Raw genomic sequence first — 57,019 nt, forward strand, 5'->3', positions numbered from 1 at the left:
GCGGCGACGGCTCCGACTTTGCCCAGCAGACCGATTTTGCTTTTGGCGGTGGTGTTCATGGGAGTTCCTTCCTCCCTGGGTTGTCCAACCTTTCCGGTTGGTGCTCCCATAATATGCATTGACTGACTAGTCAGTCAACAAGAATCGTTGATTCTTGCCATACGATTCCCTTATAGCCTGTTATCAGAGAGTTCAGCCGCTTTGCTCAGACCGGTTAGGGACAGATAGAAATCAAGAGCCTGACGGAGCTGCTGCTTATTCTTCCATCGATCGGACCTTATGACGGCGATGTACATATCGATTAGGGCTCCTGCCTTAATGCTGTCATGGGCGTCGTTGAGCTGCCCAAACAAGACTAGTTCAAGTGCTTCCTCCCACTTCATGTGCCCCGCGTTCTCCGCTCGGGCTTTTTCTTCATGCAGCAGCAATCCGGAACGTATTCGCGCATCTTCATAGTGCATGTCAGCAATCGCGGCGAGAATCCGAGCGAAATCGCTTCTGCCGCTACATTGGGACACTTTTGCGCACAGGCGCTCATCGCACCATTGGATAAGCGTATCCCGTAATGCTTCCTTCGTGTGAAAATGGAACAGCACTGTGCCACGCGTCAAACCAAGTCGGTCAGCGACGCCCTGCAATGTGGTCTTCGCATATCCCTGTGTTTCAAATTCGAGAGCCGCGGCTTCGAGCAGGGCTTCGCGCGTTCTACGTCTCCGTTCCGCACTATTCATCGATATCCTCGCATTCATTGACTAATCAGTCAGTATGAGTAAGGATATCTTATCGTGAATAAATCATCTAATGGGCATGCCGATATGTCGATTTAGCATGATTCCGGCGCGGAATACATCGGCTGTGGGACGGCTGATGTTGAGGCTGGCGCCGATGGCGTCTGTGCAGGCTTTGGTGATGGATAGTCCGAGGCCGTGGCCAGGTTGGTTGGCCATGCGGGTTGCGTCTCCTCGGTGGAATGGTTGGATGAGGTCGGCCGTGGCTTCGGGGTGGTCCGGCTGTTTTGTGGTGTTGGTGATGCTGATGGTGACGTGCTGCTTGTCGTCGTGGATGGTGCAGGTGATGGCGCCGTGGTCGGTGTTGTGGATGATGGCGTTGCGTATCAGGTTGTCCACAGCGAGCGAGAGGTAGCGCGGGTTCGTCTCGATGAAGGGGCCGTGGTATGCGGCGAGTCCGTCGGCGTCGATGCGCAGGTGACGTGCCTGTGCCTGTTCGCGGTGGGTTTCGAGCGTGTCGCGTACGATGCGGGCGGGGTCCACGGTTTCCGTGCTGGTGTCGGGCACGGTCTGGATGCGGGAGAGTTCGAGCAGACTGTTGATGAGTTCACTGCTTTTGCGGTTCGCTTCGATGGCGTGGCTGATGGCTGGTTTGACGTCCTCGGGGAACCGGTCCTGGGCCATGAGCGCTTCGAGGCTGGTGCCGATGGTCGTGATCGGTGTTTTCAGTTCGTGGCTGGCGTTGCGGATGAACGATCGTTGCAGTTCGTTGGATTGCTCGATGCGGTCGAGCATCGTGTTGAGCGCGTCGGCTAGGCCGGCGGTCTCGGCGTCGGGATGATCGAGGCTGATGCGCCCGGCGGGATGGTCGGGGTCGAGTTGGCCGGTCTGGCGGCTGATGGAGTCGAGGTGTGCGGTGAGTTTGCCCGACAGGTTCCAGACGAGGAGCACGGCCAGGAGCGCGGATACGGCGAACACGGCGAGCGATCCGTAGCGCATCCATTGCACGACGCCGTCCCTGACGGTGAGCACCACGCCCTCCGTGCCGGTCTGCCCGGCGGTCGGAGAGAGAATGGCACCGGTCACGTCGCAGGGATCCGCGTTACATGAGTCGGCCGTGCCGGGAACCCCGTCCTGGGGCGTGGCAGGTTCCGTCGTGATGGTGTTCTGGTTGCTGCCTGTGGAGATGGTGTCCACCTGATGCTGGAACGCCCAGTCGAGCGAGATGTTCTGTACGAGGATCACGGCGAGGAGCATGCCGAGCAGGAGCAGTCCGACGGTGACGGCGAGGCGGATGCGGAAGCTGGCGGGTTTGCGCGGGCGCGCGGCGTGCCCGGCCGGCCGGTTGGTCGTGTCGGTGTCGGTCATGGTATGCGGTATCCCTCTCCGCGCGACGAGGCGATGAGCGAGGGGTCGGGCAGTTTGCGTCGTAGCGAGTAGACGGCGGTCTTGACGAGGTCGGGCTGGTCGTGCGCCTCGGACGGCCACAGGGATTCGAGAAGGGCGCGGGTGTTGATCCACCCGCCGTCGGCGCGCAGCAGTTCCTCCAGGAGCGAGTATTCGCGGGGTGCGAGGTCGAGAGGCCGGCCGTCCGCGTAGGCGAGCCGTCTCACGGTATCGACGGACAGCCGTCCCCGTGAGATCACGGTGGGCGCGTCGTCGGCGTCGCCTCGGCGCAGGAGCGCGCGGATGCGGGCGAGGAGTTCGGGGTAGGCGAACGGTTTGGGCAGGTAGTCGTCGGCTCCGAGGTCAAGGCCGTGCACGCGGTCCTCGATGCTGCCGGCCGCGGTGAGCATGAGCGTGCGTACGGGGATGCGCAGCCTGTCCGCGGTGCGCATGACCTCGTCTCCGGAGAGCACGGGCAGATCACGGTCGAGGAGCATCACGTCGTATTCCCCCCGTGAGAGCAGGTCCAGCGCCTCGACGCCGGTGCCTGCCAGTCCGGTCGCGTACCCCTCGTGCCTGAGACAGTCGTCCAGCACGGCCGACAAGTCGGCGTCGTCCTCGACGATCAGGATCCTCGCCATATTTCGTTGCCTCCGATTCCGATTCATGGCCTTCATGCGATTGCCTTCGCGTTCTCCATTGTGGTCGGCGTGGGTGTGCGTTAGGTGAGCGCGACACGCACCCATCGCACACGGAGAGCCGGCTGTAATGGGCATCGTCCGGCAACCGCCGGGCCAAAGCATCGCCCCGGCAGCGGCGAACCCATGCAAGGGAGGAACACATGCGAACCACATCCGTATTCAGACTGTCGGCGGCCGCGGCGCTGGCCGCCGCGCTGGCCGCGCCATTGTCGGCATGCGGCCAACAGCAGTCGTCGCAGTCATCCGGCGCGCCCTCCGCGACGACGTCGCAGGACGCGGCGCCGAAGACCGACAGCCAGGGCGGCGACGCGCCGCAGGGATCGAACCCGGCCTCGAAACAGGCCGCCGAACGATACCGCGACTGTCTCACGGCGGCGGGAGTGCCCGCGCAGATCATGGACGGCAACTGGGTCGTGCTCCAATGGACCGGCGACGGCTCCGGCTCGGTGTCCTCGGGGTCCACGGACGGTGACCGGGACAAGGCCATCAAGGAATGCCAAGCCAAGGTGCCCGACTACCACGATCCCGACTTCAACACCAAGTAAACAGACCGCACCAGCCGATGGAAGGGGAAACCACCATGACCACCAGCACATCATCCATCCTCCGCCAAGAAACGCTGCGCAGGGCCGCCGCGCTGCTGTCCTGCATGGGACTGCTCGTCTCGCTGACGGCATGCTCAACGCCCTGGAACCAGAACACGGCCGACGACGCGCAGACATCCGGCACCAGAATCGCGCCGAGCATGAGCGCCCTGTTCGACCAGTACCTCGCCAAGGACACACTCAGCCAGTTCGAGCGCGACGTGCTCCAACGGGCCAAGAAGACCGGCAAGATCAGCGCCGAGGACTACGAGACCGCGCACGACAAACAGACCGCGTGCATGGCCGAGAACGGGTGGCAGGAACAGACCCGCAAACTGTCCAACGGACTCTACCAGACCACCGGTGTGACGCCGGTGCCATCGACCGACGCCGAAGTGAACAAGTACATGGAGGCATCCAACACCTGCTCCGAGGGTACCAGCAAGATCATCGAATCCCTCTACCAGCTCCAGCAGGGCAACCCGGGCCTCCTGGCCGACCCGTACGAGACCGCCGTGGAATGCCTGAAGAAAAGCAGCCTCGTCGATGACGCCTACACCGGACGCAAACTCGAAAACGCGTTGAACGGGGACGGAGCGTCCAAAGGACTGCCGTTCGACGCCTCGTCGGACGCCGCCCAGTCATGCTTCACCGGAGCCGGCCTTGCCGTCAACATCGGCTGACGAACAAGCATCCGACGAAAGGAAACGACCACATGAAAACACGAATCCTGACCCCGCTGATCCTGACCGGCCTGGGGATGCTGTCCGCGGGCGTGCTCGTCACCGCGCTCGTCATCCCCACGCCCACACCCGACGGACTGTCCGCGGCCACGAGCCCCGACACCGTCACGGCCAGCCGCCAGCAGTTCGACGACGAACGGACCGTCGAGGCCTCGTTCGAGACCAGCGCGGAACAATCGCTCACCTCGCGCGCCGCCGGCACCGTCAGCGAAACCCTGTGCATGCCCGGCCAAGCGGTCGAATCCGGCAAACGACTGCTGTCCGTGGACGGCAAACCCGTCATCGCCCTGCACACCGACACGCCCCTCTACCGCGAGATCGGCACCGGCGACACCGGGCCCGACGTGCTCGCCCTGCAACAGGAACTCGCCCGCCTCGGCTACAACGCCGAAGGCAACGGCACCTACGGGTGGCGCACCAAGGACGGCGTCAACCAGCTGCTCTCGCAGGCCGGCGATCGCAACCCCGACGGCAGGATCGGACCGACCGACGTGGCATGGCTGCCCCAGACCACCGCCACACCAACCCAATGCACGGCCGGACTGAACACCAACCTGACGGACGGTGCCGAAATCATGAAGACCGGCGGCCAACTGACGGCCATCACCTTCCCCACGCCGGCGAACCTGAGAGAAGGCAAACGCACGTTCACGCTCTTCGGCGTCAAGACCAGCCTCGACAAGACCGACGGCAGGATCAGCGACCAGAAATTCCTCGACCAGATCCAGGCCAGCGACGGCTACAAGACCACCCTCGCCGACCAAGGCGGCAAGAAACCAACCGCCACCCTCGCGCTCGAACAACCCATCGACGCGATCAAGGTCCCGCCCTCCGCCATCACCGGCCAGAACGGCACCCGCGCCTGTGTCTCGCCCGACGGCAAACAGGCTATCCCCGTCACCGTCATCGGCTCCGCCCTCGGCGCCACGCTCATCCAACCCGAACAAGCCGACGCGACAATCGGCAAAGTCGCCCTCGGCCACAAACTCGACGACATCCAATGCCCCGCCGCAATGCAGCACTGACACAAGGAGGACGCGCATGAGCACCAGCATCCTGCCCCTCGAAACGGTCGCGGACCCCGTGCCGACACGGCCAATCGACTCCGCGCGGCCCGCGGCCGGCGGAATACCGTCGGTCACGGGCGAGCACGTGGGCCACCGGTTCGCGGACGGCCCCTGGCTGTTCCGCGACCTTGACTTCACCCTCACGACCGGCGAGGCCGTCGGCCTGTGCGGGCCGTCCGGCTCTGGCAAATCCACCCTCCTGTCCATCATCGCCGGCTTCGAGCCGCCCGCCGAAGGAACCATCCGACGCAGCCGGGTCAACCGCGTGCGCTGGGTGTTCCAGAACCCCCACGGCATGCCACGGCGCACCGCCATCGACCACGTCGTCCAACCACTCCTCGGCCAGGGCATCGACCGCACGCAGGCCGAAGACGAAGCCATCGCCATCATGAGCACGTTCCACCTGACCAAAGTCGCCGCACGCGAGTTCCGGGAACTATCCGGAGGCGAAGCACAGCGTCTCATGCTCGCCCGTGCCATCGCCAGCAAACCCGACCTCCTCCTCGTGGACGAACCCACCGCCCAACTCGACCAGCGCACCGCCAACGACATCGATTCCACCCTCACCGGACTCGCGCAAGGCGACGCGATCGTCGTCATAGCCACCCACGACCCCAACACCCGGGCCGCGTGCACCCGCGTCATCGACCTCGCGTGGCACAATCCGAACCCCAACATCGACACCAAGGACGACACACGATGAAACCGACCGCCATCCTGTCCGAAGTATGGCGCAACGTCGCCACCGGCACTACACGTGCCCTCGCCTGCGCCGGCATCCTCACCCTCATCGCAGCAGGAACCGCCGTATTCGACCTGACCGCCATTACTTCCCTCCAACACGAATCACGGCAATGGGCCACCAGCGCCGCCGCCATCCACATCATCTCCGGCAGCAAGCAGATCGACCCGACCACCTGCGCAAACCTCACCCAAACCACCGGCACCACAGGCGGCACCACCACGAATCCCATCCAAGCGGCCGGTGCGCTCAAAAGCAACGGGGAAATCACCCTGACCGCCATGCCCGCGGCCCCACTGGACGCCTGGCAGGCGACACCGGGACTCGCTAACGTGCTCGGCGTTGGAGCAAGAGAGCAAACCCAACCCGGCGTATGGATCTCCAGCCAACTCGCCGCCACCCTCCACGCGCGCGAAGGAGACGACCTGCCCACAACCCAGGGCACCATGCACATCAGCGCGGTCTTCCCCTGGGCCGACGACAGCCGCGACCAACGACTCGCCTACGCGATCATCACCCCCACACCCATCAACGCCGGCCAGCAATGGGACGAATGCTGGGCCACCATCAACCCCGCAAACCCCGACGCCGAAGACCTGCTCAACACCACCGCGACCGCCATACCCGGAGCCGCGCCCGCCACCCAAACCAAACAAGCCAACACCATGCTCGGCACCAACCCCGACCTCGACACCCGCTACCGGCAGCGAACCACCCGCAGCATGCTCGCCATCACCCCCATCGCCGCGTTCGCCATCGCCATCATGGCCACGCGCGCGCGACGCATCGAAATAGCCGACGACCTGCACATGGGCATGCCCCGCCAAGGCATCCTCGCCACCAACGCGCTCGAAACCCTCGCATGGACCCTGCCCGCCATCCTCACCGCCACCGCCATCACCTACACCACGGCACGCTGGACCAGCGGACACGCCAACGCACTCACCCTGACCACCATCCAGCTTCCCGCACTCACCGCAGCCCTCATCGCCGCGCAAATCGGAGCTGCCATCGCCATCACCGCCATACACGACAACCAACTCTTCGTCTTCTTCAAAAACAGACAATGAGCATGAGGGGTGCCAGTTCAGACTGCCATAAGCCTTGATTAAAGGGCGAGCATGTTTTTCAATGACACGCCCGCCCTCTATGCATTGCCCCTTTGTCGGGACGCTTGAAGTTTATCAGTTGTAGGTCATTTCCTGAGTAGGAGAATCCGTCATCTTGCAAATCCCGGGTTATGCTGTAGTAAAACCTTTACTAAAGTTTGCGGGGAGGATGTCATGGCCACGCTCAAGGAGGTCGCGGAACGGGCCGGGGTGTCACAGAGCACGGTGTCGCGCTTGCTGAACGACCCATCGTTCTCCATCAAGGAGGAGACGCGACGGCGCGTGCTGCGCGTATGCGAGGAGCTGGGATACCGCAACGTGTTCCGTCCCGCGATTGCTGTGCTGGACGCTCCTCCATCCGGGGAGAAGCTGCAGGACGCATACTTCTCCGATCTGCGGAAGGTTCTTGCGGAGTGTGCGGAGTCGATGGAATTGGACCAGCCCACGTTCATCCGGTCCATACGCGAGCTGACGGAACGCGCGGCGGAGTTCGATGGGTTCATCACCGTGGATGCCACGGTGTTTCCTGAAGCGGACCTGCGCGCCCTGCATGCGGCACTCCCGCATGGCGTGTGCATCGACACGAATCCGGCACCGCACCTGTTCGACTCCGTACGGCCCGATCTGTCGCAGACGATGTTGGACGCCCTGGACGCGATGATTGCGGCGGGCCGTAGACGCATCGCGTTTCTCGGCGGCGTGGGCAGCATCATGGGCACACATGACTATCCCGCGAACATCCGCACGTTCAAGACCTGCGCCTACTACCTGCCGCTCGCCGGCATCGTCGCCAGCCTCGTCGTCTTCCTCCTGACCGTCAAGATCGACGAGAACATGCACGACCGCATCGTCGAGCAACTCGAAGCGCGCCTCGCCTCCGAGGAAACCGACAAGCAGTAAGAAATCCAACTACAAACAAAAAGACCTTGGGTGGGTTGTCATCTACAGATGACAACCCACCCACCACTCAAGTCGTTCGAATCGTAACTGCGCAATTATTTACAGTAAGTAGTTATTCGCATTGCGGGCAACTGCTTACTGTCCATTACGTTCAGATTCGAAAGATTGGAGAAGTCATGGCCACTTTTGACCTTGATACCCATGTTGAGGAAACTGAGGGGGACGCTCGTCCTCGGATTACCTCGAAGTTCATGTGCACCCCTGGCTGCCCGACCGGCGGCCTTGCCTGCTTCACTTCCCAATGTACAATGGTTGTAGCTTCACCGGTGGAAGCAAGCATTAGCAACGTCCGTCGTAGCATCGTGCGTTCCTAGAGGCAAGCCTTGTCTCTAGGAACGCCTTTTTGGAAGGTGGATCATGCCAGTTATATCGGCGACCAATCTCTCGATTGGGTACAAGAATTCCCCGATTGTCAGTGACATCAACTTGCGGTTGAATACGGGTAGGATCGTCTGTCTGCTCGGGGCGAACGGCGCGGGTAAGACCACGTTGATGAAGACGCTGCTCGGGCGGATCAGGCCCGTGAGCGGGGAGGTCACATACACCGGGACGAACATCAACGAGATGTCCGCGGCGATAGACCATCCCAGTTTCTTTCCCTACCTGTCTGGTAGGGAGAACGTCGAGGTGGTCTCCGCGTTCTGGGGTCTGGACGTGGACCCGGAGACGGCGTTGAACAATGTGGGCATCAACCACGCGGCGCATGGACGGAAGGCGAAGGACTATTCGACGGGTATGACGGAGCGTCTGGAGCTGTGTCTCACCCTTGTGCCGCATCCGAGGTTTCTGTTCCTCGATGAGCCGCAGAACGGATTGGATCCCGATGGCATAGCCTCCTTGTCCGAAACGCTTCGCGCCTATCGGGACAGGGGGAACTGCGTCGTCATCTCCACGCATCTGCTTCATGAGATTCAGGGAGTCCCGGATGAATGCATCGTGATTCGACATGGCCGGGCCGCGCAATTCACGGATCTGACCGGGGTAAACCTCGCGGACCTGTATCAGGGGAGGTAAAGGTGAGTGCCGTTTCTCCTGTTCGCGCGTTGGTCGCCTATTACTGGAACGTATGGTATTTTCTCGCCGCGGTGTTCGGAGCCGTGGCGTCCCTTCTGCTGGGTTCGTGGATTTCAGGCGCGGCGAACGGAACCCCGATAGCTGGAGGATACAGCTTCTTCTTCACCGGCACCCAGCCGGTGATTTGTCTTGCGCTGCTCTTTGTGTGCGATGCCAGGGTTGCGAAGGCGCACTATGGAGGTTTGCCCCGCCACGTGTATTCCGCATGGAAGCCGTGCTCGCTCAGAACCATATTCCGGGCTTTGATTCTGGCCGCTGTGAACCTGCTGAGCGTATTATGCTTCGACGTCATCATGGTTCTGATGGGTACCGGGATGCATCCGAATCTGGCCGTCGTCCTGTGCTTCGTCGTGCTGCAAAGCCTTTTGACTGCCCTGATCTATTCGATCGTCGAGATTGCCGTCAATCCCGAAGTCGCCGGGATCGTCTCGGCCATCCTTTGCTATGTATGGGTTCTTCTGCCGGGCGACTTGTCCGACTATGCGACGCCCTACGTCGCGAACGCCCTACGGGTCGTCGGGTTGAATCTGAACGGCACCGTGATGTCGCCGGCGGAAACGGCGAGCCGATCGTCTGTCGGCCCTGTGGTGGTGGTCGTCCCGATTGTGGTGCTCCTGGTTGTCTATGTTTTGTTGAGCTGGTTCCGTCGCGAAGGAGTGGACAGGAAATGAAGTCCCTATTGCGTATTGAGCGCGTGGCATTGATCCGTTGGTCGATGCTCGCCTTTGTGGCCGTGCTGCTGCTTCCGCTGTTCTTTTTGCGTTACGGGAGCATGGGCGCGGTGGCGCAGTCGGCGATGGTGATGGCACTTCCCATAACCACGGCCGGCCTTGTTTTCTCCCATGCGAGGGTGCCCCGCTCATATCGTTCCTTCAGCATCCACGATCGGCTCCTGCTTCGCTTTACCTTGAAGTCACTATTGCTTGGTGTCGCGGTCAGCATCTGCCTGACTCTGCTGTACGGATTTGCCGTCGGATTTATCGTCAATAAGAGACCGCTCTCGTTGCATGTCGCTTTGATGTTTGCGTTCACCGCTGTCGTTCTTTCCCTTGCATGCTTCGTCCTGCGACTCTGGGCCAGTCCTGTTGTCGCTTGGAGCATTGTCGGCTTCTTCATCGTCGCCGGCCTTCCGGTCAGCTCCGGCATGTTCGAGGGCTCGCCGATTCTGCATGCCGTTATACCGACCACATGGATGCTAAGCGGGGCGCGATTTGCCGGTTATGTGATTCCGGTCGGTGTAGTTGTTGCCATGGCAAGTGCATGGCTGCTGCTTAAGGCGGTGAAACGTGTCTAGATATACTCTGCTCGGATCTCCATACGTGAGGATTGCAGCGCTTCCCGTCGACAAGTTTCCTAAGAAAGGCAGTTCCGCGTTATCGGTGTTCGCGGACACCGTCATATCCGAACCCGGTATTCGTGCAGTTCTAGAAAACTCTGCTCCATCATTTTACGCTGCTGTCACAAAAAATCTTGCAGAAGATTAGGGGAATTGGGACGCTTGATGATTTGAAACGAGTTTTGGCTGATCGAAAAGTTCCTCGATATATCTATGCTGGTGCGTCAGACAACAAGATTCTGCTTGATACTTCAGCTTTCGACCATCTTCGACTCCTAAAGCACGTCATCGAAAACTCTGATGAGGATATCTGGATAGAGAGAGGCGTCGAACCAGAAGATTTAGGTGTTACGAAGTCTGAGTCAGACGATAAAGCTAGGTTTGCTACGGAAATTGTCATTTCGGTTTCTTCGACTGATTGGGCGGAGACGGCGACTCTGCCTGTCGCTCAGATTCCGCCCGTCGGTCTCAATCTAGACTTGTCAAAACGGTCCGTTAGAGAGTTCAACCGCTTTTACCTTTGTTGTGCTATGCAACGACTCTAATCAGGAGAGGGTTCTTGCAACTGCCTTTGATGTTCTTGATGACGCTGGTCTCGAAGCATACTTTGTTCGCTACTCTGAGGAAGGTCGCCCAAGTTTACGTATCCGCGTGCGGGGAAGCTTTGACGACACGTTCATTCGGGTGTTTTGCGATTCGGTACTCTCGCTACGCCTCGCGACAGATGTCGAATTCAATCTTAGACTTCCCGAGTATTCACGGTATGGAGGTCCCGAGTGCTTTAAATATTTAGAATCGTTCTGGTGTCTTGAGAGCACCCAACTGGTTAAGATGTTTACCCGCTTATCATCGGATACCCCCGAGCAGGTACAAAAAGCCAAAAGCAATTATATGCGTTTCCTTATCCAGCAACTGGGGTTCACCAGACATTACGTATCTGCCGTAGCAGAAAGCTATGAACATGAGTTTGAAGCAGATCGGCATTCTATTAGAAAAGCCGCCAGAGCTCTGCGAAGTGTATTTAGTTCCGACGATATGCCCGAAGTGTTTACCGACGAAATGCAAGAGGTTCTTGCGCGTTTTTCATCCTGCCAGCTTCAAAGTAATGCTTCAGCCCAAGACGTTAAGCAATCTATTGCACACATGTCTGCAAATCGCCTTGGGCTTGATCGTAAAGACGAGGCCATATTCTGGCGGGCTCTTCTCAATCATCTAAGATCCGCAGATTTTGGAGGTGAGGAATGAAGACACGTAATGACATTCAACAGGAGGTGACCCTCATTGCAAGTAATCTCGAAGATATCATCCCCATTCGGTATCAAGAGGCTAATCGTACGAAAAGCTTTAACATTAACGGAGGGACTCCTGCCGCAATTCTATATTTAAGTGTCCTTGACGCATTATTTCCCGATGCTGGATATGATGTTCAGGCTCACAACTACGCGACAAGCATGATTTTGGAATATAAACATACCCCAAACATTGGAATTGGACTGTTCGGGGGGACCACACTATTGGCTTGGTGTCTGCAGTCGATTTCCCGTGGAGGAAGCAGATATCAAGGCGCGATTAGAGAACTTGAATCGAGGATCGTCTTTCAGGCAAGACAACAATTGACATTTTTATCAAACGTGAATGCGCCAATATCATCCGAATATTACGACGTTATATCCGGACTCTCTGGCGTGGTTTTGTATGGCATGCGATTCCGGTCCGATGGGCTGCGATTGATTTCTCGGCAGATTTGCAGTAGATTTTGCGAACTATTAGCAACTTCGAATTTCCACGCCTTCGGGTCTTTATCAGCCACTTCGGGACAGGATTCCGTGGCTCAGAAGACGACCACCGACTATGGTTACGCGCATGGTATTTTGGGAGTATTGATGAGTTGCATTCTTTCGGATGTGAACCATGATAATAATATGGAACCATTCGCTGCGATAAGGCAGCTTGTTGATATTTCGAATCACTCGAGAAACTACATACTTCCATACTCTTCCTCAGATTACACTGAAACCGTTAGTAATGGACGGTATGCCTGGTGTTACGGCAACATGCCCTTCTATTTTTTGTCACTAATGCTGAAACCGGTTGATCCAATAATTGCGGAATCTCTATTGAATGCCGCTATTGCTCCCCTGAAGGTTAATACCAGTCAAGTACATGATCTTGGCGTAATCGGTCTTGTTGATAACTCTATATGCCATGGCCGAGCGGGAATAGTCCTAGGGCTTCACCCCTACTTGAGCCACAAGGATAGTCGGCCTATTCGCGATCAGCTCCTTGAAGAGATCGATTGTTCTGTTGCGAATCCTATTGACAGTGGATTTCTCGAAGGCGACTTGGGCACCTTGGCTGTCCGAGTGGCACTAGAATACACCGACTCTATTGCGCATCTACCGGCTTTCTTTCCTTTTGTTTCTCCTACACTTTGGGAGGGAATATGATTGCTAGAGCATTAAATGTGACACTGATCTATGGAAAATCGAGAAATCCAGTCTTGCATAGTTTGAACCTTGAAATCGATTCAGGGCAAGTTCTTCCAATCCTTGGCGGTAATGGAACAGGAAAAACGACACTGTTGAAAGCACTATCGGGGCTACTTCGCCCACACTTGGGTCGAATCCTAATTGATGATTCGGATCTTTATCAGAAGAGAGGGAGTGCACTGCAAAGGCTCTCGAGCTCGCTCTACTCCGAAAGATCATTTTATTATCGCTTGTCAGCCCGCGAAAATCTCCGCTATTTCTTGTCGCTTCGTGGCATTTATGGCAGGACTGCAATGTCGTCAATTGACATGGCTCTGGACAGATTCGATTTGCTTGGATTGCAGGATATTCCATTCATGCACTTATCCCTAGGGCAACGAAAGCGACTAGGACTTGCGCGAGCGTTCGCTGCGCCAGCCAGTCTCTATATCTTAGATGAACCTACGGCAAACCTAGATGCCAAGTCATGCAGGCTTGTCTATCAAGCCATGACGGACAAGAGCGCCGACGGAGCTAGTATACTATTCTCTACCCACAACGTGGCCGACCTTGCTACCTCCACAGGAAATGTAATATATCTTAAAAATGGGAATGCGACACGTGTTCATCTCGAGACTCGAGACTCCATTACTGCCCGCAAGCGTTTTAGAATAGTCGGATCTCTTGACCCTGAATCCATTGCATCAATTCCCGAAGTGTCTTGTGTGATTTCTCAGTCCGAGGTCGAGGTTGATATACCTGTTGGTAAGTCTCTTGGATCAGTGCTTCAATCCTTTGAACGAATTGGGATCGAGGTCAACGAAGTAATTGATGACCGGAGTAGATAAAATGCATTCTTTTTTAATCGGCCTCTACCTGTATTTGCGGAGAGAATTCCTTGAACTCGTAACTTATAAGCTCTCCTTGATGCTAGGTGTTGTTTCAGCGGTTGTTGGCATAGTTCAGTTTGCTTTCTTGGCTGTTTTTCTCCAGCAGGGAAACAGTTTTCCTTCATTACAGAATTATGGTGGAAGCGTGATGGCGTTTCTGGTCTCTGGAGCGCTTTTTACTGGTTTTATGAGTTCTTCTCTCTCCAGTTTCTCGCAACTAATATCCTCTGAGCAGCGGACAGGTACATTGGAAGCTGTTTTGACTACACCATTTTCTATTGGCCGAGTGATTGCATATGCTGCGGTTAGCTCATTTATTCAATTGGTAATCGGCACGTTTTTAATGATCACTTTTTTTGGGATTGCATTCTCTATCCCCTTCAACGTTAACCCGTGGCAACTCATATTGGTCATGATTCTCGGCTACTTCACACTTGTTGGCCTCGGGCTCGCGGGTGGAGGAGTTCTTTTGGTTACAAAGAAAGGCGACCCGGTGACATGGTTGTTGACAACTTTTACGACATTATTTTCCGGAGTACTTTATCCGGTCGAAATTCTTCCACAGTGGCTTCAATCGATTAGTTGGTATGTGCCAACCACGCGGATATTGAGTTCTCTCCGGGGGCATTAACCGGCTATACCAGTATGTTTATGCTTGATGTGGTTTACCTTATAGTTGCAAGCATAGTTAGTATGAGTATAGGATTGCTGGTATTTAGATGGGGTCTAAACAGAGCTATATGGGATGGTTCCGCGACAAGTTATTAAATAATCATACATTTGGGATATTGAAGTTTGACAATATGGCATAGAAAAGCGTTTCTTGTCAAATATCATATGAACTTTGGGATTGACATACTCTATTAGAATATTGTACCAGATTAAGGTCATTATTTCAAAAAAATGACTCTATTCTAATAGAATGTTTCCTTCTTTCGTCGCGCCAAAAGAAACATCAATTGTAATCCGTAATAATTTGATGAATACATGATAGTTCTTCCAATCGTAAGATACTCCGACTGGAAGAACTATCATGACGGGAAGCAGGTCCGACGTCCGGGTCAGATCACGGACGATTCGTAAGGAATCTCATCCGTAGTCTCGGCGACATCCTCATCGGTATCCGCGATATCGCTGGACTGCGCCGATTCTGAGTGACGGCCGCCAGCACTGTTCCCGTGTCTGAACCGGCGGGCGGCGACCAGTCCCACGCCGACGGCGAGCAGGGTGATTGCCGCTGCGATCACGCCCTGGATGGCGGCGCCGGTATGGGCGAGCCCGGTCCGGTAGCCGTTCCAGTCGTCGGTGTTGCTGACCACTTCGGTGTCGGGGCAGACGAGCCTGCCGTCGATCGTGACCGCGTCATCGGGTGCGGACGTCTCGTCCTTGCCGTCGAACGGATCCGGGTCGGAGACGACGCATTCGACCAGCGGCGTGCCGGTGACCGTGGCGCGGTCGGTGTGATGGTCGGTCACGCCCTTGAGGATGCCCTTGACCTCGACGCTCTCGCCGGGCTTGAGGACACGGCTGTCCCAATCGGCGGGATATTCGAGATCGGTCACCCGGCCGTCGCCGGCGACCAGCTGGTCCTTGAGGTTCAGGTCCTTGGTTCGGTACCATGCGCCCTGCTTGGTGTCGGGGTCGGTGGTGCTGGTGTTGGTGATGGTGAACACGATGCGCGTGTCGCCCTGCATGGCCAGCGCGTCCTTGACCTGGTCGCGGTCGCCGGCCGGCCAGCCGGAGGCCTCGTCCCATTTCTCGATCTTCAGGCTCGGGGTCATGTCGGGCGTGTGCGTCTCGACCTGGTTGGATGGACGTTTGGTGCCGTTGAGGGTTTCGTCGAACCGGTTGGCGATGTGTTCGCCGGTCTTGACGCGCTTGCACTGGATGAACGCGGTCCATGCCTGCTCGCTTTCGTCGTTGCCGCTGACGAGGTCGAGCATGCGCTGGGTCGCGGTAACGGTGACCACGCCCTTGTCATCCTGCGTAAGGGTGAACAGTTCGCCGCCATACACACTGGCGTCGAAGCCGCTGCCGGCGATCTTCACGCCCTTGCGGGCGATCACCCTGCCCTGCTCGGTCAGGTCGCGCATGGCGTACACGGCCCATTGGCCGGTGTACTGGTCATGCTCGGTGTCGAGCGGGTCGGTGATGCTCCAGTCGGTGACCTTCTGGTAGGCGCGGTGCGCGGGTAGCACGGAGCTGTCGAGGCGGTAGAGGAACAGGCCGTTGAGGTACACGCTCCGCTTGTCGATGGATTCGCCGTCCACCTTCACGACCACGTCCTTGGACGGGTTGACGGGTTTGAGGGGGTTGGCGACCTCGTTGGTGTCCTTGCGGGTGTCGTTGACGACCTGCGTGGCCTTGTTCTTCACGATATGTCCGTCGGTGACCTTGATGACGGTCATCGGCAGGCTCACCTCGTAGCTCGTGCCCAGCATCGACTGGTCGATGGCCGGCTCCTTCAACGGGTCGTGGTCCTTCTTTTCGGCGTATTCCTTGAGGTTCTTGGGCTGGGGGTCGCCCTTGATGGTCTCGCCGGTGGCCGGCACCTTCGTGTCCGCGGTCCTGGCGTACACGTAGGCGACGCCGTCGATCGCCGCGATGTTGAACTTCGCGGTCACGTCCTTGCCGGTCGCGGTGTCGGTGACCTCGATGCGCTTGGCGTCGAGGGAGAGGTATTCGTCGTCCCAGTCGTCGGTCATGCCGAGTCTCCAGACCTTGTAGGCCTGGTTGGTCTGCTTGGCGTCGATGGTCACGCGGTAGTAGATCCGGTCGCCCAGCAGCGCGGTCTTGCCGTCGATGCTGATGGACGGGTCGGCCTGGGTGTCCTTCTTCACGGGAGTGAAGTCGGGCGGCTCGTTCCATACCTTGTTGCTCGGGGTGATCATGTTGTTCAGGGTCAGGGCCCACTGGTTGCCGATTTTGGTGTCCGTGGGCGCGTCCTTGGCGACCGTGCCCTCGAAGCGGACGATGATGCGCGGGTTCGCGCCGTTGCGCCAGTTGGTCTTCACGTACCCGTCGGAGAACACGAGGCGCACCGCGTGCTGCGCGTCGTTCCACTGGGTCTCGTACTCGGTCTTCGGGATGAACCTGCCGGTGGACAGGTCGGTGACCTCCAGGGTCTGCTTGTCCACTTCAAGATGCTCGTCATAGGTGTCGGTGACCGCCACCTCGCTGACCGAGTACGCGAGATTGCCGGGCAGGTGGGGCTGGGTCTCCAGACGGTATTCCAAGCGTTGGCCCGGGTAGACGACCCTGCCGTCCACGGACGCCTGGTCGCCTCCCTGCGAGGATTCGCCGACCACGTCCTTGACGACGGGCGGTATGTAGCCGCAGATCTTCGGCTCGTTCGTGGGGATGGTGTGCGTGTTGACGGTCTGGGAGCCCTTGTTCGTCAGCGCCTTGCCGTCCGGCGCGGTGCAGAACGACAGTTCGTCGCTCGCCTGCTTGCCGAAGTCGTCGCGCACCTGGCCCGCGCCCTTGCCGTTGGCGTAGGCCGCCTTGCCGGGAATGAGCAGCGTGACCTGCTTCGCGGTCTTCAATCCCTTCAATCCCTCGCGATAGGCCCGGCCTGCGGTGGCGGTCACCGTGGTGCCTTCCATCGTGATCGTCCACTGGTCGGTGACGTCCCTGCCGTGGTTGGCGATGTCGGTGACGCTGGACTCGCGATCGGTGCCGGCATCGGCCTCGTACACTCTGATCTTCGACTTGTCGTCGGCGTCGAACAGGTAGTCGGCTGCCGACCAGTCGTCCGTGAGCGTCAGGGTCTCCGGGGCCTGGATGAGGTTCTTGGCGATGGTGCCGTTGACTACCGAGGCGACCCGGTCCCCGTCCAGAAGCGTCATATCGTCGGCGCCGGTCCGGTTGGTCTCCTTCGGGTCGATGACCGCCTCCCACTGGCCCTTCGCGTTCAGGCGGATCCAGCTCTTGTCAGGATTCGGCCGCCACGTATCGAACTGTTTCTTTCCGGCGTCGGCCTCGGGCTCGTGGTTCCACTGGCCCCACGCATGGTCTTTGACCTGCTGGAAGTCGGAGGGCTTCGACACGGTCACGTCGAAGCTGAACTCGTAGACATGGTCCATGGGCATCTCGCCCTTGTCCGCCGAACGAGCGGCCGACACTGTGTTCGACGCCTTGTCCCAAGTGATTTCGAACTCGCCGGAAACGTCGCGATTGTCGTCGGTCCTGTCGATGAGCCTGTAGTTGTCCACGGAGTATTCGACGCCGTTGGGTTCGATCACGTCGCGGAAACGCATCTCGTAGCCGCCGCGGCCGGTGCCGTATGTGATGGTGGTGCGGTTCGTCATCCGGTCGGCGCTCGCGCCGTCCTCGATCTTCTTGACCGGGGGCTCGGGCGGCACCGAGCTCACCTTCCAGGATTCGGCCGGGTCACGGTCCGCGGTGTCCACGGCCGCCTGCATGCGGCCCTGCTTGGGCACCTGGATGTCGATCCAGTACGAGCCCTCGGCCCAGTATTTCATGCCGAAATCCTTCGGCGAGGCGAGATCGTCGAGCTGAGTGTCCCCATTGCTGGAGAAGCTGATCGGCTTGCTCACGCTCTTCGCGGGCAGGTAGGGGCCGTTCTCGTAATGGATGATCGCGGTGCCGTTCAACGTCTCCTTGATCGCGGAACCGCCGTTGTCGGCGTGGATGACGTCGCCGACCGGGTCGGTGGAGCCGACCTGCATGTCGGTCTTCTGCTTGTGGCTGGTGGTCACGTTCAGCTTGTAATCGACCGGCGGCTGGTTCTGCGCCAGCACAATCACGCGGAACGAGGCGTTCGGGTTGGAGTCGATCGACTCCTGTGCCAGCGAGTCAACGCTGCGCGTGCCGAGCTTGTCCTTCCACGTGGTCGAGGTCGAGTACTTCTGGCCCTGATACATGTAGTCGCCCTTCGCCTCGGCCTTCCACTGCGCCTCCCAACGGTTCTTCGCGTTCGAGCTCACATAGCTGCCGTTGAACGAACCATCCGCCAAGCGCACGTAGCCCACCGCCACCAGACGGCAGTCCGCGTTCCCCTCACCCGTATAGGAGCGTTGGCACTCATCGATCGCGTCGCTCAAAGTCTTGTTCATGTTCACGAACTGGTTCTGCCCGTTCGCCAGATCGGACGACAGACGCACCTTCGCGTCACTCAACGCCGTCTTCATGCCATCCAGCGTGGCCGGCCACGAATCCTTGTAGATCCAATGCACATCGGCCGTCTGCGTCGGACCACCGCCCGAACCGCCACCGTCCTCACCGGAACCACCGCCACCGTTATCGGCCAACGCTACCGGAACCAGACAGGCCAGCAACGCCGCGGCGGCGGTGATCGACGCCACCGCACCGGCGCCCTTCTTCCCGAACCTCATACGAAATCCTTTCCCACATACGACAGAAGCGCCCCTCTCCGGGAAAGGGAGGAGACGGGGACTCCAGAACCCGCCTCCTCCCGGGTCCCTGGAAGAAAAGCACGCCCGCAAGCCCGACGGCCGGCCGCCGGACCCCGAACGCACCATCAGCATCACCCCGCGCCAGGTGGTTCTGCGGCGGACAACACAACGTACATGGCGTTTTTGTGGCCAACGGCCATTTGCGACCATTCCGCTCATGAGTTAAAATAGGTCGTGAAATATTCCATTAGTACTTGATAGCAGGGAAGCGGCATTGAAATATTCATCTGAAGATTTTGTCAATATGGACGAGGTCCACGCACTTGCGGACGTTCTGACCCCAATCGGACCGGCACTGTACACCGTTCTTGCCGAGGCGCGTTCGGATCTGGAAACCAGATATCCCGATGATCTGTTCTGGCCCCATCAGAACCGACAGAATCTTTCCCGTCTTGTCAACCAACGCACGGCTCGAATTTGGGAACAATATGGTTCTGACGATTGGACGCTTTTTGACCGGAGTGGTTTCCTTCATCTGAGGGAAAACGAGACCGGCGTGAAGCTGATTCTCCGAAAGGTGGATCCTCTGACTCATGGAGTTCCTAAGTCAAATGCGACCCGTGCCAGCCGTGCATACTTTTCACAGAGCCAGTGCATCCCGAAGGGACAGTTGCAAGCAGTGGATCCAGGCCTGTTCGACGAAGGAAAGCTGATTCCCGATCTTCACGATATTGGCTTGGTGTGCACTTGGGATGAGATGACGGATGGAGGTGTATCCATCGTCGTTTATAAGACAGAAGGCCCGGGGCGATACGGCGAAAAGAACCACTATCTATTTAAATTCCCGCTATTTGATAGCGTTCGTGGCGATGAGCAATATGAGTTCATTCCACTACAAGAGGATCAGGAAAATCTTCTGCCGAATTTGCTGGCCGATCAGACCGATGTCGAAGATGTGGATAATACAGACTCTTCGTCGTCGGAGAAAAATGAGAATGAGGACGCAGGCATGAATTCCGACAATAAAGGAAATGAAGCTAACTAGGAATAGCTAGTCGTATATAGCATAAATAGATAGAGAGATACTGCAATGTCCACTTTCAATCCAGAAGGGATTGCACTGAAGCAGCGTCTTGCTTTCAATCCAGAAAGGATTGCACTGGCACGACGCTTGGAGGGCGTCACTCAGAAGGAGTTGTCCACTCGTTCTGGACTATCCCAGGCAAAGCTCAGCAAGCTTCAGAATGGCATTATTTCCTTTAATGAATCAGATGCGGTGAAATTATCCGGCGCTCTAGACTACCCCATTTCTTATTTCGAGGAATCTGGAACGGTTATCCCATTATCCGAACTTACATATCGAAAAACATCCAGATCATCTATGGGTGAATTGAATTCGGTTTCTACGGAGTACTCATTACTCATGGATGTAATTCAAAAATTATGTCATGTGCTGAAGATGAAAAAAAATCCAGCCGCATGGATTGATGAAATAGCTCCACACGAACAATCGCTCTCCGAAGAGAAAATAGAGAGATTGGCTATCCGAACACGTGAATGCCTCGGATTAAAGCCTGATGGTGCCGTTCCGAACGTAACCCGCGCAATCGAGCGGGCCGGAATCATTGTTTCTCCGATGAGATCATTGAATATGCGCGGCGGGGCAAATTTGACTAGCGAGGGAGTGACTGCGCCTTCGTCACAGTGGCATGCCATGTGTATTGGATATTTAGGTAATGGTGCATTAGGAGGCGATCGTTTACGCTTTACTAAAGCCCATGAACTTGGTCATCTGATCTTGCATCGTTATCGTAAACCTGATTCACCGCAATTAGTGGAGCGTGAAGCCCATATATTTGCTGGAGCTTTTCTGATTTCGCAATTAGATGCTCGCTTGGTTCTTAAATCCAATTTATCGTTGCGCGATTTTCTTCCAATTAAGGCAGGATGGGGCATTTCCATTGCTGCGCTTATCTCACGTTCTCACAATTTAGGAATCATCGATCGGCAGAGGTACACCTCCCTCAACATACAACTATCAGGCAAAGGATGGAAGAAGCAAGAACCTGTACCCGTCGGAATCGAGAATCCGCTATTGCTGAAACAGATGATTACATCGGCATACGGATTTAAGACAGATCAAGGACTGAAAATAGATTCTATTGGCTTGGCCAGTGAGTTGGGAGCTCCATTTAGATATCTAGATTACTGGTCCGATGGATTAGATGATGAAGGTATGCACTGGGGTATTGCCGCCAATCGCTTTGAGCAAAGACCCAATCGTATGATTGCTTAATCCTTGGTTCTGTCAAATCAACTTTGACATCGGCAACACGTCTGGTTGTTGGCGTTCCCAGGAACGCCAACAACCTTGGGAAACGAATTGATCATTCACGTCGATTCTAATTTAACAGAACCTAATTTCTACATAGGGTTCTTCCGTTTCCCTCTTGAGTAAGAGTGGAAGAACCCTATTCTGATATGGTTGAATTGATTTATACTCAAATGGTAATTTAATTTGATATATACCTACTCAACAAAGAAATGAATTCAATTATCGGAAGCAATGATTTGTAGATTAGATTTTTAAGGTGTAGGGCCATACTCGTTTCTCTTTACTTTAATCATTCTAATGATTTTCAGCAATGTGAGTAATGATATAAACGATAACGGCGCCGAAGATGCCAATGGCGGCGAGGATTGCCAGTCTGGTTTCACGGCGTTCCTTGGCCGCCATATCGGCCTGCCGGTTGGCCAGGGCTTCGGCTTCGGCGGCGACGCCGCTGGCGGCGATGGCCGCGATGTGCGCGCTCATCTGGTCTTCGAGCGTGGAATCCTCGCTCGTGCCGTCGAAGGGCTCCTCGTTTTCGTTGTGGTTGTCGTTCATGGTTCTGCTCCGTTCCTGATTGTTGGATTGTTTGCTTTCCTGATTGTTGGCTTGCTTGATTGCTTGCTTGATTGCTTGCATGTCCGATTGCCTGCATGCAATCAAGTTTGATTGTTTGATTGTCTGCATGCGGGCTTGTTTGCTTGTCAGCTTTCGTTTTGCCCGGCGAGGATGGACATGCGGGCGGCGATAAGCGCGTGGCGCGCGATCTCCAGATAGAGCTGGTGGCCCTCGCCGTCGCCCCAGAACCGGTCGAACTGTTCGGTCGGCATCATGCTGGCGGGGTCGAACCCGTTCCACACGCCGCCGCAGAACACCTTCGCCGCCGCGTTCACCTCCTCGTCGGACGGCATGCCCGGATGCCCCTCCGCGGCGTCCGCGGCCGCGCGCATCTGCGCGCCGAGCACGCGGGCCTGCAATGGCGAGAGCGTGTACGCCAGTCCCGCCGTGGAGCCCGCGGGGAATCCCGTGTTCACGCCGAGGGTGATGACGTGCGCCTCCTCGCCGAGGGTGATGACGTGCGCCTCCTCGCCGATGCTGATCCGGTCGCCGAGCACGGAGACCTCCATCGAATAGTCCATAGTGTCTCCTTTCCGCAGACGCATCGGCTTTCGGGATCGCGTCTGCATGTTTGACTGCCTGAATGTTTGGTTGTTGGCTTGTTTGCCTGCTGGATTGTCGGATTGCCTGATTGTTTGATTGTCTGACGGGTTACGGCTCGTCGTCGCTGTCGAGTCGGTCGAGCTCGCGTTCGATGGCGTCGCGCAGGAGCTGCTGCATGGGCAGGTCGTGCGCGGCGGCCGTGGTCTTGAGCCGGGTCTTGAGCGACACGGGTATGCGCAGTGAGAGCATGACCAACGGTTCGCCCGTGGCCTTGGAGGTCTTGTTCTGTTGGCGCAGCACGTCGTCGAACGGTACCGGTCGTGCCAGTGGCTGGTAGTTGCCCTGCATGGTCTCACTCCTGCTTTCCGGCGATCTGCTGGAGTTCTGTGACGAGGTCGCGGTATTCGCCCAGCTGGTGCGGGTTGGTGCCGAGCGAACGCTTGTAGGACTGGGCCTTCGGCACGATCGTGTCGAACCGGGGAGTGTCCATGGCGTTGAGGGCGTCCATGGTGTCGCGGAACGCCTTCGTGTTGCGTTCGGCCTTGACCAGCAGCAGCGCGGCGGGCGTGCTCATCCTGGCCATGTCGAGGGTGCTCCATGCCTGCTGGAGGTCCATGGGCGAGTCCGACGCCGGCACGATCACGAAGTCGGCCGCCTTGATGGCCATGTCCAGGGTCGGTCCCTGCGGCGGCGCGTCAATGATCGCCCATTCGTCCGGGTCGGCTCCCGCGGCGAGCTGGCGGAGCGTGGCCTGGTTGGCGGGCAGCACGTCGAACGTCAGGGGGTCCGCGGTCTGTTCCGCGGCTGCGGCCCACAGGCTCGCGCTGGACTGCGGGTCCGCGTCGTACACGACGGCCCTGCCGCCCCTGGAAACGATGACCGAGGCGATGTAGATGCTGGACGTGGTCTTCGCGACCCCGCCCTTGGAGTTGGCTATGGCGATGCGCATTCGTTCTTCTCCTTTGCGACTGCCGGATATCATGCGAACCCGGTCAGTCGGTCGCTTGATTGTCCGCTTGTCTGATTGCTTGGATTCCTGCTTGTTTGAATGTTTGATTGTCTGACGGCTCATGCGGGGCGGGGCGATCGGCCGTCCTGCCCCGTGCGCGCAGGCGTCGTTGCTGGCGTTCGGCGCTGGCCTCGCCGGTGGCTTCGTCGAACACGTTCCGGTGGGCGCGTATCCAGTCCGTGAGCAGCCGCCAGCGTTGCGGCCACGGCAGGCCGCGGTCCCGGCAGGGGACGCCGTCGGCTTCGGCCATGCGCGCGATCCTGCGCCGGTCGGTGCACACCTTGCCGCCGTACACGCCCCATTCGAGTCCGCCGCTGGCCGCGTAGGCCAGGCATTCGGCGCGTACCGGGCATCGTTCGCACACGGCCTTGGCGACCGAGTGGAACGCCTTCGCGTCGCCGGGACGGTGCTCGAACTCCAGCGACCACAGGTAGTCGGACCATGGTTGCGGGAAGTCGCGGCATTCGCCGGCCTTCTTCCACGCCTCAAGACGCTGCCCGTCCCCGCTCATGGCCGCACCACCGCCTCCGCCGACGCGCCGGTCTTCGCCTTGCGCCGTCCGGCGACGTCGTGGGTGGCGTGGTTGCGTTTGTCGTACGCGCATACCGGGCACGCCTCCTGCGAGATGACGCCTTCGATGTGTTCCTGGCACAGCGAGGTGCGCAGCAGCGCCGCCCCGTAGATCGGCACACGGCTCGCGGACGACGAGCTGACCGGTATCGCCCGGTTGGGGTCCTTGACGACCGGCAGCGGGGCGTCCGGCGCCCGCTTGCCCGTCGGATCGGGATGGGTGAGCATTTCCAGCCGCAGCTGCACGTAGTTCGCGGCGAACCTGGCGCCGCTGGTGAGCCGGGGCAGCCAGTAGCGGTTGCGGTACGCCCAGTCCATCGTCGCGACGATCTCGCCGTACGGCCTGTCGATCAGCAACGAGTGGACGGCCTTGCGGTCGGCCATGGTCGCCGGAACATCGAACCTCTGGTCCACGGCGAGCATGCGACGGCGGATGCCGTCGAGCACGCGCACCTCCTGACCGGCGCGTTCCGTCACCGGCTCGGGCAGCTTGCCGGGTTCGGGCACCCACAGCGGGTTCCTGCAACCCCTTGGAGGCAGGGCCTTGCCCCAATCGGTCGTCGGAACGGGTTCGGGCTTCGGGTCGGCGACCGGTTTCGTGGCGGCTTGTTCGGCGTTGAGGGGAGCATCCCCGAAGGGGATGAGGGGAGAATTGTTTATCACTTGTCTATTGGGTGACTTTCTGTCCAAGATTCCGGGACAATTTGTCCTCGTCTCCACGTCCTTCGGCTCGGGTGACAATCCGTCGGGTGACAAATTGTCCTTCATCGGATCCGGCTTGCCGTCGCCTTCCGCCAGCGCGTCCAGGTTCCGGGGCTTCTCCTCGATGTTCTCGGCGGGATGGTCGCCGTCCATGACGACGTCCCACACGCGCGAGCGGTGTCCCTTGGCGATCGGCTTGCGGGTGCGCGGGTTGCGCGCCGACATCTCCTGGTCGCCGGGCCTGATGTAGCCCTTGCGCTCCAGCTCCTGCAACGAACGGATCACGGTGCGCTCACAGCACCCGCAGTTGAACGCGATGGTCTCCACGCTCGGCCACGCGGCTGCGCCATCGTCGTAATAGGCGCGGCGGGCCAGATACACCAGCACGAACTTGGTGATGCCCTTGACGTCGTCGCGCTCCCATGCCCAGTTCTCGGCTCTGCTGCTCATCGCTCGACCTTCCCGCCGTCATGCGCCGGGTCCGCTTCGCGGCGTTCGCGCAGCCTCGCGCCGATGTCGTCGCCCAGACGGGCGGCGCGGCACAACGCATACGAGAGAACGCCGCCGGACACGCACACGGCGGCAACGACCAACCACCACATGGTTCGGCCGGTATCGGGGAAACGGTCCGCGGACGCGCGCCTCAGCGGCGCGAGCCCCGGGACGGGTGGGCGAGCATGGACAGCACATGAGCCTTCGCGATGCGCAGATCGACGTTGCCGCCGGCCCGCGTCGTCCGCCGCGCGGCGTCGCGCCGGCGATTAGGCTCGAAGACAGATGCCGGGCGAATGCCGGCGGTATTGGTAGAATCGGTCATGGCGATGACCCTCCTTCACTTGGGATACAAGACGTCGGCGGCCGGGAATCTTGGCGGATGTACGGGTCGGAGACGCCTTCGGTTGTCGTTCGGTTCCGCGCCTAGTGCGCGGAACCTTCTTTTGCCGGAGGAGACAGCAGCCTGTTCACGATGGCGGCATCGTTGCCCAGCACGAAATCCGACGGCAGTCCCTTCATCCGATACAGCCAGACGAGATCGGCCTGCTGCCAATGGAGGGAGCCGTTCACCTTTCCCGCAACCGATGACTTCGATTGCCCCATCTCCGCGGCCAGACCGCGGCAGGACAGACCCTGCTGCGCCATCCAACGAGCCACCGGAGACAGTACGGAAAGATGCTTTTGTCTACTCACAGTTGACATAGTAATTAAGTATTTTGCCTTTCGCAAGTCGGAGTGCTAATATCGTGTCCAGAGATGTTGGACATATCAACATGTGTTTGCGAAGCAGTGAAAGGGCGATTGCCATGACCACGACGATAAAGAAACGGATGACGAACTCGGGCGAATACCTGCAGAAGGTGATCGTATGGAACATCAGCATGCTGCTCACCGCGCACGGCCTGTCCCAGACGGCGCTCACGGAACCCCTGAAGATGACCAGGGGCGGCGTCAGCGCGAAGATGAAGAACAAGAACACGTGGAGCATCCCCGACATCGCGGCGCTGGCCGACTACTTCGGCGTGCCCGTGACGTCCCTGCTGGACGACACGCTCATGCGTCAGATGCTGGGAGAGGGGAACTTAGGTGCATCTTTGGTGGCAGCGACCACCGCACGATTTCCTGTTCGAGCAGCTGAAGGCCAAGCTGACGGCCTGAAACCGTTGGAAACAAAAGGCTCCGGGCCACGATACCTCGTGGAAACCGGAGCCGGTGGGTACCCCCAGAGAGAGTCGAACTCTCGTTGTCAGATTGAAAGTCTGGTGTCCTAACCGTTAGACGATGGGGGCGAACAACTCGAGTTACTTTACGGGAGATTGTTCGGTTATGCAAATCGACGGTATTTCGGCGTGTCGCAATCAGTGCAGGGCGACGGCCTGATAGGTGAAGTCGTGAATCACGCGGCCGGCGGCCAGGCCCTTCTTCTCGAAGTTGGTGAGCACGCGGCCCTCGAACCGCTCGGATTCGGTGAAGTCGGCGTGCGGCATGTCGGCGGCCAGATCGGCGTTGCCCTTGCCCACGTGCTCCAGCGGGAGGCTGACGGTTACGCTGCCCAGGTTCTTCCAACCGTCGAGTCCGTCCATCACCTCGTGCACGTGCAGGGCATAGTCCTCGATGTCGGTGGCGATGCGCCAGACGCCGTCTGCGGCCAGTGCGCGATGGATGTCGCCGGCCATGGCCTCCTGCACGATGCGGCGCTTGTGGTGCTTCTTCTTGGGCCAGGGGTCGGGGAAGAAGGTCCATACTTCGGCTGCGGTGCCGGGCGCGGTGACCTTGAACAGCTCGGGCGCATTGACCTGGGCCACGCGAATGTTGGTCAGCCCCTGCTTGCCGGCGAGCAGCAGCGTGTGGGCCACACCGGGGTCATAGACCTCTAGGGCAAGGAAGTTCGTCTCCGGATGGGCCGCGGCTGCGGCCACCACGTTCTCACCCTGTCCAGTGCCGATTTCCACAATGAGTGGATTGTCGTTGCCCCATGCGGACTCCACGAGCGCGCGGTCGAGCGTGACGCCTTCGCGCACGTCCAGCAGATTGCCGGCCGCAATATCCAACAGATATGTGCCGGCATAGTTGTCCCATGCGCGCTGCAGGCGATCGTCCAAACGTCCGGAGCGGCGTACGAAGGAGAGCACCTTGTGCAAGGGGTGCGCCGGTGCCTCGGTGTGGTCTGTGGCCATCGCGGCGACGGAATCGATTGCTGTGGATTCGGGATCGGTCATATATTCCTCGGATTTTCCTTGTGCGCCGCACCGCTGTTCATTCATTAGGTCGATTTGGCGTTCATTAGGTAGGTGGTGTGCGATACCAACCACCATATCAAGCCATTTACCCGGTGTCCGTGCGGGCCGGCTCCGGGCCGACCTACCTAATGAACGCCAAATCGACCTAATGAATGCAGATATTGCCGGACGACACCACCGTTTTGTGCGATTATGTTCGTGTGATATACTAAAATTGTTTCAAAAGGTAACAAAGCGGACCAAAAGTGAACAGCCGCTGAACTCCCGACGGCCGACACTTGCAACCCGCACAAGGAAAGGTCAACTATGACAGTTCTCGTCACCGGCGGCTGCGGCTACATCGGCGCGCATGTCGTTCACGCACTCCATCAGGCCGGCGAAAAGGTCGTCGTCGTCGACGATCTGAGCTACGGCAAGCCCACTCGCATCGAAGGCTCCCGCCTGTACGGCATGGATATTGCCGCCCCGGGTGCCGGCGAGCGTCTGGCCGAAATCCTCGACGCCGAAGGCGTCGACTCCGTGATCCACTTCGCCGCGCGCAAGCAGGTCGGCGAATCCGTGGAGAAGCCGCTGTGGTACTACCAGCAGAACATCAACGGCATGCTCAACGTGCTCACCGGCATGACCCAATCCAAGAACGCCAAGAAGCTCGTCTTCTCCTCCTCCGCCGCCACCTACGGTGTGCCGCCGGTCGACGTGGTGCCCGAGGACGTCGTTCCGATGCTGCCGATCAACCCCTACGGCCAGACCAAGCTGTTCGGCGAATGGATGGCCCGCGCCTGCGAGCAGCCGTTCGGCATCCGCTTCTGCGCGTTGCGCTACTTCAACGTGGCCGGCTGCGGCCCGGTCGAACTCGAAGACCCGGCTATTCTGAACCTCATCCCGATGCTGTTCAACCGCCTCAAGCAGGGCAAGGCCCCCGCCATCTTCGGTGACGACTATCCGACCCCGGACGGCACCTGCGTGCGCGACTACATCCACGTTTCCGATCTGGCCGATGCCCACATCGCCGCCCTCAAGTACCTCGATCGTGACGAGCGCAAGTACGACGCCTTCAATGTCGGCACCGGTGAAGGCACCTCCGTGCGTCAGATCGTCGACGAAGTCAAGAAGGTCACCGGTCTGCCGTTCACCGAGGCCGTCATGGCCCGCCGCGCCGGCGACCCGCCGCACCTGATCGGCTCCCCGAAGCGCATCAACGAGGAGATGGGCTGGCACGCCAAGTACGACGTGGAAGACATCGTCAAGTCCGCGTGGGATGCCTGGCAGGCCAACCCCGAACACCACATCGACGTCGACACCTGGAAGCAGGCTGACTGAGATTGACGATTGCTTTGCGGTGGATGCCGTGAAGCGTTTCCGTCCATAAGGGCGTGGCCGGGGTTCCGGTCGCGCCCTTCGTCGTTTTGTGGATGTTTGTGACAGACGTGTTCGTGTGCTGGCGATAGCAAAAACCTTGAAATTATGCGGAACACGCCGAAGTTTGCGCGATCGGCGAATTTCAGTAATATATACATCTGTTGCCTCACGCAAGTGAGAACAATGGCCCCGTAGCTCAGTTGGTTAGAGCGCCGCCCTGTCACGGCGGAGGTCACCGGTTCAAGTCCGGCCGGGGTCGCTGGAATGGTTATGAAGCCCGGGTTATCCGGGTTTTTGACTGTTCATGGCTCTGTAGCTCAGTTGGTAGAGCGAGCGACTGAAAATCGCTAGGTCAACGGATCGACGCCGTTCGGAGCCACCACAATGAAGCCCCGCCTTGTGCGGGGCTTTTGCATATCCGTCACGTACCTACTCCGGCGGGCTGGCCGGTCAATGCGAAGGCTCGCGTTCGCCAACAACTGTCTTCCTCACCGCAACTACGCACGCCAACAGCACCAATGCGAACATCGGGTTAGGGTTAAGTAAAGAAACGTGGGTCTTATCCGCGCGTGTCATGGTCGGTGCGATCGTCCGCCTCAGCCGTTTCTGGGTCTGTGGCGCTCATAGAGTCAGTATTGCAGAAAAAGCACCCGCGAGATGCGCGCGCAAAGAGAATCGTGTGGGACGGCACGTGATTTTGCCGATTTTTGACGTGCCGTCCCACAGCGTTCGAAGAACGCCCTCAGAGCTGAGGGCAAAGAACGGCTCTATTCTGCGGTTCTCGGCTTATGTCATGCGGGATAGCAGATGCGTCAACCGATTGACGTATCTGCTATCCCACACTTTTGTGGGACGGCAGATGAACAATGGTAAAAACCGCGTGCCGTCCCACAAAACGGAATCAGGCCTGCCACCATTGGCGCAGAGGGTACCACTTGCCGTCCGGGTGGCCCACGCGATCCGGCTTGACAGCCAGGAACTGGTGGATCTGGATGCCGTCGAGCTCGAAGTTCAGAGCGCAGGCGGCCATGTACATACCCCATACCTTGGCGCGTTCAAAGCCGACCTGCTTGACCGCGTCGTCCCAATGCTCGGAGAGGTTCTGGCTCCAGTGATGCAGGGTGAGCGCATAGTGCTGGCGCAGGTTCTCCTGATGCACCACGTTGAAGCCGGCGTCATGGATGCACGATTCGATGAAGCCGGGCGCGCCGAGGTCGCCGTCCGGGAAGATGTAACGGTCGAGGAATTCGTCGGTGCCGGGCTTGCCGTGAGGCTTGTCATGGCTGATGGTGATCTGGTGGTTCAGCAGTCGGCCCATCGGCTTCAGGAGACGGAACATCTCTTCGAAGTAGCTCTGGTAGTTCTTGACGCCTACGTGCTCCATCATGCCGATCGAGCAGATACCGTCGAAGTCATGCTCGGGCACCTCGCGGTAGTCCTGTACGCGCACTTCGGCCAGATCCTGCAGCCCTTCACGGGCGATCCATTCGTTGGCGTACGCGGCCTGTTCCTTGGAGAGGGTGACGCCGAGCGCCTTGATGCCGCGACGGGCGGCGGTGATGACCATCGAACCCCAGCCGCAGCCGATGTCCAGTAAGTGCTGGCCGGGCTGCAAGTCCAGTTTGTCGAGAATCAGGCGCAGTTTGTTGGCCTGTGCGTCTTCAAGGCTCATGTGCTCGTTGTCGAATACCGCGCAGGTGTACGTCATGGAGGGGCCGAGGAAGTCGGCGTAGAACTCGTTGGACATGTCGTAGTGAAAGCTGACGGTTTCCGAATCGGCCTTTTCGGTGTGCGGCATCAGGCCACGCTTGATGCGGGCGAACTTGCTTGGGCCCTCGGTGGCGGGCACCGGCGGCTTCTTGAAGCCGTGACTCAGAATGCCGGCGGATACGCGGGCAATGGATGCGGGAGTGAGTGGGCGAACGTATTTGGCCAGCGACACCAGCTTGCGCATCGCCGGATACGGGTCGGCGTAGTCAATGTCGTCCACGTCGAAATCGCCCAGAATGTATGCGCGCACGATGCCGATTTCATTCGGGTGCGCGAGCAGCTGGTACATGCAGTTCGGCGCGGCGATTTTGACCTTCAAATCCGCGTCTGCCGGGCCGAAATGCGAGCCGTCAAAAGCGTCGATACGAACGGGAGTGTCGGGGTCGAGAAACAGGGATGCCATCTCGCCGACTGTCATAGCCTTGCCACTTGCCATTATCTGCCTCATTCTCTTATGATGATCACCCCAATTGTCGAGGTATCTTAGTCCTCTTCAAGAGACTGAAACCGTTGAATACACCATCTGGTGAACCAGTTCGCGTTCGGCTGATGAAACACGAATGGAATTAGGCATCTCGCATATTGATTGCGTACGCGCGAAGTAAGCGGATAAGAGACGAGTTTCTCGGAGAGCACCAAGCGACTCCGGAAAATGGTCTTATCGTTGAGATCTCGGGCGATTGAACTGGTTTGGTCAATGGACAATAATTTGACAAGTGCAGAATTCCGCCATTTCTTGCCATTATTTTCAGTGTTGTTCTTTCAGCGTGTTTTCAGGTGAATGCTCATGCGCGGAGTAGACTGGGGAACCGTTGGACCACTCAAAGAGTGAGCGGACCACCAGTTAAGACACTAGCTCAAAAGGAGAGTCCCTATGGTATACCGCATGATTTTCAACCAGACTGCATACTTCGGACGTGGCTCGATCAAGGAAATTCCGGCCGTCGCCAAGCAGCACGGCTTCACCAAGGCATTTATCGTCACTGATCCGGTACTGCTGGAGACCGGCACCGCCGAGAAGGTCACCAAGGTTCTGGATGAGGCCGGCCTGGCGTATGAGGTGTTCTCCAACGTCAAGCCGAACCCGCCGGTAGAGTGCATTAAGGACGGCGTCGCCAAGTTCGCCGAATCCGGCGCGGACTTCCTGATTGGTCTGGGCGGCGGCTCCCCGCAAGACACCTGCAAGGGCATCGGCATCATCACCGCCAACCCGGAGTTCGCCGACGTGCTGTCCCTGGAAGGCGTCGCGGATACCAAGAACCCGTCCGTCCCGATCTTCGGCGTGCCGACCACCGCCGGTACCGCTTCCGAGACGACCATCAACTACGTGGTCACCGATACCGCCAACAAGCGTAAGTTCGTGGCCGTCGACCCGCACGACATCCCGATCGTCGCTTTCGTTGATCCTGATCTGACCGACTCGATGCCGCGCGGCCTGAAGGTCGCCACCGGACTTGACGCCCTGACCCACGCCATCGAGGGTTACATTACCCCGGGTGCCTGGAGCCTGTCCGACTGCCTGTCCATGCAGACCATTCGCATGATTGCCCAGAACCTGGCCAAGTCCGCCGATGGCGACATTCCGGCTGGCGAGCAGATGGCCTACGCGTCCTACATCACCGGCATGGCCTACTCGAACGTGGGCCTCGGCCTGGTGCACGGCATGGCTCACCCGCTGGGCGGCCGTCTGGGCGTGGCCCACGGTGTGGCCAACGGCATTCTGCTGGCCCCGGTCATGGAATACAACAAGGACTTCACCGGTGAGAAGTACCGCGACATCGCCGATGCGTTCGGCGTCGAGGACGCCTACACCGGCGACCTGGAGACTGTGCGCGAAGAGGCCGTGCAGGCCGTCCACAAGCTGACCGTGGATCTGAAGAACCCGACCACGATTTCCGAAGTGGGCGCCACCGAGGGCGACCTTGAGCCGCTGGCTCACGACGCCTTCAACGACGTGTGCACCCCCGGCAACCCGCGTCAGGCCACGCAGGAGGACATCCTCGCCATCTACAAGTCGCTGATGTGATTCGTCGATGACGCCGACGATGCCGGTGGGTTCCCCTCGTCGGGAACCCACCGGCATCGCTATCTCTCGTGCTTTTCGTCGTAGACTTCGTCGGTGGTGGTCTCGTCGTACAGCTGCTTGCCTTGCGCCTCCGCCAGTTCCATCTGCTCGTTGATCCACGCGGCTTCAGCAGGATTGATATCCGCGGAATTCAGCACTTTCTGCCACACCGGGTAGAACATGTGCATCGCCGGATACATGGCGGTGAACAACACCTCTGGCTTATGCGTGCGCGTGTGCTGCGGATGTGCATCAAACGTATTCTTAAAACGTCGCATGTAGTTCAGGAATGAACCCAGCGACGTGTCCATCCGTCGCGCGCTCATCGCGGCGATCATGCGCGGCGAGTACACGGTTTTCAGATTCTTGCCCATCAGATGCAGGGAAATATCGATATCCTCATGCATCACATCGGCCTTATCTCGGCAGACCTCATTCGCGATCTGATGCCAAGCCGAAGCGCGCAAGGCCATATTGGAACCGAACAGCAGCGGCTGTCCGCCATCGGCGCGGTAGATTCGCTTGCGCAAGGAATTGTCGCCCTTCAACCCAAAATGGCGTGAGGGCATGTCGTAATACATCACCGGACCAGTGGCACCCATCGCGGCCGGGTCTTCGGTGAAGATGCCGGAGACCACCTCCACCCAGTCGGGCCGAATCATGCAGTCGGCATCAAAACGGCCCAGCACATCGCCGGTCGCGGCGTCCAGGCCAAAGTTGCGGGTGGGAATCAGTCCCTGTTCATCGTTCTGATGCAATAGTTTGATCGGGGCCTCGGGATGTTCGGCGATGAACTGTTCGACAATCGCGCAGGTGTTGTCCGTAGAACGGTTGTCCACCACCAGCACCTCATGCGGCATGATGGTCTGACGGGTGGCGTTCAGCAGGCAGTCGCGGATGCGTTCGGCTTCGTTCCACGCTGGGATGATGATCGAAACGTTGAGCATGACATCAACAATAGAAAAGCGGGTGTACGCCGCCGGCGTATTCGAGCTTCAAACCCCTCGCTACAATGGGGAGCCATGAGTGAACGCGCGCGAAACGTAAACAGCACCGACACGTCGAGAACCGGTGCCGCAGAAGCCGGGACAGACCCGGGCGACGAGAATCGTATCGACTTTGGTACTTTGTTCCCTGCCAAGGGAGATTCCCGCAGGCCACCGGAATGGTTCGGCCGCGCGCTGCTGTATGTGGCCCTCGCCGTCATCGTGTTCATGTTCTGCTGGCGCTCGTGGGGCGACATCTCCTATCTGGTGTTCGACATCATCATCTCGCTGTTCCTGGCGCTGGCCGTCGAACCGCTGGTGGTGGCGCTGGTGGCTCATGGCTGGAAGCGTGGCGTGGCTTCCGCCGTCAGTCTGGTGGGCGTGGCCGTGGTCGTGGGTGTGCTGCTCACGCTGTTCGGCAATATGTTCGTACAGCAGATGATTGCCATGGTCCGCGGTTTGCCGGCAATGTATGGGCAGATTCGTGAGTTCGCGGACCAGTACACCACGTTCAAGATGCCGGAAATCAGCAATCTTGGCATGGAAATCTTCAACAATATCCAGACCTCGTGGGTCACCGATTTCGCCGGCACCGCCATGAGTACGGTGGGTGGCCTGTTCTCCTTCCTGCTGAACCTCATGACCGTGGTAATGACCACGTATTACATCTCCGCCGCCGGCCCAAAGCTGCGCCGCTCCTTCTGCCAGTGGCTGGCCCCCAACACGCAGCGTCGATTCCTGCTGGTGTGGACCGTGGCCCAAGGCCAGATTTCGTCCTTCCTGTTCTCCCGTTCGATTCTGGCGTTGATCAACGCCATTTGCACTGCCATCTTCTTGGAGATCCTGCATGTGCCCTACTGGCTGCCGTTGGCCCTGTTCTGCGGCGTGGTATCCCAGTTCATCCCCACGGTCGGTACCTATATCGGCGGTGCGCTGCCGGTGCTGTTCGCTTGGGGCAACCGCGGGTGGACGTACGCCGTGGCGGTGCTGGTGTTCATCATCGTCTACCAGCAGATTGAGAACCTGATTCTCTCGCCGAGAATCTCCCAGCGCACGATGGACATCAACGCGGCCGTCGCCTTCCTCTCGGTGCTGGCGTTCGGCTCGCTGTTCGGCGCGTTCGGCGCGTTCCTGGCGCTGCCGGTCACCGCATCGCTGCAGGCCATTTTCCGTGCGTACACCAAGCGCTATGAGCTGATTGACTCACCGCTGATGAACGATCCGACTCCGGAGAAGAAGTCCAAGATCGTCGAGGCGTCCGAGGCGTTCGGCGAGCACGTATTGCAGCCAATCGGCGAGCACATGCCACGTGCGGCCAAGGGGTCCACCAGCCGTGTGCCGATGAACGAGGAACTGCGTTTGCTGCAGGAACAGATCTATGCGATTCCGCCACACGAGACGAAAGAATCCGATTTGGACGATTCCGCCACCGTGGCGATTCCGAAGAACGTGCTATCCTCCAGCGCTCGCAAGGGATTGCGCGGCACCGAGCCGGAGTCGGATGTCGATGATACCGATAATGCCGATAATACAGTCGGTGCGGATGCAAGCTCTGATGAGCCGGACACGGCGGCGATTCCGCAGCGTGGTGCCGCGAATACGCAGCAGCCTGAGCGGCCCGAGCAACGCAAGCAAACCAAGCAGTCTGATCAATCTGCCTCCAGCAATCCTAGGGCGGGGTGGCGCTGATGACCCTGCTTTCAGTACTCGATATTCTTCTGGTAATCGTCGGTGGTGCCGGCATGATATATCAGGGACTGTGTATCGTGATGTCCCTGTTCGCCAAGCCCGTGCGCTTCCCCGACGCCCCGATGACCAACCGGTATGCCGTGCTGATCTCCGCGCGCAACGAAGAAAAAGTGATCGGCAACCTTATTGGGTCGATTCGCGATCAGACCTACCCGTCCAACCTCATCGACATCTGGCTGGTGGCCGACAACTGCACCGACAACACCGCCGACGTGGTGCGGTCTTTGGGCTGCCATGTGGTGGAACGCCACAATCTTGAGCTGGTTGGCAAGGGATATGCGCTGACGTATCTGTTGGGGCATATGCTCGACATCGGTGTGGCCGACGACTATGAGGCCTACTTCGTGTTCGATGCCGATAACAAGCTGGACAAGCACTACTTCGAGGAAATGAACAAGGCGTTCTGCTCCGGATTCAAGATTCTGACCAGCTACCGTAATTCGGTGAATCTGGCGGATAACTGGGTGTCTTCTGGTTCTGCGCTGTGGTTCATCCGTGAATCGCGATTCCTGTCTAACTCGCGTATGATTCTCGGCTCCTCTTGCCACGTGGGCGGTACGGGATTTATGTTCTCCCGCGAGGTGATGAAGCGGAACAAGGGATGGAAGTTCCATCTGCTCACTGAAGATCTTGAATTCACTATGGATTCGATTCTGCATGGCGACCGCATCGGCTATTGCGGTACTGCGATTCTCTACGACGAGCAGCCGGTTACCTTCTCGCAAAGTTGGCGTCAGCGTTTACGTTGGAGCAAGGGATTCCTGCAGGTATTCCGTTATTATGGCTCGGCATTGCTGAAACGCGCGGTTCGCGAACGTGATTTCTCCTGCATCGACTTCACCTTGATGCTGTGTCCGTTTACCGTGTTGGGCGCGATTCGCGCGGTGATGGGCTTGCTGTTCGCCGCGTGTGGCTTCGTGAGTTGGCCGAGCCAGCTGCAATCGCTGGCCAGTTGGTCCAGCGGCATCATCATATCGGTGTTGGGCCTGATGGCATTGGCTGCATTGACCATCATTGTCGAGCGCGACCAGATCGGTGCCACGAACAAGGAGCTGCTCGCCTATGTGCTCAGCTTCCCGATTTACATGCTCAGCTACGTGCCGATCTCCTTCCAGGCCCTCTTCTCCAAAGCCCAGTGGAAGCCCATCGCGCATAAGGGTTGACCGAGTCCGCTAGTTGGAGCTGCTCAGCGGGGCAATACAACAGCAACCCGGGGGTTTGCTTCGCTGAGGGTTGGCTGGTGGGCTAGAGTGGATGTATGAGCTTAGACAATACTCAAAGGAATGTCGGATTTCAGCCGCCGATGATGCCAGCCGCCGCCCCCGCGCCTGCACAGCCGTCGCAACCGCAGCCACAAGCATGGCCGCCGAATCCGAATGCGGCGGTGTCCATTCGTGGCCTGTTCAAGCACTTCGACCGGAAGATCGCCGTCAACGGACTCGCGCTCGATATTCCGGTCGGCTCGTTCTATGGACTTGTAGGCCCCAACGGTGCCGGCAAAACCACCACGCTCAATATGGTGACCGGTCTATTGGTACCGGACGCCGGCACCGCCATGATTTTGGGCCATGACGTGTGGAGCGACGTGAACACGGCCAAGCGCATGATCGGCGTCATGCCCCAGCCCGACCAGATCTTCGACCGACTGACCGGTTTGCAATTGCTCGTCTACTCCGGCATGCTGCGCGGCATGAGCCGCGATGAGACCACGCGTCGCGCCCAGGACCTGCTCAATGCTTTCGACTTGGCCGGGGCCGCCAACACGATGGTCACCGATTATTCGGCCGGCATGACCAAGAAGATCTGCCTGGCCTCCGCGATGATTCATAGCCCGCGCATTCTGGTCCTGGACGAGCCGTTTGAATCCGTGGACCCGGTGTCCAGCGCCAACCTCAAAGACATCCTCATCGAATACGCGAAGACCGGCGGCACGGTGATTATCTCTTCGCACGTGATGGCATTGGTCGAAAAGATGTGCACGCATGTGGCCGTAATCAACAACGGTCTGGTGTGCGCGGCCGGCACGGTGGACGAGGTCGCCGCCGGCGAAGAACTCGAAGACCGCTTCCTGCAACTGGTCGGCGGCCGCCACGAAGCCGCCCATCTCGCATGGCTCGACGGCGGGCAAGCCCAAGCCCAAGCACCAACTTCGGTCCAGCCGGTCCAGCCCATTCCGCTTACAACCGCCACGCCCGCCACACCCACCGATGAGGCCCGCCGATGATCAGCAGCGCCATCACCCTGGTCCGCCTGCGCTGGACGCTCACGCTCGCCACCCTGCGAAAATCGGCGTGGCAGACCGTCGCCTATGTCTTTTCCGCCGTACTCGCGGCCGGCACCATCATCGGCACCGGCGTGCTCGCATGGTTCATCGGCATACTGCCGCCCTTCACCGTGAACGCGGATGGCTTTCCGCTGAACATCCTTGGTTCCGGAGGCATCGTCAACATGATCGTCGTGCTGGTCGGCGCGACCATGACCATCTTCATCGGCTTCATCCAGCTCATGATGCTTGGCGAAGGCTCCACCATGAACCCACGCAAATTCGCGCTCTACGGCATCGCCGACCGCAACCTGCAATTCGGCTTGCTGCTTTCCGGCCTGTCCGGCATCCCCGCCCTTACCGGCGTGGCCTCACTGATGCTCTGGACACTGGCCTATCGGCATATGGGACCAGCCGTAATCATCAGTTCCCTCCTCGCCGCAGTGCTGGCCGTCATCACCATGATGAGCATCTCCAAACTGCTCATCGCCCTATCCACCACGCTGGTGACCAGCAAACGCGGCAAAGGCGCGTTCTATATCTTCATCGTGCTGACGTTCGTTATCATCTGTCAGTTGCCGAACATTCTGGTCAACTCCGGCGTGGCCTTCAGCCTCAACACCGAAACCTGGGGCGCGGCGACCACCATCGTCGCATGGACGCCGTTCGGCGCGGCCTTCCAACTACCGTTCGACGCGCTTACCGGAGCCTGGGCGGTGCTGCTCGCCCGCATCGCCATCCTTGCCGTCACATGGATTGTCTGCTTCGCCGTCTGCACCTGGTGTCTGAGACATGAACGGTTCACCATCGGCGCAAACAGTCCGTCCGAGACCGCCAAAGGCATCGGCGCATTCGCATGGATGCCCGATTCGGCATCCGGCGCGGTTTCCGCACGCCTGATCACCTATCTCAAACGAGACCCCCGTCAAGCCATGACCTTCGCCATGCCGGTCCTGTTCCTGATCATCTTCGCCTTCCAGGCACACGGCATCAGCGCGGTCGTCTGGCAGTCGCTGATCTGGTGCGGCTGGTTCATGTCCGTCGTGGAAAGCAACGGGCTCGCATATGACGGCCGCGGCTTCACCATGGAAGTCATCGCCGGCGTGCGTGGCCGGACCGACAGAATCGGCCGCGTACGCGTCTACGTCGGCATCATGGTCGTCTACATGGTGCTGCTCTATCTCGCCGGCATCGTGCTGGTCGGCGCACTGACCGGACGCTGGGCGCAGCCCGATGACCTCGCTACCGGCCTGATCTTCCTCGCCACGGGCATGGGCATCGCCTTGAGCGGACTGGGCGTGGCCGAAGTCACCTCCTGTGTACTGATGTACCCGGTCGCCTCAATGGACAAGCCGTTCTCCGCGCCTCAAGGCCGCGCCATGGCCCAAGGCTTCTTCCCGTTCGTCTACATGCTTGGCAGCCTGCTGCTCATGCTGCCCACTGGCATCGTGGCGCTGGTCATGCTGCTGACAGGAGCCGAAGGCGGCATGTGGCTGGCGATTATTCCGGTCGCGCTGGCCAATGGCATCGGCATTCTGGCACTCGGGACATGGCTGGGCGGTAAGCTGATGGATGCGCGAATGCTCTCGATTGTGGCAACACTCGACTCGTTCGCCTCATTGCAGAAATGATTGCCTTGGCATAAGGAGCACGATGGTATCTACAGCGGTATCACGCCGTCAGCGACGTGAAGCGCAACGGCGGCCCCAACAATCGCATCGCCGAACACTGACCGTCATCATTTCCGCACTGACCACCATCGCCCTGTTCGCGGGGTACTGCGCCGCCGACATCACCGACGTGGCCCCCGGATTATTGACGTTGAAGCCCGTCACCGCACCTGTTTTTGCCGATCCAGCCACCGCCAAATCAGGCGGCACCGTCGCCGGCACCTTGAACACGAACAAGGCCATTGATTCCACGGCCGCTTCTGCGCTGGTCAACGAATTGCTGTCCGCGCAAGGCGTGGGAAACGATACGTCGGTGATCATTGAAGACGCCCAAGGCACCGTCGCCGCCGAACACGAGTCGAACACTCCACGCGAGCCTGCATCCACACTGAAAACGCTGACCGCGCTCGCCGCCTCATCCACCCTGAATATGGCATCCACCTTGGATACCCAAGTGTTCCTCACCCAATCCGATGACGGCACCAATACGTTGACCCTCAAAGGCAATGGCGACATGCTGCTGTCTGCAGGCGATTCCGACGCCAACCATACCAACGGACGTGCCGGTCTGAACACCTTGGCCAAGGCCACCGTGGCCGCGCTCGCCCAGCGAGGCATCACTTCCGTCAATCTCGAGTACGACGACACCCTATTCGGCGACTCACGCATTCCCGCAGGTCTGTCGGAAGGTGGCGCGGTTTTAAGCGACTACACCGTCTACTTCACGCCGGTCTCATCAATGGCGATTGATGGAGGCCGCCAACACACCGCCGATACGCCTGCGCCGGCCGACCCCGATGATTCGGCCGGCTACCCGGAACTGTCCCAGCACACCGCCAGCGACGTGGCCACGAAATTCGCCGAACTGCTCCAATCGAACGGTGTGGCCGTTACCGGAGACGTGACGGCAAACACCGCTCCATCCGGCGAAACGCCTTTGGCTTCGGTGAGTTCGGCAACACTGTCCGAAATCATGGCATACACGTTACGGCATTCGGACAATACGCTGGCCGAGGAGTTCGGCAGACTCACCGCTTTGGCGAAATCAGCGACAAACAGTCCTGAAGGCGGCACGGAGGCGGTCAAATCCACTCTGAACGATCTCGGTCTCGATACATCCGGTCTGACCATGGCCGATTGCTCCGGTCTGTCTCCCGGCTCCCGGCTCACCGTACGCACGCTGGCGGCCGTCCAACAACGTAATCTGACCACCAAGAGTGGCGCGGCCGGCGCGGAAGGTCTATCCATCGCGGGATTGGTGGGCACGGCGCAGGATCGGTATACGGATGATGCCGTGGCTGGTCTGCTGCGCGTCAAAACCGGCAGCCTCGGCACGGTTGCGTCGATGGCCGGCAATGTGTCCCGCACCAATGGGGGAGCGTTGTCGTTTGCCGTGGTGGTCAACAATCCTGAGGATTATGCCGCCGCGCGTAGCGCCATCGACTCGTTCATCACCAAGCTCGCGGGGCTGTGAAAGACCCATCAAGTGCCATCAAAGGCTACAAAGGCCGTAAACGTCCATAAACGCACGAGTACACATAACCAGAAAAAGGGTGGTGAGTACATGGCATATTCCGCACGATTGCGCAAGGCCGTAGGCGCGGTCCGCGCAACGCTGAGCGCTGTGGAACTATGCGATGTGCAGGCTCCCGAATTCGCGCAGCATGGGGACCATGCCGTTGCCGCCGATGCGCCGCTCGTGCTCGTGGCCTGTTCAGGCGGGCGCGATTCGATGGCACTGGCCGCGGTGAGCCATATCGTATGCACGTCCATGGGCGTGCGTTGCGGTGCCGTGATTGTGGATCACGGCTTGCAGGAGGGTTCCGAACAGGTCGCCGGCGAGGCTGCGAATCGTTGCCGTGCGTTGGGACTGGGCCCGGTCATCGTGCGCAACGCAACCGTGCAGGCACGCGGTGAGGGCCTCGAAGCGGCCGCGCGGCAGGCCCGGTACAACGAGCTGTGCGCCGCGGCGCGTGAATCAGGTGCCATTGCCGTGCTGTTGGCCCACACTATGGACGATCAGGCGGAAACCGTATTGATCGGACTGCTGCGCAGCCGTGGCGTGGATGCGTTGGCCGGCATGCCGCAGGTCTTCACACGCAGTGGCGTGACTTTTGCGCGGCCGCTGCTTACCCTTACTCGAGCCGAGACCACCGGCATCTGTGAAGACTTAGGTGTGGAATATTGGGATGACCCCACCAATGGCGATGCGGTAGACGGCGAGTTGCCGAACGACTATCCGTTGCGCTCGCGGGTGCGCCATGACCTGCTGCCGGCCATCGAGCGATTCGCTGGATTCAATGTCGCCCGCCATTTCGCTGAAAGCGCACGGTTGGCCAGAATGGATAAGGAGTATCTGGATCAGCGATCCGACGAGGTGATGGGGGAGGCGGTTACGACAGTTGATTGGCCGGCATCGTCGGCAGCGGTATCGACCGATACGCCACGAGCCTGTGCGGCAGGCGATACCAACGATTCGAGCCATGGTGTCGGCCTGATGATCAGCGTCAGACGTATTGCACGTGAGCCAGAGGCGATTCGGTTGCGGGTCATCGCTCATGCGCTGAGCCAAGCCGGTGTGAACGCCAGTGCCGCCCAGATTGCCGCCATCGACCGGCTGGTCGTCGATTGGCATGGCCAAGGCGGCGTCTCACTTCCCAGAGGTTATTCAGCCAATCGCAAGAAACACGTCATTCGCGTGTGCCAAGATGGTGCGCATGCGAATCGCTGACGTTGAGGAAGATATTGACCACGAGCTGGTCAGCAAAGAACAGATCGATGCCAAGATCCACGAGATGGCCGCTCTCGCGAGCGAGGATTACCGCGATAAGAATCCGCTGCTCGTTGCGGTGCTGAAAGGGGCCGTGAATACGCTGGTCGCATTCACCCAGGCCATGAGCATTCCTGTACAGATCGACTTCATGAGCCTGTCGAGCTATGGCTCGGGCACAGTGTCGAGCGGTGAGGTCACAGTCAGGCAGGATTTGTCCGCCGATGTTCGCGGACGGCACATCTTGATTGTGGAGGATATTGTTGATTCAGGACACACGCTCGCGTGGCTGGTCACAGAACTGAAACGTCGTGGTGCCGCTTCCGTGGAGGTCTTCGCTTTGCTGAGCAAGCCCTCCCGCCGAGAGGTGGACGTTGATGTGAAGTACGCCGGCTATGAGATTCCGGACGAGTTCGTCGTCGGCTTCGGCCTCGACTTTGACGAACGCTACCGCAACCTCGATTCGATCGCGGTCCTCAAGCCGTCCGTCTACCAAGGAGTGCAAGCATGAGCTTCCCGCAAGGGCCGGGTAACGGCAATAATCCGAACCCGAACAACAACCGTAACAACGGCAACCCGTTCACTAACCCGTTCAACCGTGGCAATAACGGGAACAATGGCAAAGGCAACAACAACGAGAACCGCCCGATATGGCAGTCCCCTTGGCTATGGGGTGCCGTGCTCGTGGTCATGGTCGTGCTGATGTTCCAGATGTTCGCCGGCGGTGGCACCAAAACCATCGACACCAAAGATGGTTTCGCACTGATCAATCAGGGCAAGGCCACGTACGCCGAGATTACGGACAACAAGCAGGTCGTCCGCCTTAAGCTGAAGAACGACTACACCAAGAAGAATGCCGACACCGGCAAGGTGACCAACTACGGCAAGAACGTGCAGTTCTACTACACCTTCGCGCAGGGCGCCCAAGTGGCCAAGGCCGTGGAGAACGGCAACCTTGAGAAGGGCTGGACCTCGAACATCGAGCAGACCAGCATGCTGAGCTACCTCGTCACCTCGATCCTGCCGTTCATCATCTTCTTCGCCCTGTTCTGGTGGCTGATGAGCCGGATGGGCGGCGCCGGCGGCATGCTCGGCATGGGCGGCAGGAAGAACAGCGGCAAACTGCTCGACGGGCAGACCCCCACCACCAAGTTCGCCGATGTGGCCGGTGAAGACGAGGCCGTGGCCGAAGTCGAGGAGATCAAGGACTTCCTCAAGGATCCGTCCAAGTACAAGGCGCTGGGTGCGCGCATTCCGCGCGGCGTGCTGCTGTACGGCCCTCCCGGCACCGGTAAGACGTTGCTGGCCCGAGCCATCGCAGGCGAGGCCGGCGTGCCGTTCTACTCGATGGCCGGCTCCGACTTCGTCGAAATGTTCGTGGGTCTCGGTGCCTCCCGTGTGCGCGACCTGTTCGATGAGGCCAAGAAGAACGCCCCCGCCATCATCTTCATCGACGAGATCGATGCTGTGGGCCGCAAGCGCGGTTCCGGCATGGGCGGTGGCCACGACGAACGCGAACAGACGCTGAACCAGCTGCTCGTCGAGATGGACGGCTTCGACAACGACACCAACCTCATCATCATCGCCGCCACCAACCGTCCCGATGTGCTCGACCCCGCCCTGCTGCGTCCGGGCCGATTCGACCGGCAGGTGGGCGTGGCGGCCCCCGATCTGGAAGGCCGTGAGGCGATCCTGAGGGTGCATGCCAAGGGCAAGCCGTTCGTGCCGGACGTCGACCTGCACATGGTCGCCGTGCGCACGCCGGGCTTCACCGGTGCCGATCTGGCCAACGTGCTCAACGAAGCCGCCCTGCTGTGCGCCCGTGCCGGTGCCCAGTTGATTGACAACCGCGCCATCGACGAGGCCATCGACCGTGTTCAGGCCGGACCGAAGCGCAAGTCCAAGGGCATGGCTCTGGAAGAGCTGCGCAACACCGCATACCACGAGGGTGGTCATGCGCTGGTGGCCGCCGCCCTGAACAACACCGATCCGGTGACCAAGGTGACGATTCTGCCGCGAGGCCGCGCCCTCGGCTACACCGCCGTCATGCCGACCTCCGACCGCTACTCGCAGTCGCGCAACCAGCTGCTCGACCAGATGGCCTACGCGATGGGCGGTCGCACCGCCGAGGAAATCGTCTTCCATGACCCGACCACCGGTGCCTCGAACGATATCGAGAAGGCTACGAGCATCGCCCGTACGATGGTGATCGAATACGGCTTCTCCGACAAGCTCGGCGCCATCAAGTGGGGTTCCGACGACGATCAGACCACCGTGATGGACGGTCTGCAGCCGCGCAAATACTCCGACCGCACCGCCGAAGTGATTGATGACGAGGTGCTCAAGCTGGTGGAAACCGCCCACACCGAGGCGTGGACCATCATCAACGACAACCGCGATATACTCGATGAGTTGGTCCGCCAGCTGCTGGTCAAGGAAACTCTGAACGAGAAGGAGCTTGCGGAGATCTTCGCGCCGATCAAGAAGGCGCCGGTCCGCCCGGTGTGGCTGTCCAACGACCGCCGCCCCGACTCGGACAAACCGCCGGTGGAGATTCCCGAAAGCCTCAAGCGCTCGGTCGGCATGAAGCCGGAAGAGTAGACACGATGACGATTCGGCCCGACCTGTCCATGTGGTTTCTCACGTACGCAGGCCGGGCCGACGTCGTTGTGGACAATGACATGGTGAACGAAACGATTGGGAGGGATCAGATGAATGAAAACGGGAAGTCCTCATACGACGAGGAAGGCGTGCGCGAAGCCGTACGCCTGTTCCTGAAGTCGATTGGCGAGGATCCCGAGCGCGAGGGACTGGTGGAAACGCCTGACCGTATCGCCCGCGCGTGCCGCGAGCTGTTCGCCGGTCTGCAGGCTTCCCCGGCCGATGTGCTGGAGAAGCACTTCGACGTGGATACCGACGAGCTGGTGCTGGTCAAGGACATCGAACTGTATTCGGTGTGCGAGCATCACCTGCTGCCGTTCCATGGCGTGGCCCATGTGGGCTATATTCCCGCCAAGGACGGGGTGATGGGGCTGAGCAAGCTCGCCCGACTGGTCGAGGTGTATGCTCGCCGGCCGCAGGTGCAGGAGCGTTTGACCCAGCAGATCGCCGACGCGCTGGTCGAGTACGCGGGCGCACGTGGTGTGATTGTGGTGACCGAATGCGAGCACCTGTGCATGTCGATGCGCGGCATCAAGAAATCCTCCGCGCGCACGGTGACCTCTGCGGTGCGCGGCATGCTGCGCAATCCGGCCACCCGAGCCGAAGCCATGAGCTTGATTCTTGACAAGTGACGCAACCTAGGCTCCCCTCTCTGAGGGGAGCGAAGGGAAACAACGAAGGGGAAATAACCTATGACTGATTTGCAGGCGTTGCATGACAGTACGCGCACCATGGTGATGGGCGTGCTCAACATCACCGAGGACTCGTCCTCGGACGGCGGCCTGTGGCTGGACCCGGCCAAGGCGGCCCAACACGGGCGCGACATGATGGCCGCCGGCGCGGCCATCATCGACATCGGCGCCGAATCCACGCGCCCCGGCGCCAAGCGCGTGTCCGAGGCCGACGAACTGGCCCGCATCACCGGTGCCGTCAAGACATTGATTCCGGCCGGTGCCATACTGTCCATCGACACCACGCGCGCATCCGTGGCCGCCGCTGCGCTGAGCGAGGGCGCCCAGATCATCAACGACGTCTCCGGTGGCACGCTGGATGCCGAACTGCCGCATGTGGTCGCCGACCACGACTGCCTGTACATCGTGCAGCATTGGCGCGGTTGGCTCGCCGGCTCCAAGGGCGCGAACCCCGATCAAGACACCTCCGTCTACGAGCGCGGTGTATTGACCGACGTACACGACGAACTCATGCGCCAAGTCGACGGTGTGCTGGCCGCCGGCGTAAAGCCTGAGCGCATTATCATCGACCCGGGCCTGGGCTTCTCCAAGCCTGGCATCGAGCACAACCTGCCGCTGCTGACCGGACTCGAGTCCTTCCGCGCCACTGGATATCCGGTGCTGATCGGCCAGTCCCGCAAACGCTTCATCTCGGCGATGCTTACCGAGGCGGGCGCTGCCGGTGCTGATGGGCCGATCATGTCCCAGCGCGATGACGTGACCGCAGCCTTGTCCGCCCTGTCCGCCGAACATGGCGCATGGGCCGTGCGCGTACACGACGTGGCCAAAAGCCGCGCCGCCGTCATCGCCGGCAACACCTGGCGCGAATACGCATGATCCCCCTGGCTCCCTGTTTTGGTTGCTTCTAGGCCTTGGCTCCCCTCGGGCGAGGGGAGCTGGCGCCGAAGGCGACTGAGGGGAGCATTTGAGCAGAAAGCCTTACCAATGGACACCATCACACTTACCGGCGTACATGCCAACGGCACCCACGGTGTGCTCGCCTTCGAACACGAACGGCCACAAACCTTCGTCGTGGATGTCACCCTGCACCTTGATCTGGCCGCAGCCGGTCAATCCGACGATCTCAACGACACCATCGATTACGGCCGTGTGGCCAAGGACATCACGGCTGTCATCGAAGGCCCTCATGTGGACCTGATCGAGCGTCTGGCCCAACGTATCGCGGACGAGATTCTTGCCGATGCGCCGGCCGTCGCCTCCATCGACGTCACCGTGCACAAGCCTCACGCACCCATCGTCGTGGCTTTTGCAGATGTATCGGTCTCCATCTCGCGCGTGCGTGCCACCGATAATGGACGTACTGCTGAAGAGCATGCCATCCATAACGCGGTGGTGGCCTTGGGCGGCAATGTGGGCGAGGTGGAATCCACCTTGCGAGCCGCCGTTCGGGAGATTGACGCGTTGCCTGGCACACAGGTGACTGGTATCTCACCGCTTTACCGCACGGCCGCGTGGGGCATGGCCGACGGTACGCCGGATTTCCTGAACGCCGTGGTGGAGCTTGAAACCACAATGGGCAGCCACGAATTGCTTGCCGCGTTGCAAAACATCGAAGCGAACCATGGACGAATTCGTGAGAATCATTGGGATTCCAGGCCGTTGGACTTGGACATTATCGACTTTGATGGCATCACCAGCGCGGATCCGGATCTGGCATTGCCCCATCCGCGTGCTTGGCAGCGTGCGTTTGTGCTGGCTCCTTGGTTGGCATTGAATCCGAACGCCAAACTCGCCGGAGCCCATGAGGGGCCTGTAGCCGATTTGCTGGCCACCGCGCCGGACCGTAACGCCGTGCAGCTCGAGAGCGAAGACTGGATGCTCGGCGGGCATGCAGTCAAGCAAGAATCCGCGTCGGAGTCGGCACCCGTCTCACGCAAGGCGATTATTTCGCTGGATTCCACCTCGCAGGATGCCGAACGGCTGTTCCGTGAAACCATCGTTTCCATCGACAGTGTTCCTGGCAATCAGGTACAGGGCATTTCGCCGCTCTACCATGTCAGCCATTTCGACGGCCCGGACGCGATGAGCGCGGTCATCCAAATCGAAACCAAGTTGCCGCCCGCCGACCTGATTGCCGTATTGGGCAGCATCGAAAGCGTTCATGATCTGGCAGTCGACCTTGACCTTGTTGACATGGAGGGCGTGACTTCCGACGAGCCCAACTGCAGCATTCCTTGGCCGTCGGCCCGTAACCATGCGTCGGTATTGGCACCTTGGCTGGATATGGACCCGAATGCTACTCTGGGCGGCGACCCGGTGGCCTTCCTTTTGGCCATGGCACCGGATGCCGGACAGGTCGGATTGCTATCGGACAACTGGATACTGTCGAACAGTTGAACTGATGGCAGAACCAGTTACGAACGGTAGGCTAGAAACCAGACGGTGACGGACCGGTATCTGACCTCGAACAGCCGGGCACGGCAGTGACGAAAACCAAATCAAGATGAGCAGCCCAGGAGCGAGGGCCGTTCGCAAACAGCAAACAGCAACGCAACGATAAGGAGGCCGGACATGAAAACACGGCGAACAGCATGGTGGCAGTATATGATCGGTGCCGTGCTGGGCCTGTTGGCGGGTATCGGTCTGGCCTCCTACGGCGAAAGCTCGGGACTGTCACTGATTGGTGCGCCTCGGATTGTGACCGGATTGCTGGCCGTGCTGGGCGTTATCGTGCTGATCTTGGCCCTGCAAGTGCATAAATACGCGAATACCGACCCCAAGAAGCGTCCGCATAGCTTCATCAATCCCACTATCGCGGTGTATACGCTGGTGCTGTCTAAGGCACTGGGATTGGCGGGCGCAACGCTTGCCGGCTGGTATGGCGGTCAGATTGTGATGAGCCTGAGCCATATTGAGGCGGATTTTTATGCACACGCCGTCACCGAGTGCGCAATCGCGGCCGTGGTGTGCATCGCCGACATGATCATCGGCATTATCGGCGAATGGTTGTGCCAGCTACCGCCGAACGAAGGCCCCGAAAACCCGAAAATCAAGGAAGCCAAGCGCCGTAGCGACATAGCCCAGGCCTACAAAAGATAATCCGTGATAAGCCCCCTCTGACGAGGGGGCTGTAGGCGTAGCCGACTGGGGGAGAGAAGAAGAAAAAACCACACCATCGGCCAAGCCGATTCCCACTATTCCTGCGGCACGCGAACCATAGCTTCCTGAGCGATGGCCGCCACCAAGTCGCCATTCTGCGCATACACTTTGGCGATGCCGAGTCCGCGCCCGTGCGCGGCGATAGGCGTATCCTGCACATACAAATGCCATTCGTTGATATCGATATCCTGATACCACCACATCGAATGGTCGATGGACGCATAGGAAATGCCCGGTGTGGAAATCGACAGTCCGGCGCGGCGCAGCACCGGTTCCATCATCACCTGATCGCAGCCGAGTGCCAGCATCGCACGATGCATGACCTGCGGCACATCGACGTGGCCATCGGCCTTCATCCACACCATCTGCTTGCCGGAATCATGCTCGGCGGAATCCTTGTCCGCGCGCAGCATCACGGTCGGCGTCACGTGGCGGATATCGAACGGCGATTTCTCGGCATAGTAATTGGCGAACGGCGACTGTGCGGCATACGGGCGCATGAGCTCCTTGGCGGAAGTCAACGTTTCGGGATCGGGCAGGTTTTCCGGCATCGGATCGGCAAATTCCACACCCTCCTGACCGGTCTCCTGGAAGGAGGCGATGGCCGTGAGAATCGACCCCTCGGCTTGGGTGACGTTGACCCGACGAGCGGAGAACGAGCGGCCGTCGCGAAGGTTCTCGACGTCAAACAGCAGGTCTTGACGAATATCGCCGGCGGCAATGAAATAGCCATGTACCGAATGCGGCAGGCGTGAAGGGCCTACTGTTTTGGACGCGGCGATCACCGACTGGGCGATGACCTGGCCACCGTAGACGCGGCCAGTGGGGAAGTACATACTCTCGCCATTGATGTATGTGTGATTGCGGTAAGCGGAAGGCTCGCCCAACTTCAGCACCTTCACCAGATGGTCCAATGGAGTTACGGTGGTTGCCTGAGCCATGGCGTTCCTCGATTCCTGTTCTGCTGTGTTCGATATTCGGTTATCGTATTCCAACCTATGGTTGGCAGTCTATCCGGTGGGGGTTAAGAGTTCCGGGAGCGAAATGTAACGAGACTGTTTGGAAGGTAAACGGTTGGTTATGCGGTGCGTTGCCGCTACGTTGCTGCTGCACTGCCGGTGTGTTGCCGGTGCGTTGCCGTAGGTGACTGTGGGATTTTATGGGATGCGGGGCGGGGCAGTCATGGGGCAATTATGGGAAAGCCGCCCCTGAGGGACGGCTTTCGACGTATAAAGCGTGTTGTGGCACTAATGCCGGCGTATCTCAGCCGCGCACAAGCTTCTTGTGCAGGCGGTGCGGACGGGCCGCGTCCTCGCCGAGTCGGGCCACCTTGTTCTCCTGGTAGGCCTGGAAGTTACCTTCGAACCAGTACCACTTGGCCGGGTTGTCGTCATCGCCCTCCCACGCGAGGATGTGCGTGGCGACGCGGTCAAGGAACCAACGGTCATGGGAAATCACCACAGCGCAGCCCGGGAACTCGAGCAGTGCGTTTTCGAGGGATTCCAAAGTCTCGACATCCAAATCATTGGTGGGCTCGTCGAGCAGCAGCAGGTTGCCGCCCTGCTTCAGGGTCAGGGCCAGGTTCAGACGGTTGCGCTCACCACCGGACAGCACACCGGTCAGCTTCTGCTGATCGGCGCCCTTGAAGCCGAAGCTGGCCACATAGGCGCGGGTCGGCACCTCCACACCGGCCACCTCGATGAAGTCGAGGCCCCCGGACACCGCCTCCCACAGGTTCTTGTTCGGGTCCAGGCCCTCACGGTTCTGATCCACGTAGCTGATCTTGACGGTATCGCCGATCTTCAGTTCGCCGCTGGTCAGCGGTTCGAGTCCGACGATGGTCTTGAACAACGTGGACTTGCCCACGCCGTTCGGGCCGATCACACCGACGATGCCGTTGCGTGGCAGCGTGAAGGACAGGTCGTCGATGAGCACGCGATCGCCGAACGCCTTATGGATATGGTTGGCTTCAAGCACGGTGGAACCGAGGCGCGGGCCGGCCGGAATCTGAATCTCGGAGAAGTCGAGCTTCTTGTTGTTGCGTGCCTCGTTCTCCATCTGGTCGTAACGTTCCAGGCGGGCCTTGTTCTTGGCTTGGCGGGCTTTGGGCGAGGAGCGTACCCAGTCGAGCTCGTTCTTCAGGCGTTTGGCGAGTTTGGCGTCCTTGGCGCCCTGAATCTCCAGACGCTTGGCCTTGGTCTCCAGGTATGTGGAGTAGTTGCCCTTGTACGGGTACAGGTGGCCGCGGTCGACCTCGCAGATCCATTCGGCCACGTTGTCCATGAAGTAACGATCGTGGGTGACGGCAATGACGGCGCCCTTGTACTGGTGCAGGAACTGCTCCAACCACAGGATGGATTCGGCGTCCAGGTGGTTGGTGGGCTCGTCGAGCAGCAGCAGGTCCGGGGCCTCAAGCAGCAGCTTGCACAGGGCCACACGGCGGCGCTCGCCACCGGAGCACACGTTGACCGGGGTGTCCGGATCGGGGCACTGCAGGGCGTCCATCGCCTGCTCAAGCTGGGAGTCGAGGTCCCAGCCGTCGGCGGCGTCGATCTCGGTCTGCAGCTTGCCCATTTCTTCCATCAGCGCGTCGAAGTCGGCGTCCGGGTTGGCCATTTCTTCACCGATCTCGTTGAATCGGGCGACCTTCTCGGCAATCGGGCCGAACGCCATCTTGATGTTCTCGCCCACGGTCTTGGTGTCATCCAGCGGCGGCTCCTGCTGCAGGATGCCGACCGTGAAGCCCGGGGTCAGACTGGCCTCGCCGTTGCTCACGGTCTCCAGGCCGGCCATAATCTTCAGCAGGGTGGACTTACCCATGCCGTTCGGGCCCACGACGCCGATCTTCGCGCCGGGCAGGAAGCTCAGGGTCACGTCATCGAGAATCACGCGGTCGCCGTAAGACTTGCGGGCCTTGATCATCTGAAATACGAATTCAGCCATATAAGTGTCTTATCCTGTCTTATCGTTGCAATTTCAACGTTTTGCCGGGCTTGGATTCCGTGATGACACACTGTGGAACGATGCGTCCGGTTTCGGGGGGGGTTCCGAACGACCCGTTTGATGCCGCCCGTCCCTGGATTTCCGTGTCATCGCGGCGCCTCGGTCCCAAGCAAAAGCACCTTGTGGATTATCCCATATCCCATCGTCATACCGCAACGGGGGATCTCCTGTAAGTACATTTGGTGGCAGTTTGGTCATGCGGCGAGTCTGCGTCGCAATATCTTCGGATAATTCTGTCTGAACGTGCGCCGGTCGCCGCATCTTGTGGTCGGTTTTGGCGCTTTCCCCGGCTTTGAATTTCAGTGCGGTCAGTTCGATGGTGCACATGAGGTCGGCGGTCTGCTCGAGATGATAATCCTTGGGGTCGGCCTTGCGATAGGCGACCGTCTCCTTGGCGAGCGTGTAGCTGACGGAGGCCTACAATGCGTTGGTGGCGACCTGCTGTCCGTTGTCATAGTGGATCTTGATGGTGTCGTACGACTGAAACCGGTCGAGATGCGTCAGCAGGTAGTCAGCCAGGATAACGCCCGTCTTCTTGCGCAGATTCGGTTGTGGGTTCCGATGAAAAGGACATGGCCCGGCTTTGGTACGATTTTCAGTCGCTTACACATGAAAACCGCGAATCCGCCATGGCCAAGGCAGGGACGGTCGCGGGCGAAATGGAGGAACGCAAGCTCAGGGCGGCCGTGAACCGCCTGCGCGAGGGCGTCGGCGAGACCGCCGCCTGCCTCCTGCCGGGGTTCCCCGCGAACCATAGGATCAAGCTGCGCACGGACAACATGATCGAGCGATTGAACAAGGAGATCCGCCGGCGCACCCGGGTCGTGGGCGGCTTCCCCGACTCCAACAGCTGGCCAACAGCCAATCTGCGCAAAGAAGCGGGCACTATCATTTAACAAATGTGAAATACAAGTAACAATTTAAGGAATACCATTGCGGGGAATAATAACCAGCTAGGTGAAGAAAGGAGTTGTTATGGTAGACGTCAAGTTACATGGTATTGCCGAAGGCCGTCTGGGAACTGGTTCAATGTGCTACGATTTGGCAAATGGTAACACAGTCGCAGATGTTGTAAAGCATGTAGCTCTACAAGATGAAGGCCTGACAAGGACCCTAATTGATGAATCTAGACAAAAGCCTCGTCGACTTTGTCGAATCATGATTAATTGTCCTTCTTGTGGAGCAGGTAAATGAATTCTATTGAACAACGGCTGCAACGTGCTGCTTTATTGGCTTCTGGTATTGATGCGTTTGGTACGGGCTCGTTTGTCAGCGCTGCGGCGGTAATTTTTTCTTCATATAATCATGTTTCTGCAGGCATTATTGGTCTTGGACTGACCTTTTCAGCTGTTTCTGGCATGATTGCTTCGATGCCTGCTGCGTATCTCGCCGACCGTATCGGAGGGTTGCGCGTTTTCACTTACTCGTATTTGCTACGAGCGGTAGGAATGCTTGGATGGCTTATTATCTCTGGTGATGCTGCATTTCTTGTCTATATGACGCTGTTCGGTATTATCGACCGCTCAGCAGCATCGCTTACACGAGGACTGATTATCGCACCGCTGAGCCGAGAGCAAGCCACAATACTCTTGGGTCGCATGGCATTACCGACGAATGTCGGTTACGCGCTTGGCGCGGCACTAAGCACAATGATGCTGCTTATCCAGTACGGGAATGTGATCATAGTGGCAGCAAATTCACTCTCGTTCGTTGTCGTAGTTGTGCTATATCGCAGAGCGCTCAAAGGTTGCAATGTAACCGCTGCAAAGGTGAAACGTTCACCGCTAACTTCGTGGACGGTTTTTCGCACTGCACTAACTTCAAGGTCTCGTTCTCGGCTGATTATCGAAAATTTCCTGTTCTCGTTTCATCGTACACTGCTCAATGTGTATCTACCATTACTGATTATTCATTACGCGCCTACCGACACATGGCAGGCGCCAGCCATATTCGTTGCCAATACGGTAGTTATTGCACTAGCCCAAGGTCCTGTCAACCATTGGGCCACGAAAGCACATAATTATGCGCTGGCTTGGCGCTGCAGTGGACTACTGCAGGCAATTGCATTTATTGCTGTAGCCTGCATACCTTTCCTGTCACATGATTTTCCCTTCATAGCACTGGTTATGTTGCTTGCCATGCTGCAGATTATCGCTGAACTGCTCAGCACCGCAGGTATTACCATGTATATGGCATTGCTGAGCAGAAAAGATTATCTAACTACTGACTTAAGCGCTATTAATCTTGGTGGACAATTCCAGAATATTGTAGGGCCATCACTCTTTGCTAGCACGATTACTGCCGCTAATTGTGTGCTTCCTGCTGCTATGGGTATTGCCATTACGCTCGCTGCTGCGCTACCTAGAAAATCTGAATAAGAGCATAACAATCGTGGATACCTCATTGATAGAAAATCATAATTCGCACAATTCGCCTCTTCCAATCTGTGATTATGTAAGACTGTTTTCTTCTCCTTTGGACAAAGGACTCTACGTAGGATGCGGAAACGGAAGGAATGCGTTTCCACTCCTCTCAGAGGGATGGAACTTATATGCATGCGACGTATCTAATTTCAATATACAAAGAGCCAAAAGTATTTGCCACAATATGCTGATCGATTTGAGGTTCTTAGCTATGACCAAGCTTTCTCTTATATACTAGAATTTGATTATGTGATATGTAGTAGAGCCCTAGTATATGGTAGTTTTGAAGAGAGCCTTCAGCGATTTAAAATACTTAGACGGCGGCTTAGGCCTGGCGGAATTCTTTTGTTCCAGCTACCTGCTATTGGAACAGATTTATGGCCTAAATGGGTTAACTATGCGATAACCGAAATGGGGAGTTTGATAGTTGGATATAACTTACATTCCCTGTCAAAAGTATATTTATCGTTTACTGATGTATGTGATTTACTAGAACGTGCAGGATTTAAAATTTGCAACGGTCCTACGCCATACGATCTTCCAAGAGGTGAATATCCAGGAGGAATTGTGAGAAATTGGCTTGGTGTAGCAATTAACAATAATTAGCTAACAGTTGTCCGCTGTCAATCGTGTAACGACGATTCATGACTGAAGAACGACTCTCATCGTCAATGCTCCAGATAATAAGCTATCAACCACTGACGATAGCAAAACTCGAAACAATTATAACATATTACAAACTATCATGATAACTCTCTTCAATTTTGGTGGCACCGTTTACACTTAATTGTATCCAATTTAATTATGGACTGTTCTGGTAACAAAAAGCTACTAAGCCGAAAAGTAAAAATCAGATAATCAAATGGCTTAAAAATCCTCACACTGATTCGGCAGAATACAAGATATGAGGTAACGGCGTGGCGTTTCCCTGCGTGTGTTTCGTTCTCAAAAATATCGCTTATTTTCAGGCGAAAGAACGCGTGTAAGACTTGCTAAAAACCTTCTTTAGAGTGATTTTTATATGTACTCGAAAAAATCTAAGATAGCGCCCGTCTTCTTGCGCAGATTCGGTTGTGGGTTCCGATGAAAAGGACATGGCCCGCTTTGGTGCGATTTTCAGTCGCTTACACATGAAAACCGCGATTGGAAAGAAGGCCGGAAGCCATGTCCGATAAAATCATACGGTTCGACGACGCCATGTTCGGGTCGGCGGTGATCGAGCGCTGCCGGAGGCGCGAATCCAGCGTCGAGGAGGCGCTGATGGAGATGTGCCTCGCGGGCGTGAGCACACGCAGGGTGGACGACATCAGCCGGCTGCTGTGGGGCGAGCGGATGCCATCCCGGACATTGAGCGACAAACTCAAGAAGGTCTACAAGGAGATCGACGGGTGGCGGAAACGCCCGTTGGAATCCGAGTACCCGTACGTGTTCGTGGACGGCGTGTGGCGCAAGCGATCCCGGGGCGGGCACGTGGAGAACGCGGGCGTCCTCGTCGCCATCGGCGTCAGCAGCCGCCAGATCTCGTTTCAGTTGGGCTTCGAAACGGCTCTTGTCCCCATCGAACTCGCTTCTGCGGTGCGCGAACGTCACATACGTGAATGGCGGGTTCCTCGCCAACGTGAAAAATGCGATGAAGAGACGTTTGTGGTCGGTCGTGGACGGGATCTCGTAGTCGTCGTGGCCGTTGAACAGTGGGCCGGCATGGAAAGGGATGTCGGGCAGGGAGACATCCGCGAGGTGTTGTTCGTAGCGTTCGATGTGGGGATTGACCGGCTTGGGCTGGTCGTGGAACATCAGGGTGATGAGGTGGTACTTGGACAGTTTGCCCCATCTGCCAGATTCGTCGACCATGGCGTCCAGCTCGTTCATTGTTGACTCCCGGAGAAAAAGAAGTGCCTGGCTCTGCGATACGGGGCTCCAGAGCCCACCGCGCTGTCTTGAACCGCCGTCCGCCGACGTGGCGTTGACGCTCCGAACCGATCATGATTCACCGGTGGATCACCTTGACGTTGATGTAGTTACTGAGTAACATCAGCATTACATTACTCAGTAACCATATCGAGAAGAGGTGCTCATGGCCGCCGCAATCAACCGCGCAATGCCGAGCCTTACCTGCCTTGACACCGGGGAACAGGCGATATTGACGATCGTCGACGCGACACGTACGCATGGCGACGGCGCGCGCAGGGTCGTCGCTCTCAGCCATGCGAATCTAATACTTCGCTCCGGGGAGTTCGTGGCCGTAATGGGACCGTCCGGTTCGGGCAAGTCCACGTTGCTCAACCTTGCCGGGGGATTGGACACGCCGTCTTCAGGCAAAGTGCTGGTCGAGGGCCGCGATCTCGCTTCGCTGAACGTTGCCCGGCGTGCCGCGATTCGACGGCGGTCGATTGGCTACGTGTTTCAGGATTTCAATCTGCTGCCGTCGTTGAACGCCATCGAGAACGTCTCGTTCCCGTTGGAACTGGACGGCTGGCCAATCCGCAAGGCGCGTAAGGCTGCATTGGAGGCCTTGCAAGAGACGGGCGTCGCTGAACTGGCGCTCCGTCGGCCTGAGGACATGTCGGGAGGTCAGGCGCAGCGTGTGGCCATCGCCCGAGCTTTGGTGGGCCGACGCCGCCTGCTGCTGGCCGACGAGCCGACCGGCGCATTGGATTCCGCTGCCGGCACGAAGGTCATGGAGGTACTGCGCAGCCGTGCCGACGCGGGCTGTGCTGTGCTGATGGTCACGCATGAACCTCGCTTTGCCGCTTGGGCCGATCGTACGGTGTTCATTC

52 protein-coding genes, 3 tRNA genes and 3 pseudogenes (2 of these 58 cut by a window edge) are annotated in these 57,019 nt (G+C 58.7%); 38 read left to right on the top strand and 20 right to left on the bottom strand.

Going from position 1 to position 57,019, the window contains the following annotated elements; all coding sequences use genetic code 11:
* The 4 genes from BLIJ_RS02575 to BLIJ_RS02590 all read right to left on the bottom strand — a co-directional run.
* On the bottom strand, positions 1-59 hold the start of the coding sequence (locus BLIJ_RS02575) for a hypothetical protein (RefSeq protein ID WP_014484614.1). Its footprint begins 241 nt before the window's first position; only the first 59 of its 300 coding nucleotides appear in the window; its start codon is at positions 57-59; its stop codon lies beyond the left edge, outside the window.
* Between the two features lie 111 nt (positions 60-170).
* On the bottom strand, positions 171-731 hold the full coding sequence (locus tag BLIJ_RS12990) for a TetR/AcrR family transcriptional regulator (protein WP_025263184.1): 561 nt from the start codon (positions 729-731) through the stop codon (positions 171-173).
* 63 nt (positions 732-794) lie between these two features.
* Positions 795-2,096 (bottom strand): sensor histidine kinase, encoded by a 1,302-nt coding sequence (locus BLIJ_RS02585; protein WP_012576917.1) that lies wholly within the window; start codon positions 2,094-2,096, stop codon positions 795-797.
* Positions 2,093-2,755: a response regulator transcription factor gene (locus BLIJ_RS02590; RefSeq protein ID WP_012576918.1), complete on the bottom strand. Its 663-nt coding sequence runs from the start codon at positions 2,753-2,755 to the stop codon at positions 2,093-2,095. The genes BLIJ_RS02585 and BLIJ_RS02590 overlap by 4 nt, the downstream gene beginning before the upstream one ends.
* 200 nt (positions 2,756-2,955) lie before the next feature.
* Here BLIJ_RS02590 and BLIJ_RS02595 point away from each other — a divergent pair, with 200 nt between their 5' ends.
* The 14 genes from BLIJ_RS02595 (at position 2,956) to BLIJ_RS02650 (ending at position 14,419) form a co-directional block, all read left to right on the top strand.
* Complete coding sequence (locus BLIJ_RS02595; RefSeq protein WP_012576919.1) at positions 2,956-3,360, top strand: hypothetical protein; 405 nt, start codon at positions 2,956-2,958, stop codon at positions 3,358-3,360.
* 35 nt (positions 3,361-3,395) lie between these two features.
* Positions 3,396-4,082, top strand: coding sequence for a hypothetical protein (locus BLIJ_RS02600; protein ID WP_012576920.1), 687 nt, complete (start codon positions 3,396-3,398; stop codon positions 4,080-4,082).
* 32 nt (positions 4,083-4,114) lie between these two features.
* The gene (locus BLIJ_RS02605; protein WP_012576921.1) at positions 4,115-5,167 is read left to right on the top strand and encodes a peptidoglycan-binding domain-containing protein; all 1,053 of its coding nucleotides are present in this window, start codon (positions 4,115-4,117) and stop codon (positions 5,165-5,167) included.
* A 16-nt stretch (positions 5,168-5,183) separates the two neighbouring features.
* A complete protein-coding gene (locus BLIJ_RS02610; RefSeq protein ID WP_012576922.1) occupies positions 5,184-5,912 on the top strand; it encodes an ATP-binding cassette domain-containing protein in 729 nt (242 codons plus the stop codon).
* Positions 5,909-7,021 (top strand): hypothetical protein, encoded by a 1,113-nt coding sequence (locus tag BLIJ_RS02615; protein WP_012576923.1) that lies wholly within the window; start codon positions 5,909-5,911, stop codon positions 7,019-7,021. Before BLIJ_RS02610 ends, BLIJ_RS02615 begins: the two co-directional genes overlap by 4 nt.
* A 213-nt stretch (positions 7,022-7,234) precedes the next feature.
* Entirely contained in the window at positions 7,235-7,960 is a 726-nt protein-coding gene (locus tag BLIJ_RS15345; protein WP_012576924.1) for a LacI family DNA-binding transcriptional regulator, read from the top strand.
* A gap of 176 nt (positions 7,961-8,136) precedes the next feature.
* On the top strand, positions 8,137-8,334 hold the full coding sequence (locus BLIJ_RS15260; protein ID WP_077323882.1) for a gallidermin family lantibiotic: 198 nt from the start codon (positions 8,137-8,139) through the stop codon (positions 8,332-8,334).
* 43 nt (positions 8,335-8,377) lie between these two features.
* Positions 8,378-9,034, top strand: a complete 657-nt coding sequence (locus BLIJ_RS02625; protein WP_012576925.1) for an ATP-binding cassette domain-containing protein — start codon at positions 8,378-8,380, stop codon at positions 9,032-9,034.
* Positions 9,035-9,036: 2 nt separating this feature from the next.
* The gene (locus BLIJ_RS02630; protein ID WP_012576926.1) at positions 9,037-9,765 is read left to right on the top strand and encodes a hypothetical protein; all 729 of its coding nucleotides are present in this window, start codon (positions 9,037-9,039) and stop codon (positions 9,763-9,765) included.
* The gene (locus tag BLIJ_RS02635; protein WP_012576927.1) at positions 9,762-10,388 is read left to right on the top strand and encodes a cytochrome c oxidase subunit IV; all 627 of its coding nucleotides are present in this window, start codon (positions 9,762-9,764) and stop codon (positions 10,386-10,388) included. The genes BLIJ_RS02630 and BLIJ_RS02635 overlap by 4 nt, the downstream gene beginning before the upstream one ends.
* A gap of 567 nt (positions 10,389-10,955) precedes the next feature.
* The gene (locus BLIJ_RS13360; protein ID WP_012576928.1) at positions 10,956-11,675 is read left to right on the top strand and encodes a thiopeptide-type bacteriocin biosynthesis protein; all 720 of its coding nucleotides are present in this window, start codon (positions 10,956-10,958) and stop codon (positions 11,673-11,675) included.
* A complete protein-coding gene (locus BLIJ_RS13365; protein ID WP_012576929.1) occupies positions 11,672-12,877 on the top strand; it encodes a lanthionine synthetase C family protein in 1,206 nt (401 codons plus the stop codon). Before BLIJ_RS13360 ends, BLIJ_RS13365 begins: the two co-directional genes overlap by 4 nt.
* Positions 12,874-13,746, top strand: a complete 873-nt coding sequence (gene ccmA, locus BLIJ_RS13370; protein ID WP_012576930.1) for a heme ABC exporter ATP-binding protein CcmA — start codon at positions 12,874-12,876, stop codon at positions 13,744-13,746. Before BLIJ_RS13365 ends, ccmA begins: the two co-directional genes overlap by 4 nt.
* On the top strand, positions 13,730-14,419 hold the full coding sequence (locus BLIJ_RS02650) for an ABC transporter permease (RefSeq protein WP_041983155.1): 690 nt from the start codon (positions 13,730-13,732) through the stop codon (positions 14,417-14,419). The genes ccmA and BLIJ_RS02650 overlap by 17 nt, the downstream gene beginning before the upstream one ends.
* A 430-nt stretch (positions 14,420-14,849) precedes the next feature.
* Here BLIJ_RS02650 and BLIJ_RS02655 read toward each other — a convergent pair whose 3' ends face one another.
* On the bottom strand, positions 14,850-19,145 hold the full coding sequence (locus BLIJ_RS02655; protein WP_014484622.1) for an LPXTG cell wall anchor domain-containing protein: 4,296 nt from the start codon (positions 19,143-19,145) through the stop codon (positions 14,850-14,852).
* 295 nt (positions 19,146-19,440) lie between these two features.
* On the opposite strand from BLIJ_RS02655, the gene BLIJ_RS02660 reads away from it, so the two are divergent.
* Positions 19,441-20,211 (top strand): hypothetical protein, encoded by a 771-nt coding sequence (locus BLIJ_RS02660; protein WP_014484623.1) that lies wholly within the window; start codon positions 19,441-19,443, stop codon positions 20,209-20,211.
* A 45-nt stretch (positions 20,212-20,256) separates the two neighbouring features.
* The gene (locus BLIJ_RS13375) at positions 20,257-21,462 is read left to right on the top strand and encodes an XRE family transcriptional regulator (protein ID WP_012576934.1); all 1,206 of its coding nucleotides are present in this window, start codon (positions 20,257-20,259) and stop codon (positions 21,460-21,462) included.
* Positions 21,463-21,795: 333 nt separating this feature from the next.
* Here BLIJ_RS13375 and BLIJ_RS02665 read toward each other — a convergent pair whose 3' ends face one another.
* The 9 genes from BLIJ_RS02665 to BLIJ_RS02695 all read right to left on the bottom strand — a co-directional run bounded on the left by BLIJ_RS02665 (position 21,796) and on the right by BLIJ_RS02695 (position 26,134).
* A complete protein-coding gene (locus BLIJ_RS02665; RefSeq protein WP_226790813.1) occupies positions 21,796-22,182 on the bottom strand; it encodes a hypothetical protein in 387 nt (128 codons plus the stop codon).
* A gap of 17 nt (positions 22,183-22,199) precedes the next feature.
* Positions 22,200-22,634 carry a hypothetical protein gene (locus BLIJ_RS02670; RefSeq protein WP_012576936.1) on the bottom strand — a complete coding sequence of 145 codons (435 nt, stop codon included), beginning with the start codon at positions 22,632-22,634 and terminating at the stop codon, positions 22,200-22,202.
* 130 nt (positions 22,635-22,764) lie between these two features.
* Positions 22,765-23,004 (bottom strand): hypothetical protein, encoded by a 240-nt coding sequence (locus BLIJ_RS14915; protein ID WP_012576937.1) that lies wholly within the window; start codon positions 23,002-23,004, stop codon positions 22,765-22,767.
* A 4-nt stretch (positions 23,005-23,008) separates the two neighbouring features.
* Positions 23,009-23,605 carry an AAA family ATPase gene (locus BLIJ_RS02680; RefSeq protein ID WP_012576938.1) on the bottom strand — a complete coding sequence of 199 codons (597 nt, stop codon included), beginning with the start codon at positions 23,603-23,605 and terminating at the stop codon, positions 23,009-23,011.
* A 43-nt stretch (positions 23,606-23,648) separates the two neighbouring features.
* Positions 23,649-24,176, bottom strand: a complete 528-nt coding sequence (locus BLIJ_RS02685) for a WhiB family transcriptional regulator (protein WP_012576939.1) — start codon at positions 24,174-24,176, stop codon at positions 23,649-23,651.
* Complete coding sequence (locus BLIJ_RS13380) at positions 24,173-25,387, bottom strand: helix-turn-helix domain-containing protein (protein WP_012576940.1); 1,215 nt, start codon at positions 25,385-25,387, stop codon at positions 24,173-24,175. The genes BLIJ_RS02685 and BLIJ_RS13380 overlap by 4 nt, the downstream gene beginning before the upstream one ends.
* The gene (locus tag BLIJ_RS14760; RefSeq protein ID WP_012576941.1) at positions 25,384-25,539 is read right to left on the bottom strand and encodes a hypothetical protein; all 156 of its coding nucleotides are present in this window, start codon (positions 25,537-25,539) and stop codon (positions 25,384-25,386) included. Before BLIJ_RS14760 ends, BLIJ_RS13380 begins: the two co-directional genes overlap by 4 nt.
* Before the next feature lie 41 nt (positions 25,540-25,580).
* Positions 25,581-25,754: a hypothetical protein gene (locus BLIJ_RS14765; RefSeq protein ID WP_012576942.1), complete on the bottom strand. Its 174-nt coding sequence runs from the start codon at positions 25,752-25,754 to the stop codon at positions 25,581-25,583.
* A gap of 101 nt (positions 25,755-25,855) precedes the next feature.
* Complete coding sequence (locus tag BLIJ_RS02695; RefSeq protein WP_012576943.1) at positions 25,856-26,134, bottom strand: hypothetical protein; 279 nt, start codon at positions 26,132-26,134, stop codon at positions 25,856-25,858.
* Between the two features lie 128 nt (positions 26,135-26,262).
* On the opposite strand from BLIJ_RS02695, the pseudogene BLIJ_RS15265 reads away from it, so the two are divergent.
* Positions 26,263-26,472, top strand: a pseudogene (locus tag BLIJ_RS15265) (helix-turn-helix domain-containing protein); the annotation flags it as partial.
* 177 nt (positions 26,473-26,649) lie between these two features.
* On the opposite strand, the gene BLIJ_RS02705 reads toward BLIJ_RS15265, so the two are convergent.
* Both BLIJ_RS02705 and trmB read right to left on the bottom strand, forming a co-directional pair.
* Positions 26,650-26,721, bottom strand: a tRNA-Glu gene (locus tag BLIJ_RS02705).
* A gap of 69 nt (positions 26,722-26,790) precedes the next feature.
* Positions 26,791-27,696 (bottom strand): tRNA (guanosine(46)-N7)-methyltransferase TrmB, encoded by a 906-nt coding sequence (gene trmB, locus BLIJ_RS02710; protein ID WP_041981708.1) that lies wholly within the window; start codon positions 27,694-27,696, stop codon positions 26,791-26,793.
* Positions 27,697-27,978: 282 nt separating this feature from the next.
* On the opposite strand from trmB, the gene galE reads away from it, so the two are divergent.
* The 3 genes from galE to BLIJ_RS02725 all read left to right on the top strand — a co-directional run bounded on the left by galE (position 27,979) and on the right by BLIJ_RS02725 (position 29,413).
* Positions 27,979-28,992: a UDP-glucose 4-epimerase GalE gene (galE, locus tag BLIJ_RS02715; protein ID WP_007052365.1), complete on the top strand. Its 1,014-nt coding sequence runs from the start codon at positions 27,979-27,981 to the stop codon at positions 28,990-28,992.
* A gap of 224 nt (positions 28,993-29,216) precedes the next feature.
* Positions 29,217-29,290: transfer RNA gene (locus BLIJ_RS02720), tRNA-Asp, on the top strand.
* A 47-nt stretch (positions 29,291-29,337) separates the two neighbouring features.
* Positions 29,338-29,413 (top strand) — tRNA-Phe (locus BLIJ_RS02725).
* A gap of 519 nt (positions 29,414-29,932) precedes the next feature.
* On the opposite strand, the gene BLIJ_RS02730 is transcribed toward BLIJ_RS02725, so the two are convergent.
* A complete protein-coding gene (locus tag BLIJ_RS02730; RefSeq protein WP_012576946.1) occupies positions 29,933-31,237 on the bottom strand; it encodes a class I SAM-dependent methyltransferase in 1,305 nt (434 codons plus the stop codon).
* Positions 31,238-31,675: 438 nt separating this feature from the next.
* Between BLIJ_RS02730 and fucO the strand changes: the two genes are divergently transcribed.
* Entirely contained in the window at positions 31,676-32,827 is a 1,152-nt protein-coding gene (gene fucO / locus BLIJ_RS02735) for a lactaldehyde reductase (protein ID WP_012576947.1), read from the top strand.
* 59 nt (positions 32,828-32,886) lie between these two features.
* Here the strand turns inward: fucO and BLIJ_RS02740 are convergent, their stop codons facing one another.
* Positions 32,887-33,813, bottom strand: coding sequence for a glycosyltransferase family 2 protein (locus BLIJ_RS02740; protein ID WP_012576948.1), 927 nt, complete (start codon positions 33,811-33,813; stop codon positions 32,887-32,889).
* A gap of 75 nt (positions 33,814-33,888) precedes the next feature.
* On the opposite strand from BLIJ_RS02740, the gene BLIJ_RS02745 reads away from it, so the two are divergent.
* The 12 genes from BLIJ_RS02745 (at position 33,889) to BLIJ_RS02800 (ending at position 48,756) form a co-directional block, all read left to right on the top strand.
* The gene (locus tag BLIJ_RS02745; RefSeq protein WP_012576949.1) at positions 33,889-35,541 is read left to right on the top strand and encodes an AI-2E family transporter; all 1,653 of its coding nucleotides are present in this window, start codon (positions 33,889-33,891) and stop codon (positions 35,539-35,541) included.
* Complete coding sequence (locus BLIJ_RS02750; protein WP_012576950.1) at positions 35,541-36,764, top strand: glycosyltransferase family 2 protein; 1,224 nt, start codon at positions 35,541-35,543, stop codon at positions 36,762-36,764. The genes BLIJ_RS02745 and BLIJ_RS02750 overlap by 1 nt, the downstream gene beginning before the upstream one ends.
* 140 nt (positions 36,765-36,904) lie before the next feature.
* The gene (locus BLIJ_RS02755; RefSeq protein ID WP_032682973.1) at positions 36,905-37,825 is read left to right on the top strand and encodes an ABC transporter ATP-binding protein; all 921 of its coding nucleotides are present in this window, start codon (positions 36,905-36,907) and stop codon (positions 37,823-37,825) included.
* Entirely contained in the window at positions 37,822-39,495 is a 1,674-nt protein-coding gene (locus BLIJ_RS02760; RefSeq protein ID WP_012576952.1) for a hypothetical protein, read from the top strand. The genes BLIJ_RS02755 and BLIJ_RS02760 overlap by 4 nt, the downstream gene beginning before the upstream one ends.
* Before the next feature lie 22 nt (positions 39,496-39,517).
* Complete coding sequence (gene dacB, locus BLIJ_RS02765) at positions 39,518-41,008, top strand: D-alanyl-D-alanine carboxypeptidase/D-alanyl-D-alanine endopeptidase (RefSeq protein WP_012576953.1); 1,491 nt, start codon at positions 39,518-39,520, stop codon at positions 41,006-41,008.
* Between the two features lie 90 nt (positions 41,009-41,098).
* Positions 41,099-42,265, top strand: a complete 1,167-nt coding sequence (gene tilS, locus BLIJ_RS02770; protein ID WP_012576954.1) for a tRNA lysidine(34) synthetase TilS — start codon at positions 41,099-41,101, stop codon at positions 42,263-42,265.
* A complete protein-coding gene (gene hpt, locus BLIJ_RS02775; protein WP_012576955.1) occupies positions 42,252-42,815 on the top strand; it encodes a hypoxanthine phosphoribosyltransferase in 564 nt (187 codons plus the stop codon). The genes tilS and hpt overlap by 14 nt, the downstream gene beginning before the upstream one ends.
* Positions 42,812-44,905: an ATP-dependent zinc metalloprotease FtsH gene (gene ftsH, locus BLIJ_RS02780; RefSeq protein WP_012576956.1), complete on the top strand. Its 2,094-nt coding sequence runs from the start codon at positions 42,812-42,814 to the stop codon at positions 44,903-44,905. Before hpt ends, ftsH begins: the two co-directional genes overlap by 4 nt.
* A gap of 110 nt (positions 44,906-45,015) precedes the next feature.
* Positions 45,016-45,597 (top strand): GTP cyclohydrolase I FolE, encoded by a 582-nt coding sequence (gene folE, locus BLIJ_RS02785; protein ID WP_012576957.1) that lies wholly within the window; start codon positions 45,016-45,018, stop codon positions 45,595-45,597.
* A 60-nt stretch (positions 45,598-45,657) separates the two neighbouring features.
* A complete protein-coding gene (gene folP / locus BLIJ_RS02790; protein WP_012576958.1) occupies positions 45,658-46,533 on the top strand; it encodes a dihydropteroate synthase in 876 nt (291 codons plus the stop codon).
* A gap of 108 nt (positions 46,534-46,641) precedes the next feature.
* Positions 46,642-48,054: a 2-amino-4-hydroxy-6-hydroxymethyldihydropteridine diphosphokinase gene (folK, locus tag BLIJ_RS02795; protein ID WP_012576959.1), complete on the top strand. Its 1,413-nt coding sequence runs from the start codon at positions 46,642-46,644 to the stop codon at positions 48,052-48,054.
* A gap of 174 nt (positions 48,055-48,228) precedes the next feature.
* Positions 48,229-48,756: a DUF3180 domain-containing protein gene (locus tag BLIJ_RS02800; RefSeq protein ID WP_012576960.1), complete on the top strand. Its 528-nt coding sequence runs from the start codon at positions 48,229-48,231 to the stop codon at positions 48,754-48,756.
* A 95-nt stretch (positions 48,757-48,851) separates the two neighbouring features.
* On the opposite strand, the gene BLIJ_RS02805 is transcribed toward BLIJ_RS02800, so the two are convergent.
* Both BLIJ_RS02805 and ettA read right to left on the bottom strand, forming a co-directional pair.
* Positions 48,852-49,757, bottom strand: a complete 906-nt coding sequence (locus BLIJ_RS02805) for an acyl-CoA thioesterase (protein ID WP_012576961.1) — start codon at positions 49,755-49,757, stop codon at positions 48,852-48,854.
* 322 nt (positions 49,758-50,079) lie between these two features.
* The gene (gene ettA / locus BLIJ_RS02810; protein WP_007057753.1) at positions 50,080-51,759 is read right to left on the bottom strand and encodes an energy-dependent translational throttle protein EttA; all 1,680 of its coding nucleotides are present in this window, start codon (positions 51,757-51,759) and stop codon (positions 50,080-50,082) included.
* A 671-nt stretch (positions 51,760-52,430) separates the two neighbouring features.
* On the opposite strand from ettA, the pseudogene BLIJ_RS02815 reads away from it, so the two are divergent.
* The 5 genes and pseudogenes from BLIJ_RS02815 to BLIJ_RS02835 all read left to right on the top strand — a co-directional run.
* Positions 52,431-52,670: pseudogene (locus BLIJ_RS02815) on the top strand (transposase); the annotation flags it as partial.
* A gap of 124 nt (positions 52,671-52,794) precedes the next feature.
* Positions 52,795-53,013 carry a hypothetical protein gene (locus BLIJ_RS14150; RefSeq protein WP_126386285.1) on the top strand — a complete coding sequence of 73 codons (219 nt, stop codon included), beginning with the start codon at positions 52,795-52,797 and terminating at the stop codon, positions 53,011-53,013.
* Positions 53,010-54,197, top strand: coding sequence for an MFS transporter (locus BLIJ_RS02820; RefSeq protein WP_012576963.1), 1,188 nt, complete (start codon positions 53,010-53,012; stop codon positions 54,195-54,197). The genes BLIJ_RS14150 and BLIJ_RS02820 overlap by 4 nt, the downstream gene beginning before the upstream one ends.
* Positions 54,198-55,436: 1,239 nt before the next feature.
* Positions 55,437-55,754 (top strand): annotated as a pseudogene (locus BLIJ_RS14160) (transposase); the annotation flags it as partial.
* A 562-nt stretch (positions 55,755-56,316) separates the two neighbouring features.
* Positions 56,317-57,019, top strand: the 5' portion of a protein-coding gene (locus tag BLIJ_RS02835) for an ABC transporter ATP-binding protein (protein ID WP_012576965.1). Its footprint extends 140 nt past the window's final position; only the first 703 of its 843 coding nucleotides appear in the window; it begins with the start codon at positions 56,317-56,319; the stop codon falls past the right edge of the window.

Origin of the sequence: Bifidobacterium longum subsp. infantis ATCC 15697 = JCM 1222 = DSM 20088 (assembly GCF_000269965.1) — a bacterium.
In the GTDB taxonomy this organism is placed as follows: domain Bacteria; phylum Actinomycetota; class Actinomycetes; order Actinomycetales; family Bifidobacteriaceae; genus Bifidobacterium; species Bifidobacterium infantis.

What these genes read in the sequence shown, in the direction of transcription:
- BLIJ_RS02605 (WP_012576921.1), top strand. Translation starts at nt 4,115, where the DNA reads ATGAAAACACGAATCCTGACCCCGCTGATCCTGACCGGCCTGGGGATG.
- BLIJ_RS02670 (WP_012576936.1), bottom strand. Translation starts at nt 22,634, where the DNA reads ATGGACTATTCGATGGAGGTCTCCGTGCTCGGCGACCGGATCAGCATC.
- BLIJ_RS02680 (WP_012576938.1), bottom strand. Translation starts at nt 23,605, where the DNA reads ATGCGCATCGCCATAGCCAACTCCAAGGGCGGGGTCGCGAAGACCACG.
- BLIJ_RS02615 (WP_012576923.1), top strand. Translation starts at nt 5,909, where the DNA reads ATGAAACCGACCGCCATCCTGTCCGAAGTATGGCGCAACGTCGCCACC.
- dacB (WP_012576953.1), top strand. Translation starts at nt 39,518, where the DNA reads ATGGTATCTACAGCGGTATCACGCCGTCAGCGACGTGAAGCGCAACGG.
- BLIJ_RS15345 (WP_012576924.1), top strand. Translation starts at nt 7,235, where the DNA reads ATGGCCACGCTCAAGGAGGTCGCGGAACGGGCCGGGGTGTCACAGAGC.
- BLIJ_RS14760 (WP_012576941.1), bottom strand. Translation starts at nt 25,539, where the DNA reads ATGTGGTGGTTGGTCGTTGCCGCCGTGTGCGTGTCCGGCGGCGTTCTC.
- BLIJ_RS13375 (WP_012576934.1), top strand. Translation starts at nt 20,257, where the DNA reads ATGTCCACTTTCAATCCAGAAGGGATTGCACTGAAGCAGCGTCTTGCT.
- BLIJ_RS02695 (WP_012576943.1), bottom strand. Translation starts at nt 26,134, where the DNA reads ATGTCAACTGTGAGTAGACAAAAGCATCTTTCCGTACTGTCTCCGGTG.
- BLIJ_RS02600 (WP_012576920.1), top strand. Translation starts at nt 3,396, where the DNA reads ATGACCACCAGCACATCATCCATCCTCCGCCAAGAAACGCTGCGCAGG.
- BLIJ_RS02595 (WP_012576919.1), top strand. Translation starts at nt 2,956, where the DNA reads ATGCGAACCACATCCGTATTCAGACTGTCGGCGGCCGCGGCGCTGGCC.
- BLIJ_RS02625 (WP_012576925.1), top strand. Translation starts at nt 8,378, where the DNA reads ATGCCAGTTATATCGGCGACCAATCTCTCGATTGGGTACAAGAATTCC.
- BLIJ_RS02745 (WP_012576949.1), top strand. Translation starts at nt 33,889, where the DNA reads ATGAGTGAACGCGCGCGAAACGTAAACAGCACCGACACGTCGAGAACC.
- BLIJ_RS02585 (WP_012576917.1), bottom strand. Translation starts at nt 2,096, where the DNA reads ATGACCGACACCGACACGACCAACCGGCCGGCCGGGCACGCCGCGCGC.
- BLIJ_RS14765 (WP_012576942.1), bottom strand. Translation starts at nt 25,754, where the DNA reads ATGACCGATTCTACCAATACCGCCGGCATTCGCCCGGCATCTGTCTTC.
- trmB (WP_041981708.1), bottom strand. Translation starts at nt 27,696, where the DNA reads ATGAATGAACAGCGGTGCGGCGCACAAGGAAAATCCGAGGAATATATG.
- BLIJ_RS13365 (WP_012576929.1), top strand. Translation starts at nt 11,672, where the DNA reads ATGAAGACACGTAATGACATTCAACAGGAGGTGACCCTCATTGCAAGT.
- BLIJ_RS02650 (WP_041983155.1), top strand. Translation starts at nt 13,730, where the DNA reads ATGACCGGAGTAGATAAAATGCATTCTTTTTTAATCGGCCTCTACCTG.
- BLIJ_RS15260 (WP_077323882.1), top strand. Translation starts at nt 8,137, where the DNA reads ATGGCCACTTTTGACCTTGATACCCATGTTGAGGAAACTGAGGGGGAC.
- tilS (WP_012576954.1), top strand. Translation starts at nt 41,099, where the DNA reads ATGGCATATTCCGCACGATTGCGCAAGGCCGTAGGCGCGGTCCGCGCA.
- folE (WP_012576957.1), top strand. Translation starts at nt 45,016, where the DNA reads ATGAATGAAAACGGGAAGTCCTCATACGACGAGGAAGGCGTGCGCGAA.
- BLIJ_RS12990 (WP_025263184.1), bottom strand. Translation starts at nt 731, where the DNA reads ATGAATAGTGCGGAACGGAGACGTAGAACGCGCGAAGCCCTGCTCGAA.
- BLIJ_RS02635 (WP_012576927.1), top strand. Translation starts at nt 9,762, where the DNA reads ATGAAGTCCCTATTGCGTATTGAGCGCGTGGCATTGATCCGTTGGTCG.
- ettA (WP_007057753.1), bottom strand. Translation starts at nt 51,759, where the DNA reads ATGGCTGAATTCGTATTTCAGATGATCAAGGCCCGCAAGTCTTACGGC.
- BLIJ_RS13380 (WP_012576940.1), bottom strand. Translation starts at nt 25,387, where the DNA reads ATGAGCAGCAGAGCCGAGAACTGGGCATGGGAGCGCGACGACGTCAAG.
- BLIJ_RS02805 (WP_012576961.1), bottom strand. Translation starts at nt 49,757, where the DNA reads ATGGCTCAGGCAACCACCGTAACTCCATTGGACCATCTGGTGAAGGTG.
- fucO (WP_012576947.1), top strand. Translation starts at nt 31,676, where the DNA reads ATGGTATACCGCATGATTTTCAACCAGACTGCATACTTCGGACGTGGC.
- folK (WP_012576959.1), top strand. Translation starts at nt 46,642, where the DNA reads ATGGACACCATCACACTTACCGGCGTACATGCCAACGGCACCCACGGT.
- BLIJ_RS02820 (WP_012576963.1), top strand. Translation starts at nt 53,010, where the DNA reads ATGAATTCTATTGAACAACGGCTGCAACGTGCTGCTTTATTGGCTTCT.
- BLIJ_RS02800 (WP_012576960.1), top strand. Translation starts at nt 48,229, where the DNA reads ATGAAAACACGGCGAACAGCATGGTGGCAGTATATGATCGGTGCCGTG.
- BLIJ_RS02730 (WP_012576946.1), bottom strand. Translation starts at nt 31,237, where the DNA reads ATGGCAAGTGGCAAGGCTATGACAGTCGGCGAGATGGCATCCCTGTTT.
- folP (WP_012576958.1), top strand. Translation starts at nt 45,658, where the DNA reads ATGACTGATTTGCAGGCGTTGCATGACAGTACGCGCACCATGGTGATG.
- BLIJ_RS02750 (WP_012576950.1), top strand. Translation starts at nt 35,541, where the DNA reads ATGACCCTGCTTTCAGTACTCGATATTCTTCTGGTAATCGTCGGTGGT.
- BLIJ_RS02610 (WP_012576922.1), top strand. Translation starts at nt 5,184, where the DNA reads ATGAGCACCAGCATCCTGCCCCTCGAAACGGTCGCGGACCCCGTGCCG.
- BLIJ_RS02655 (WP_014484622.1), bottom strand. Translation starts at nt 19,145, where the DNA reads ATGAGGTTCGGGAAGAAGGGCGCCGGTGCGGTGGCGTCGATCACCGCC.
- galE (WP_007052365.1), top strand. Translation starts at nt 27,979, where the DNA reads ATGACAGTTCTCGTCACCGGCGGCTGCGGCTACATCGGCGCGCATGTC.
- ftsH (WP_012576956.1), top strand. Translation starts at nt 42,812, where the DNA reads ATGAGCTTCCCGCAAGGGCCGGGTAACGGCAATAATCCGAACCCGAAC.
- BLIJ_RS02740 (WP_012576948.1), bottom strand. Translation starts at nt 33,813, where the DNA reads ATGCTCAACGTTTCGATCATCATCCCAGCGTGGAACGAAGCCGAACGC.
- ccmA (WP_012576930.1), top strand. Translation starts at nt 12,874, where the DNA reads ATGATTGCTAGAGCATTAAATGTGACACTGATCTATGGAAAATCGAGA.
- BLIJ_RS14915 (WP_012576937.1), bottom strand. Translation starts at nt 23,004, where the DNA reads ATGCAGGGCAACTACCAGCCACTGGCACGACCGGTACCGTTCGACGAC.
- BLIJ_RS02755 (WP_032682973.1), top strand. Translation starts at nt 36,905, where the DNA reads ATGATGCCAGCCGCCGCCCCCGCGCCTGCACAGCCGTCGCAACCGCAG.
- BLIJ_RS02590 (WP_012576918.1), bottom strand. Translation starts at nt 2,755, where the DNA reads ATGGCGAGGATCCTGATCGTCGAGGACGACGCCGACTTGTCGGCCGTG.
- BLIJ_RS02665 (WP_226790813.1), bottom strand. Translation starts at nt 22,182, where the DNA reads ATGCAGACAATCAAACAATCAAACTTGATTGCATGCAGGCAATCGGAC.
- BLIJ_RS02760 (WP_012576952.1), top strand. Translation starts at nt 37,822, where the DNA reads ATGATCAGCAGCGCCATCACCCTGGTCCGCCTGCGCTGGACGCTCACG.
- BLIJ_RS02685 (WP_012576939.1), bottom strand. Translation starts at nt 24,176, where the DNA reads ATGAGCGGGGACGGGCAGCGTCTTGAGGCGTGGAAGAAGGCCGGCGAA.
- hpt (WP_012576955.1), top strand. Translation starts at nt 42,252, where the DNA reads ATGCGAATCGCTGACGTTGAGGAAGATATTGACCACGAGCTGGTCAGC.
- BLIJ_RS14150 (WP_126386285.1), top strand. Translation starts at nt 52,795, where the DNA reads ATGGTAGACGTCAAGTTACATGGTATTGCCGAAGGCCGTCTGGGAACT.